Origin of the sequence: Vagococcus fluvialis, assembly GCF_003337315.1 — a bacterium.
GTDB classification, from domain to species: domain Bacteria; phylum Bacillota; class Bacilli; order Lactobacillales; family Vagococcaceae; genus Vagococcus; species Vagococcus fluvialis.
In genome coordinates, this window is the sequence record NZ_QPJV01000006.1 from 1 (window position 1) to 57,671 (window position 57,671).

At 30.9% G+C, this 57,671-nt stretch carries 51 protein-coding genes, 2 pseudogenes and 2 other annotated features (1 of these 55 running past the window's edge); of the genes and pseudogenes, 46 read left to right on the plus strand and 7 right to left on the minus strand.

Annotated features, from left to right (window positions below):
• The 26 genes and pseudogenes from DFR54_RS07175 to DFR54_RS07305 form a co-directional block, all read left to right on the plus strand.
• The coding region (locus DFR54_RS07175) for a transposase (RefSeq protein ID WP_147269197.1) at positions 1–224 on the plus strand (224 nt) is incomplete at its 5' end.
• A 102-nt stretch (positions 225–326) separates the two neighbouring features.
• Positions 327–1,169 carry a BglG family transcription antiterminator LicT gene (licT, locus tag DFR54_RS07180; RefSeq protein WP_114289648.1) on the plus strand — a complete coding sequence of 281 codons (843 nt, stop codon included), beginning with the start codon at positions 327–329 and terminating at the stop codon, positions 1,167–1,169.
• A gap of 89 nt (positions 1,170–1,258) precedes the next feature.
• Positions 1,259–2,929 (plus strand): PTS transporter subunit EIIC, encoded by a 1,671-nt coding sequence (locus DFR54_RS07185; RefSeq protein WP_170126934.1) that lies wholly within the window; start codon positions 1,259–1,261, stop codon positions 2,927–2,929.
• Positions 2,930–4,963: a BglG family transcription antiterminator gene (locus DFR54_RS07190; RefSeq protein ID WP_114289650.1), complete on the plus strand. Its 2,034-nt coding sequence runs from the start codon at positions 2,930–2,932 to the stop codon at positions 4,961–4,963. It abuts the gene before it with no gap.
• A 12-nt stretch (positions 4,964–4,975) separates the two neighbouring features.
• Complete coding sequence (locus DFR54_RS07195) at positions 4,976–5,428, plus strand: PTS mannitol transporter subunit IIA (protein ID WP_114289651.1); 453 nt, start codon at positions 4,976–4,978, stop codon at positions 5,426–5,428.
• Positions 5,429–5,545: 117 nt separating this feature from the next.
• Positions 5,546–7,318 carry a PTS mannitol transporter subunit IIBC gene (locus DFR54_RS07200; RefSeq protein WP_114289652.1) on the plus strand — a complete coding sequence of 591 codons (1,773 nt, stop codon included), beginning with the start codon at positions 5,546–5,548 and terminating at the stop codon, positions 7,316–7,318.
• Between the two features lie 7 nt (positions 7,319–7,325).
• A complete protein-coding gene (locus DFR54_RS07205) occupies positions 7,326–7,766 on the plus strand; it encodes a PTS mannitol transporter subunit IIA (RefSeq protein WP_114289759.1) in 441 nt (146 codons plus the stop codon).
• Positions 7,767–7,778: 12 nt separating this feature from the next.
• On the plus strand, positions 7,779–8,930 hold the full coding sequence (locus DFR54_RS07210; protein WP_114289653.1) for a mannitol-1-phosphate 5-dehydrogenase: 1,152 nt from the start codon (positions 7,779–7,781) through the stop codon (positions 8,928–8,930).
• 186 nt (positions 8,931–9,116) lie between these two features.
• Positions 9,117–9,683, plus strand: coding sequence for a LemA family protein (locus DFR54_RS07215; protein ID WP_114289654.1), 567 nt, complete (start codon positions 9,117–9,119; stop codon positions 9,681–9,683).
• Between the two features lie 30 nt (positions 9,684–9,713).
• Positions 9,714–11,219, plus strand: a complete 1,506-nt coding sequence (locus DFR54_RS13285) for a TPM domain-containing protein (RefSeq protein ID WP_211315047.1) — start codon at positions 9,714–9,716, stop codon at positions 11,217–11,219.
• A gap of 27 nt (positions 11,220–11,246) precedes the next feature.
• Positions 11,247–11,609 carry a DUF2500 family protein gene (locus DFR54_RS07225; RefSeq protein ID WP_114289655.1) on the plus strand — a complete coding sequence of 121 codons (363 nt, stop codon included), beginning with the start codon at positions 11,247–11,249 and terminating at the stop codon, positions 11,607–11,609.
• A gap of 105 nt (positions 11,610–11,714) precedes the next feature.
• Positions 11,715–12,593 carry a proline iminopeptidase gene (gene pepI / locus DFR54_RS07230; RefSeq protein WP_114289656.1) on the plus strand — a complete coding sequence of 293 codons (879 nt, stop codon included), beginning with the start codon at positions 11,715–11,717 and terminating at the stop codon, positions 12,591–12,593.
• A gap of 18 nt (positions 12,594–12,611) precedes the next feature.
• The gene (locus DFR54_RS07235; protein WP_114289657.1) at positions 12,612–13,079 is read left to right on the plus strand and encodes a GNAT family N-acetyltransferase; all 468 of its coding nucleotides are present in this window, start codon (positions 12,612–12,614) and stop codon (positions 13,077–13,079) included.
• A 397-nt stretch (positions 13,080–13,476) separates the two neighbouring features.
• Positions 13,477–14,724: pseudogene (locus tag DFR54_RS13380) on the plus strand (ABC transporter substrate-binding protein).
• Positions 14,725–14,799: 75 nt separating this feature from the next.
• Positions 14,800–15,681, plus strand: a complete 882-nt coding sequence (locus tag DFR54_RS07250) for a carbohydrate ABC transporter permease (RefSeq protein WP_086342346.1) — start codon at positions 14,800–14,802, stop codon at positions 15,679–15,681.
• The gene (locus DFR54_RS07255; RefSeq protein ID WP_086342347.1) at positions 15,671–16,498 is read left to right on the plus strand and encodes a carbohydrate ABC transporter permease; all 828 of its coding nucleotides are present in this window, start codon (positions 15,671–15,673) and stop codon (positions 16,496–16,498) included. The genes DFR54_RS07250 and DFR54_RS07255 overlap by 11 nt, the downstream gene beginning before the upstream one ends.
• Positions 16,499–16,516: 18 nt before the next feature.
• Positions 16,517–17,344: an MBL fold metallo-hydrolase gene (locus tag DFR54_RS07260; protein ID WP_114289660.1), complete on the plus strand. Its 828-nt coding sequence runs from the start codon at positions 16,517–16,519 to the stop codon at positions 17,342–17,344.
• 20 nt (positions 17,345–17,364) lie between these two features.
• Positions 17,365–19,152: a glycoside hydrolase family 35 protein gene (locus DFR54_RS07265; RefSeq protein ID WP_114289661.1), complete on the plus strand. Its 1,788-nt coding sequence runs from the start codon at positions 17,365–17,367 to the stop codon at positions 19,150–19,152.
• An 87-nt stretch (positions 19,153–19,239) separates the two neighbouring features.
• Positions 19,240–21,201: an alginate lyase family protein gene (locus tag DFR54_RS07270; RefSeq protein ID WP_114289662.1), complete on the plus strand. Its 1,962-nt coding sequence runs from the start codon at positions 19,240–19,242 to the stop codon at positions 21,199–21,201.
• A gap of 14 nt (positions 21,202–21,215) precedes the next feature.
• Positions 21,216–21,815, plus strand: a complete 600-nt coding sequence (locus DFR54_RS07275; RefSeq protein ID WP_086342351.1) for a YitT family protein — start codon at positions 21,216–21,218, stop codon at positions 21,813–21,815.
• A gap of 78 nt (positions 21,816–21,893) precedes the next feature.
• On the plus strand, positions 21,894–22,973 hold the full coding sequence (locus DFR54_RS07280; protein ID WP_086342780.1) for a glycoside hydrolase family 88 protein: 1,080 nt from the start codon (positions 21,894–21,896) through the stop codon (positions 22,971–22,973).
• A gap of 18 nt (positions 22,974–22,991) precedes the next feature.
• On the plus strand, positions 22,992–23,993 hold the full coding sequence (locus DFR54_RS07285; RefSeq protein ID WP_114289663.1) for a LacI family DNA-binding transcriptional regulator: 1,002 nt from the start codon (positions 22,992–22,994) through the stop codon (positions 23,991–23,993).
• A 28-nt stretch (positions 23,994–24,021) separates the two neighbouring features.
• Entirely contained in the window at positions 24,022–25,023 is a 1,002-nt protein-coding gene (locus tag DFR54_RS07290) for an aldose epimerase family protein (protein ID WP_114289664.1), read from the plus strand.
• Between the two features lie 142 nt (positions 25,024–25,165).
• Entirely contained in the window at positions 25,166–26,329 is a 1,164-nt protein-coding gene (locus tag DFR54_RS07295; RefSeq protein WP_114289665.1) for a galactokinase, read from the plus strand.
• 20 nt (positions 26,330–26,349) lie between these two features.
• On the plus strand, positions 26,350–27,840 hold the full coding sequence (gene galT, locus DFR54_RS07300; RefSeq protein WP_114289666.1) for a UDP-glucose--hexose-1-phosphate uridylyltransferase: 1,491 nt from the start codon (positions 26,350–26,352) through the stop codon (positions 27,838–27,840).
• Between the two features lie 20 nt (positions 27,841–27,860).
• Positions 27,861–28,847, plus strand: coding sequence for a LacI family DNA-binding transcriptional regulator (locus DFR54_RS07305; RefSeq protein WP_114289667.1), 987 nt, complete (start codon positions 27,861–27,863; stop codon positions 28,845–28,847).
• Between the two features lie 34 nt (positions 28,848–28,881).
• Here the strand turns inward: DFR54_RS07305 and DFR54_RS07310 are convergent, their stop codons facing one another.
• Complete coding sequence (locus tag DFR54_RS07310) at positions 28,882–29,235, minus strand: thioesterase family protein (protein ID WP_114289668.1); 354 nt, start codon at positions 29,233–29,235, stop codon at positions 28,882–28,884.
• A 165-nt stretch (positions 29,236–29,400) separates the two neighbouring features.
• Here DFR54_RS07310 and DFR54_RS07315 point away from each other — a divergent pair, with 165 nt between their 5' ends.
• Positions 29,401–30,897 (plus strand): AcpB/EbpR/MafR family transcriptional regulator, encoded by a 1,497-nt coding sequence (locus DFR54_RS07315; protein WP_170126935.1) that lies wholly within the window; start codon positions 29,401–29,403, stop codon positions 30,895–30,897.
• A 70-nt stretch (positions 30,898–30,967) separates the two neighbouring features.
• Here the strand turns inward: DFR54_RS07315 and DFR54_RS07320 are convergent, their stop codons facing one another.
• Positions 30,968–31,219 (minus strand): hypothetical protein, encoded by a 252-nt coding sequence (locus DFR54_RS07320; protein ID WP_114289670.1) that lies wholly within the window; start codon positions 31,217–31,219, stop codon positions 30,968–30,970.
• A gap of 96 nt (positions 31,220–31,315) precedes the next feature.
• On the opposite strand from DFR54_RS07320, the gene DFR54_RS07325 reads away from it, so the two are divergent.
• From DFR54_RS07325 to DFR54_RS07345, 5 genes are all read left to right on the plus strand, one after another.
• On the plus strand, positions 31,316–31,990 hold the full coding sequence (locus DFR54_RS07325; protein WP_114289671.1) for a response regulator transcription factor: 675 nt from the start codon (positions 31,316–31,318) through the stop codon (positions 31,988–31,990).
• Entirely contained in the window at positions 31,987–33,477 is a 1,491-nt protein-coding gene (locus tag DFR54_RS07330; RefSeq protein WP_114289672.1) for a sensor histidine kinase, read from the plus strand. Before DFR54_RS07325 ends, DFR54_RS07330 begins: the two co-directional genes overlap by 4 nt.
• 159 nt (positions 33,478–33,636) lie before the next feature.
• On the plus strand, positions 33,637–35,472 hold the full coding sequence (asnB, locus tag DFR54_RS07335) for an asparagine synthase (glutamine-hydrolyzing) (RefSeq protein ID WP_114289673.1): 1,836 nt from the start codon (positions 33,637–33,639) through the stop codon (positions 35,470–35,472).
• 23 nt (positions 35,473–35,495) lie between these two features.
• Complete coding sequence (locus DFR54_RS07340; protein ID WP_114289674.1) at positions 35,496–36,749, plus strand: carboxylate--amine ligase; 1,254 nt, start codon at positions 35,496–35,498, stop codon at positions 36,747–36,749.
• Between the two features lie 5 nt (positions 36,750–36,754).
• A complete protein-coding gene (locus DFR54_RS07345; protein WP_086342364.1) occupies positions 36,755–37,468 on the plus strand; it encodes an aspartate/glutamate racemase family protein in 714 nt (237 codons plus the stop codon).
• A gap of 56 nt (positions 37,469–37,524) precedes the next feature.
• On the opposite strand, the gene DFR54_RS13225 is transcribed toward DFR54_RS07345, so the two are convergent.
• Positions 37,525–37,695, minus strand: a complete 171-nt coding sequence (locus DFR54_RS13225) for a hypothetical protein (RefSeq protein WP_170126936.1) — start codon at positions 37,693–37,695, stop codon at positions 37,525–37,527.
• 130 nt (positions 37,696–37,825) lie between these two features.
• Here DFR54_RS13225 and DFR54_RS07350 point away from each other — a divergent pair, with 130 nt between their 5' ends.
• On the plus strand, positions 37,826–38,812 hold the full coding sequence (locus tag DFR54_RS07350) for a choloylglycine hydrolase family protein (protein ID WP_114289675.1): 987 nt from the start codon (positions 37,826–37,828) through the stop codon (positions 38,810–38,812).
• A gap of 104 nt (positions 38,813–38,916) precedes the next feature.
• On the opposite strand, the pseudogene abc-f reads toward DFR54_RS07350, so the two are convergent.
• Positions 38,917–40,416: pseudogene (abc-f, locus tag DFR54_RS07355) on the minus strand (ribosomal protection-like ABC-F family protein).
• 341 nt (positions 40,417–40,757) lie between these two features.
• Between abc-f and DFR54_RS07360 the strand changes: the two are divergent.
• The 8 genes from DFR54_RS07360 to DFR54_RS07395 all read left to right on the plus strand — a co-directional run bounded on the left by DFR54_RS07360 (position 40,758) and on the right by DFR54_RS07395 (position 49,393).
• Positions 40,758–42,698: an alpha/beta hydrolase family protein gene (locus DFR54_RS07360; RefSeq protein WP_114289676.1), complete on the plus strand. Its 1,941-nt coding sequence runs from the start codon at positions 40,758–40,760 to the stop codon at positions 42,696–42,698.
• 96 nt (positions 42,699–42,794) lie between these two features.
• Entirely contained in the window at positions 42,795–44,603 is a 1,809-nt protein-coding gene (locus tag DFR54_RS07365) for an LTA synthase family protein (protein WP_170126937.1), read from the plus strand.
• A gap of 208 nt (positions 44,604–44,811) precedes the next feature.
• Positions 44,812–45,543 (plus strand): amino acid ABC transporter ATP-binding protein, encoded by a 732-nt coding sequence (locus DFR54_RS07370; protein WP_114289677.1) that lies wholly within the window; start codon positions 44,812–44,814, stop codon positions 45,541–45,543.
• Positions 45,544–45,561: 18 nt separating this feature from the next.
• Complete coding sequence (locus DFR54_RS07375; RefSeq protein ID WP_114289678.1) at positions 45,562–46,377, plus strand: transporter substrate-binding domain-containing protein; 816 nt, start codon at positions 45,562–45,564, stop codon at positions 46,375–46,377.
• A 14-nt stretch (positions 46,378–46,391) separates the two neighbouring features.
• A complete protein-coding gene (locus tag DFR54_RS07380) occupies positions 46,392–47,036 on the plus strand; it encodes an amino acid ABC transporter permease (RefSeq protein WP_114289679.1) in 645 nt (214 codons plus the stop codon).
• A gap of 16 nt (positions 47,037–47,052) precedes the next feature.
• Positions 47,053–47,706: an amino acid ABC transporter permease gene (locus DFR54_RS07385; RefSeq protein ID WP_114289680.1), complete on the plus strand. Its 654-nt coding sequence runs from the start codon at positions 47,053–47,055 to the stop codon at positions 47,704–47,706.
• 93 nt (positions 47,707–47,799) lie between these two features.
• On the plus strand, positions 47,800–48,780 hold the full coding sequence (locus tag DFR54_RS07390; RefSeq protein ID WP_170126938.1) for a biotin--[acetyl-CoA-carboxylase] ligase: 981 nt from the start codon (positions 47,800–47,802) through the stop codon (positions 48,778–48,780).
• 76 nt (positions 48,781–48,856) lie between these two features.
• Entirely contained in the window at positions 48,857–49,393 is a 537-nt protein-coding gene (locus DFR54_RS07395; protein ID WP_114289682.1) for a biotin transporter BioY, read from the plus strand.
• Positions 49,394–49,570: 177 nt separating this feature from the next.
• Here DFR54_RS07395 and DFR54_RS07400 read toward each other — a convergent pair whose 3' ends face one another.
• Positions 49,571–50,224: a carbonic anhydrase family protein gene (locus DFR54_RS07400; protein WP_114289683.1), complete on the minus strand. Its 654-nt coding sequence runs from the start codon at positions 50,222–50,224 to the stop codon at positions 49,571–49,573.
• A 181-nt stretch (positions 50,225–50,405) separates the two neighbouring features.
• Positions 50,406–50,646: a binding site (T-box leader), on the plus strand.
• Between the two features lie 42 nt (positions 50,647–50,688).
• Positions 50,689–50,932 (plus strand) — a binding site (T-box leader).
• A 62-nt stretch (positions 50,933–50,994) separates the two neighbouring features.
• Between DFR54_RS07400 and DFR54_RS07405 the strand changes: the two genes are divergently transcribed.
• The 4 genes from DFR54_RS07405 to DFR54_RS07420 all read left to right on the plus strand — a co-directional run bounded on the left by DFR54_RS07405 (position 50,995) and on the right by DFR54_RS07420 (position 54,331).
• Positions 50,995–52,071, plus strand: coding sequence for a methionine ABC transporter ATP-binding protein (locus DFR54_RS07405; protein ID WP_114289684.1), 1,077 nt, complete (start codon positions 50,995–50,997; stop codon positions 52,069–52,071).
• Complete coding sequence (locus tag DFR54_RS07410; RefSeq protein WP_114289685.1) at positions 52,071–52,751, plus strand: methionine ABC transporter permease; 681 nt, start codon at positions 52,071–52,073, stop codon at positions 52,749–52,751. Before DFR54_RS07405 ends, DFR54_RS07410 begins: the two co-directional genes overlap by 1 nt.
• Before the next feature lie 13 nt (positions 52,752–52,764).
• Positions 52,765–53,604: a MetQ/NlpA family ABC transporter substrate-binding protein gene (locus tag DFR54_RS07415; RefSeq protein ID WP_114289686.1), complete on the plus strand. Its 840-nt coding sequence runs from the start codon at positions 52,765–52,767 to the stop codon at positions 53,602–53,604.
• A gap of 127 nt (positions 53,605–53,731) precedes the next feature.
• Positions 53,732–54,331 carry a YitT family protein gene (locus DFR54_RS07420; protein ID WP_207026995.1) on the plus strand — a complete coding sequence of 200 codons (600 nt, stop codon included), beginning with the start codon at positions 53,732–53,734 and terminating at the stop codon, positions 54,329–54,331.
• Between the two features lie 57 nt (positions 54,332–54,388).
• Here the strand turns inward: DFR54_RS07420 and DFR54_RS07425 are convergent, their stop codons facing one another.
• The gene (locus tag DFR54_RS07425; protein WP_086342381.1) at positions 54,389–55,783 is read right to left on the minus strand and encodes a 6-phospho-beta-glucosidase; all 1,395 of its coding nucleotides are present in this window, start codon (positions 55,781–55,783) and stop codon (positions 54,389–54,391) included.
• 117 nt (positions 55,784–55,900) lie between these two features.
• On the opposite strand from DFR54_RS07425, the gene DFR54_RS07430 reads away from it, so the two are divergent.
• A complete protein-coding gene (locus tag DFR54_RS07430; RefSeq protein ID WP_114289688.1) occupies positions 55,901–56,878 on the plus strand; it encodes a LacI family DNA-binding transcriptional regulator in 978 nt (325 codons plus the stop codon).
• A 24-nt stretch (positions 56,879–56,902) separates the two neighbouring features.
• Here DFR54_RS07430 and glmL read toward each other — a convergent pair whose 3' ends face one another.
• On the minus strand, positions 56,903–57,671 hold the 3' portion of the coding sequence (glmL, locus tag DFR54_RS07435; RefSeq protein WP_114289689.1) for a methylaspartate mutase accessory protein GlmL. Its footprint extends 620 nt past the window's final position; only the last 769 of its 1,389 coding nucleotides appear in the window; the start codon falls outside the window, past its right edge; the stop codon is at positions 56,903–56,905.

The window sequence follows — 57,671 nt, forward strand, 5'->3', positions numbered from 1 at the left end:
ATAATTTTCCTCCATCAATCAGAAGAACCATTTATTCAACTAACTTGATTGAAGGTTTTAACAAACAATTAAAGAAATATACAAAAAGAAAAGAACAATTCCCTAATGAAGAATCTCTAGAGAGATTCTTAGTTTCTCAATTCAACAACTATAATCAGAAATTTTTGTGTCGGATTCATAAAGGTTTTAAAGAAATACAAGATACATTAGAATCAATGTTTTAACTTAACCGACAGAATGGTTTTTTTCCATTTACACATAATTCTTGACGCAACCAACGAAACATAAAAAGGAATGTTCATAGCAACAGAGAGGAAGAATAACACATGATTATTAAGAAAATATTGAATAATAATGTTGTTATCTCAGAAAATGATCGTTCTGAAGAAATTGTCATCATGGGTAAGGGATTAGCGTTTCAAAAGAAAAACGGAGATGCAATTGAGTCAGAGAAAATAGATAAGATTTTTGTTTCAGGTTCTGCATCAGGAGTTAGAGAAATTGAAAAAATGGTTCTAACTGTGGATCCTGTGATTATTGATATTGCCAAAGAAATTATTCTATATGCTGAAAAAAATATGAACCAAGAATATTCAGATCAAGCTTACATTACACTGACAGATCACTTGAATTATGCTGTAGCAAGAGGAAAAGAAGGAATATTTATTCCTAATCCATTGTTATTTGAAATCAGAAAATTCTATCCAGAAGAGTATAAAATTGCTGTTCGCGCAATTGATGAGATTAATCAGAAATTAGAAACTAATTTCCCGATTGATGAAGCAGGTTTTATTGCTCTCCACTTAGCCAATAGCCGAAAAAATGGAAATAAGTTACCAGTGACGATGGAAAGTACTGAAATGGTTAGAGATATTTTGAATATTATTAGTCGATTTTTCGGCATGATGTTTGATGAGAGTTCTTTAAATTACAATCGGATGGTCACTCATATCCAGTATTTTGTTAAGAGAATTTTAGAAAAAGAAACTGTAGAAGAAACAGATGATTTTCTTTATGAACTAGTTCAAAGTAAATACCCAGAAGCTTTTAGTTGTAGTTTGAGAATTCGGGACTATTTATTAAAAACTAAAAATGTAGAAATAAAAGAACCAGAGATGATTTATTTAGTCATTCATATTAACCGAGTCGTTGAAGATACTAAAAAATAAAGCAGTCACTGATTACGTAAAAGTAATCAGTGCCTTTTTTTTAAATTTTTATGCTATTATCAAAGTATCAAGAAAAAAGTGAGGAAAACATGAGAAAACTAAAAAAATATTCCATTGTTTTTTATCTAAGAGAACTTGGTAATTATTTGAGTAGTTTAATTATGCCGAATTTAAGCGTTTTTATTGCTTGGGGTTTGATTAATTTTTTAGCTAATTTTGCGTCAGGCAAAATGTATCTCTTATTAGATGGGACTGAAGATATTTTAATCAATTTTTTACTGCCACTCTTAATAGGTTATACTGGTGGTAAAAAAATTGATCATAATCGAGGTGGAGCAATAGCAGGCATTGCGACATTAGGTATTATGGTAGGAAATGATAATTCTGCAGTTTTAGGTGCGATGATTATTGGTCCGATAGCAGTTACGTGCTTTAAGAGATTAAATATATTAATATTAAAAAAAATACAAAATGGGTATGAAATGCTACTTCAAAATATATTAGCAGGTGTTGTGGGAACTCTTTTTTGTTTAGTAGGCTTATTTGTTTTAACACCAATTATTAACTTTAGTACCTTGCTTGCAATAAGTGGCGTTGATTTTTTAATCACTCATCATTTACTACCATTAGTTAATGTGATTATTGAACCACTGAAAGTTTTTTTCTTTAATAATGCTATTAATCATGGTGTACTAACCCCTTTAGGACTAAATATGGTAAAAGAAACAGGACAATCTATTTTATTTTTATTAGAAGTTAATCCAGGCCCAGGACTGGGGATCTTATTAGCTTTCTCCTTTTACGGTAATCAAGAAGAAAGAAAACAAGGCGCAGGTGCTTCAATGATTCATTTGTTTGGCGGCATTCATGAAGTTTATTTTCCTTTCGTTTTGAAAGAGCCTAAACTTTTTTTAGTAGCCATTTTAAGTGGAATAACAGGAACAACTATTTTCCAGTTTCTTAATGCTGGATTAACGATGCCGGTTTCACCAGGTTCAATTATTTTAATGTTAACAAGTGCTTCTTCATATAGTCGAATTAGCTTGTTATTAGGTGTGTTAGGAAGTGCTTTAGTATCATTTATTCTTAGTTTAATCATTCTTTTAAATAGAAATGACGAGAAAAATGTAGCTGTAGAAATCAAAGGAGAAAGTCAAATGATAGATCAAATAATAGTGGCTTGTGATGCAGGAATTGGTTCAAGTGCCATGGGAGCAAGCTTGATTGATAAAGAACTAAAAAGGCTTGGAATTGAATTGCCAGTAACTAATCAATCGATTTATGAAGTTGAGAATAATCGAGCTAGTTTGATTTTAGTGCACAGTCAATTAAAAAATCAATTGCAAAAATTAGCTCCCAAAGTACAAATACTAGAAATTGATAATTTTTTAGATATTCAGAATAATGCTAGTATAATTCTTGATTATCTTGAAGATAAAGAGATTGATAACGAATTGACGACTAAAAAAAATATATCCAACAAAATAGAAATAGTATTATTATTTGAAAACAATGTGAGAGGTAGTCAAACAATGGCAAGTGAGTTAATGAGAATTAAAGCTCACCAATTAGAGGTTAATTTAGTGACTAAAAAAGAAGCCATTGAGGATGTCATTTATATCCCTAATAGTTTTTACATCGTATCTGAGGAGTTTGAACAAAAATATTGTGTAACTAAACAAACTAACACTGTTTTTGTAATGACTGATTTGTTTAATATGACTGAGTTTGAAAGTTGGCTGAAAGGAGTAAAAAATTAAATGATTCTATCACCACGTGAAAAACAACTACTGACAGAACTATTGAATAATACAAAAGAAGTTTCAGTGAGCCAAATGATTGGTTTATTAAAGGTTAGTAAAAGAACTGTTTATCGTGAGTTAGATAGTTTAATTGAAACCCTACATAGTATAGATATCGAAGTAAAAAAAGTATCTAGAGGAAACTATCAATTAATGATAGATGATATTCAAAGAGAGAGATTAATGAAGCTAGTTGGTTCTGATAGTTGGATGGAATTATCCACATCTGAAAGACAAAGAGGTATCTTGTATGATTTACTAGAAACCTTAGCGCCTATTCCAATGACCAATTTTTTAAAGATATATGATATAAGTAATACTACCTTTTACGGTGATATCAAACAATTGGAAACGCGATTAGCTAAATCACCTCTTAAAATTGTGAGAAATATGGGGTATGAAATAATAGGCTCAGAAAAATATCGTAGATTACTAATGGCGAATATTTTAGAATCTGAAATTAATGAATATGAATTTTTTCATCTTCAAGATATTCCAGAACAAGGAAACTTTTTTGTTAAATTTTTAAAAGAAGAACAGTTTGAGCTTGTTAAAACAATTGTCTTAGAAGAGCTAAATCAATCATTACCGAAACTAAGTGATAGAAAATTACAGCATTTAGTTTTAATGATTTTAATTGCAGTTGATAGAGTAGCTCAAGGTCATGTGTTAATTGAGGAGTCCTATATGGAGTTAATTAATAAAGAAACCCTCAATATGTCTAAACGTATTTTTAGTAAATTAGGTAGGGAGACAAAGCAGCTCTTCCCAGTTAATGAAATTGTATTTTATGCTAATTTATTAAATGATTTCTCTAATTCATTTGAAGATGATTTCTTTGAAGAGAGCTTTGATTCTGAATTAGCATATTCTGTTAAGCGCTTAATTGAATTAGTTAGTGAACAGACAGAAGTTAGTTTTTTTGAGGATTACAATCTTTATAAAATGTTATTAACTCATTTGTCAGGTGTTTTTTCTCGCGCTATTTTGCAAGAAGATCAACTGAGAAATCCTATACTGGAAAGAATAATGGAGCAATACGTTGAAGTTGCTAATGGTATTAAAGAATCTCTACCTTTAGTATTTCCAAATCAGCAATTAACAGAAGAAGAAATAGCTTATATGGTGTTACATTTTGCTAATTCCCTTGAAAGAAGCCCGAAGGTTATGGAAGTAGATATTGCTGGCTTTTCGCCTAGTGGATTAGTTTCGACTAGTATGTTAGAGATGAAGTTAAGAAATCATTTTCCTTTTATTCATACCATTCATTTTTTTAGTATAGCTGAACTAGGAACAGTGGATTTAGAAAATGACTATGATTTAGTTGTTTCAACCTCTCTTTTACCTGGTTTTACTGGGAAATACCAATTAGTTTCACCTTTACTTTTAGAAGATGAAGTAAAAAAGTTAAAAGAAATATTTAAAGAAATGGACCATTTGAAAGCTAGACCTGTCAGAAAGCATCATCAAGTCAATGATTTTAGCAAACCCTATGAAGAAGTTAGACAGTTTATGGAGCATGTCAATGAACTTTTAGAGCGGTTTTTCATCAAAACAATTGAAAATAAAACTGATTTAGAAAGCTTAATAGTAGAGTTAATTACTTGTATGCCGGATAATTTAATTTCAGATAGTAAGGATATTGAAATGAAACTATTAAAGAGAGTTAATCAGTCACCTGTGGGGATTCCTAACACAACAATGGCACTTTTTCACGGTGCGACAAAAGGTGTGAATCAGACTATTTTTTATATTGTTAATTTAAATAATTCGATTGAAATGTTAGGGATGGACCAAGAAACAATGAATGTAACTCGTATTTTAGTCATGCTATCACCTCTTGAAACGAGTAAGGTAGAAACTAAATTACTTAGTAAAATTAGTGGTGCCATTATTATGAATGATTTATATACGGAAATTTTCAATTCAGGGAATGAACCAATTGTTTATCAATTATTGTCATCATTATTAATAGATGAGATGAAAGTCTAAAAGGGGTATCTTATGAAATTGCTAGAAGAAAAAAATATTAGCTTAAATCAAACCTTTAAAACACCTCAAGAAGCTATTAAGTATGCAGGTGAAAAAATGAAATCATTAGGATTAATTAAAGAAGAATACATTGAATCTATGTTAGTAAGACAAGACAAATTAAGTGTTTATATTGGTAATTTTGTTGCTTTGCCTCACGGAGAAGTACAAGATGAGTTTATCTTAGAAGAGGGAATTTTCGTCACTCAAGTTCCTGATGGCATTGATTTTTCAAATACTGAACAAAAACAAATTGCGACAATCATTATTTCTGTAGCTTTAAGAAAAGAGAGTCAACTTAGGATATTACAAGAATTAGCTTTCTTTTGTTCAGATATTGAAAATGTCAGAAAACTTAGTGACGAAGTAGATGAAAAACAGTTTGTTACATTTTTTAATGAATCCATTAGTTTTTTAATAGCTTAAAAAGAAGTCAACTCTTTGGAGTTGGCTTCTTTTTTGGTTTTGGCACGATTGTTTGTGCCAAAGTACGACTATTTATCAATTTAGTAAGCGAATACAATCGAAGTATCAAGAAGAGATATGGAGGAGATTTCAGTGAATGAAAAATCACATGAAAAAAAGGCTTTTAAGGCTAAGGTACAAAAATTAGGCAGTACGTTATCAAGCATGGTTATGCCAAATATTGGTGCTTTAATTGCATGGGGTGTTTTAACGGCACTTTTTATTCCAGATGGTTATTTACCAAATGAAGAGTTTGCTTCAATGGTAGGTCCAATGTTAACTTACTTAATTCCGATTTTAATTGGTTATACAGGTGGGAAAGTAATTGCCGGTGATCGAGGTGCTGTTGTAGGTGGGATTGCCACAATGGGTGTGATTGTTGGGACTGATATTCCAATGATGTTAGGTGCTATGTTAATGGGACCTTTAGCAGGATTTTGTATGAAGAAATTTGATCAATATTTCCAACATAGAATTAAAGCTGGCTTTGAGATGTTAGTTAATAACTTTTCAGCTGGATTAATTGGTTTTGCTTTAGCTCTATTAGGATTTACATTAGTAGGTCCTTTTGTTGACACTTTGACAAAAGCAATGGCAAGCGGCGTAGATATGATTTTATCAGCTCACTTAATTCCATTAGCCAATATTTTTATTGAACCAGCTAAAATATTATTCCTGAATAATGCTATTAATCACGGTATTTTAACACCACTTGGTGCAGAGCAAGTCACAGAAGCTGGAAAATCAATTTTATTCTTATTAGAAGCTAACCCAGGGCCAGGTTTAGGTGTGTTACTTGCCTTTACTTTCTTTGGTAAAGGAGCAGCTAAATCATCAGCACCAGGAGCTGTGATTATTCACTTCCTTGGAGGAATTCATGAGATTTATTTCCCATACGTGATGATGAAACCAATGCTTTTCTTAGCAGTAATAGCTGGTGGTATTAGTGGTAGTTTTACTTTCCAAGCTTTAGGAGCAGGTCTTCAAGCACCAGCTTCACCGGGTTCAATTATCGCTATTTTAGCAATGGCTCCTCAAGGTGGTCATTTATCAGTTTTATTAGGTGTTTTAGTAGGAGCAGCTGTGTCCTTCATAGTAGCTTCAGTCATTCTAAAAGGCGATAAAAGTATGGATGAATTAAGTTTTGAAGCAGCAGTTGCAACAAGTAAAACAGCAAAAAGTGAATCAAAAGGACAGCTTAATGTAACGGAAAATTTAACAGGGATTAAGAAAATTATTTTTGCATGTGATGCTGGAATGGGATCAAGTGCCATGGGAGCGTCTATTTTAAGAAAGAAAGTTAAAGAAGCAGGGTTAAATATCGAGGTAACAAATAGCTCAATTAATAATTTACAACAAGAAGATAATGCTTTAATTGTGACTCAAATTGAATTACAAGAAAGAGCTAAACAAAAAGTGCCAGGAGCAGAATTTGTAGCAGTTGAAAACTTTCTCAATTCACCTAAATATGACGAAATCATTGTAAGTCTAACTGGTGAAAAAAAAGATTCAGAAAAAAAGTTAATCAGAGAAAAAACAACTAGTAATTATTTAGCTGGATATGATATCGAAAAAATAAAAAAAATAAATTTAGTTCATGGTGATAGAAAAGGTTCAGCCACAATGGGAAAAAAATTATTAGAAGAGGCGTTAGCTAAACAAGGACTAGAGATACCAGTAGAGAAATTAGAAATGGGTGATGTGACTTCAAATATAAATAGTATTTATATTTTTGAAGAAGAATTGGTTAGTCTAATGCCTCAAATAAGTTCACCAAAAATCATTGTATCAAGTTTAGCTAAACCAAAAGCTTATGAAACATTAGCTAAAGAATTAAGTAGGAGGGATTAATTTGTCTATGAAAGATATCTTACCTAAAGACATGATTTTTTTAAATCAAAGATTTGAAAATAAAGAAGAAGCCATTCGATTTTGTGGTGAAAAATTAGTTGAAGCAGGTTGTGTTGAGGAGAGTTATATCGATGCTATGGTCGAAAGAGATGCTAATTTATCAGTTTATATGGGGAATTTTATTGCTATTCCCCATGGCACTGATGAAGCTAAAAAATATGTCAAAAAATCTGGTGTCTGCGTTGTTCAAGTTCCAGACGGTGTTAATTTTGGGACAGACACAGAAAGTAATATCGTAACTGTTTTGTTTGGTATTGCAGGTGTGGGAGATGAGCATTTGCAATTAGTACAACAAATTGCTCTATATTGTAGCGATTTAGATAATGTTGTCACATTAGCAGACGCTCAAAGAGAAGAAGAAATTATTAGTCATTTAACTTTTGCATAGGAGATGTTTTAAATGAAAGCAGTACATTTTGGTGCCGGTAATATCGGTAGAGGTTTTATTGGTGAAATCTTATATCATAATCAATTTTCAATTACTTTTGTTGATGTTAATCAAACCATTATTAACGAGTTAAAGACAAGAGGAAGTTATGAAATAGGCTTAGCAGATGAAAGCCAAGAGAGAATAAAAATAGACGGAGTAACAGGCTTTAATAACCAAGAGGAACCTCAAGCAGTTATTGAGCAAATAGTAGAAGCTGATTTAGTAACTACAGCAATTGGACCAAACATTTTACCTTTTATCGCTGAATTAGTAGCAGATGGAATCAATGAAAGAGAAAAAAGAGGAATTGTAAGACAGCTTGATGTAATAGCCTGTGAAAATATGATTGGTGGCTCTAGCTTCTTTAAGAGTGAAATAGAAAAATATGTCATCAATAAAGATTACCTAGAGCAATTTATAGGTTTTCCAGATGCAGCAGTGGATAGAATTGTCCCAGAACAGCATCATGAAGACCCTTTATTTGTGGAGGTAGAGCCTTTTTCAGAATGGGTTATTAATAAAGAACAAGTTAAAAATAAGGCTATTGAATTAGAAGGAGTTCTTTATGTTGAGAACTTGCAACCTTACATTGAAAGAAAACTTTTCAGTGTAAATACCGGTCATGCTACAGTGGCATATACAGGAGCTTTGTTAGGCTATCAAACAATTGATGAAGCGATGAAAGATGCGTTGGTCTTAGCGCAATTAAAATCTGTTTTATCTGAAACAGGCGAGTTGCTAATACGGAAATGGGGATTTAATAGAGAGGAACATAACCTCTATATAGAAAAGATTATTACTCGTTTTAAAAATCCTTATATATCTGATGGAATTTCAAGAGTTGCAAGAACACCTATTAGAAAACTAGGATATGATGAAAGATTTATTCGTCCTATCAGAGAAGCAAATGAGCTAGGAATTGAAGTGAATCACCTTATTGCTATGGTAGGTATGATTTTTAATTATTATGATGAACAAGATACTGAGAGCCATAAATTAGCAGATAAATTAGCTAAAGAAAATTTAAATCAAGTAATTAAAGAAGTGACAGGTATTAAAGATAATATATTGATTGAAAAGATAATTGAAAATATTAATCGTTATGCTAAATTAGCAGCATAAATGAATAACCTAGACTGATTTTTAAGTCTAGGTTATTTTAATTTTTTAATAAAAAACGGCCAATCAAAAAAATGCAGTTGATTTCTCATAGGACTTTGGGCCGATGAAACTTCAAATTAGTAGGCATATAATACTTATAACAAGGATAACAAATAGTTATTCAATATAAATTAGGAGGAAATAAAAATGAAAAATAACAAAGTTTTATTAATTGTTGTTGGGTTACTTGCAGCAGGCGTTATTTATGGGTTTACTGCATACAATGGTTTGGTATCAAAGGAAGCAGAAGTAGAGAGTCAATGGGCAACAGTGGAATCTAAATTACAACGAAGATATGATTTGATTCCTAATTTAGTGAATTCAGTGCAAGGTAGTATGGAACAAGAAAAAGAAGTATTTGGCAATATTACCGAAGCAAGAAGTAAAATGGCAGGAGCAAATACTGTAAAAGAAACAGCTGAAGCTTCAACTGAAATGGAAGCAGCTTTGTCTAGATTATTAGTGGTTATGGAGAATTATCCAGAAATTAAATCAAATGAAAATGTTCAAACACTAATGACCCAATTAGAAGGAACAGAAAATCGTATCTCAGTTGAACGAGATAGATATAATAAAGCAGTAAAAAAATACAATGTATCAACTAAGAGATTCCCATCATCATTAATTGCTAGTATGACAGGTTTTGAATCAAAAGATTATTTTGAAGCCGATGAGGGAGCAGCAAAAGTTCCAGAAGTTAATTTTAATAAATAAAAAGAAGAGTTGTTTTAGGAGGTGGAATGGATGAGAAAGAATCTGAATAAACCAATAAAACTGTTACTTGCTATGGTTATTCTAGCAACAGCAACTTTCTTTATTGCGTTTCCTAAGATAGGGTTGGCAGAAGGTCAAAATATTTTTGTTGAAGATTATGCGGGTATTTTATCAAAAGAAGATAAGGAAGTTATTAGACAAATTAATGAAACTTCCTTTAAAAATTTAGACGGTTCTCCTCAGTATGCCGTTGTTACATTGAAAGAATTAGGAAGAAATAGTTCTATTGAAGAGTATGCTGTAGCTAAATTTAAACAATTAGGTATTGGAAATAAACAGTTAGATAATGGTTTCTTATTTGTAATTTCAGTTAAAGACCGGGAATATCGTTTAGAAACAGGATATGGTGTAGAAGATGTTATTACTGATAGTATGAAAAATGAAGTTGTTACAGATGAAGCAACAGATTTATTAAGAGATGAAGAATATGGAAAAGCAGTCATGTTAATTTCTCATAACATAGAAAAATTAGTTGTTTCAAAATATGGAGATGTTGGTGCAGCAAAAGAATACATTGCTGAAGAAAAAATGAGAGAAGCTAAAATTGATCGCATGATTTTATTTGCTTTTCTTAGTGTCTTTGCTTTAGTTGGTTTTATTGTTTTAGTTTACCAACTAAAATTAGCCAAATTAAGAAACAATTTAGATAAAAACTATATTAGTAAAAATCTTTCTGGATATGTTTATGGAAAGAAAGGAATTAGCATGTTTAATTTAGGGGACACAAAGGTAATGGAGCAAGTGATGTTTACTAAGTATTTAGCTAAAACTCTAAATAATTTACCAAATAAACAACAGCTTCTTGAAAATGACAGACAAATGAAGTTGTGGGTGGGCCAATATTTACTAGCAGACAGCGTGATTCAATACTGGCGTAACTCAAAATATCCTTATGAGATTTCCGTTTATTTAGAAAAGAAATATTTTAATCAGTTGAAAAAAGAATTATTAGGTGAATGCCAATATTTTGATTACCCAATTACAACTAATCCTTATCTGACAGATGAATTGATTAGCGAAATAAGTGATTATGTTGAGGCAACCCGTAAAGTACATAAAGAAAATTTGAAAATTTCCAAACAAAATAAAGCATTTATTGAAACGCTGAGTGAGAAGTATTTGGAAACTAGTAATGTTCATTTGAAAAAAATTGATTATGAATTAGAAGTAGCTTTAATGGTTTACTATTTCTTAAATGAGAAAGACTTATCTGATCCTAAATTATTACAAAACATAAAAGTAGATGAAGAATCTTTAAGAAAAGCCTATCGATTTGCAGAAAAACGCCGTAAACAAATTGCTAGTGACCAAAAGAGAAAAGCATTAGATGACTTAACAAATATGTCTTTAGGTAATTACCATATGCAAGCGATGATTTGGTCAAGTTATCACAATAGTGGAGGATCTTCTATTGGAGGTGGCTCATCCTTTGGTGGCGGTGCATCAGGTGGTGGTGGATTTTCTGGTGGTTGGTAATTAAAGCACTAAAAAGGAGCTAGTTATATGGAGCTTATTGAAAATGGAGCAGGGTTTGATTCTATCTTTTCACTTGTCTTTACCCTAGTTATTATCATAATGATACTAGTTTTAGGTTTTCGCTTAGTTAATTTAGTTTTAAATTTAAGTGCAGATAAAATTAAAATTGATGCAACTTTAATTAGTAAAGACGTGGCAGTAACTCATCACACTGATGATCAAATGCATCGAACAAGCCATTCTTCACATAGCTTTACATTTGAGACAGTGAATGGTGAACGAATTGTGTTAGATGTTTCTTATAAAGTATACCGCCAATATGCTATTGGAGATTTTGGTGAACTGATTTATCAAAGAAAATGGTTAAAAGAGTTTACGTTAAAAAAATGAAAAATTACGTCTTGTTTAGATATTAAATAAGGCGTTTTTTTATTGGACTTCTGCTATATAGTTTTCTATAATCGTATCAATAAGAAATGGAGGTAGGGTTTAAGGATGAAAGTTACTGAAGGGTATATGAACTTTTTAGATTATCAAACTTATTATCGAATAGTAGGAGAAAAGTCAGATAAAGCACCATTGTTACTACTACACGGGGGTCCGGGTTCGACACATAATTATTTTGAGCTATTTGACGAATTAGCTTTGGATGGAAGACAAATCATTATGTATGACCAATTAGGGTGTGGTTTATCTTCAATGCCTGATAAAAAAGAGTTGTGGCACGCAGAAACATGGTTAGATGAACTAGCTAATTTGAGAAATCATTTACAGTTAGACGAATTACATTTATTAGGCCAATCATGGGGCGGTATGTTATTAATTAAATATATGTGTGATCTAAAACCTAAAGGAATCAAAAGCATTATCTTATCTAGTACGTTATCATCGTCAGCTCTTTGGAAAAAAGAACAGCACCGATTGATAAAATTGATGAGTCAAGAAGACCAAGAACAAATCGCATATGCAGAAAAATACAATGATTTTAACCAACCGGAATATTTAGCAGCAAATGACAGATTTATGCTTAAACATGCTGGTGGTATACCTAATGAGTTGTCTAAAGAGCCGTTAAGACGTAAAAAAAATCGCGGTGAGCAAGCTTATTTATATGCTTGGGGACCGAATGAGTTTTCTCCAATGGGAACATTAAAAGGTTTTGATTATACTAAGCAATTAAAAGAAATCAAAGTCCCTACATTAATCACTAGTGGTAGTGATGATTTAAGTACGCCACTAGTATCAAAAACAATGTTTGATGAAATAGAAAATGCTAAATGGGAATTATTTGGTAATAGTAGACACATGCCATTTGTTGATGAAGAAGAGCTATATATGACTATTTTAAAAAAATGGCTTAATGAAAATGATTGATAATTAGGAGAGTTGTGTATGGAATTAAGAGAAATGACTTATGATGATAGATTTAAGGTGAAAGAGTTGATTCAATCATCACTAAAAAAATTAGGCTTTGATAAACCAGGAACTGCTTATTTTGATCCTGAATTAAATGATTTATATTCCTATTATCAAAGATTAGAACATGGTAATTATTGGGTAATCAAAGATAGTAATCGTATTATTGGTGGTGTTGGAATAGCCCCATTTAAAGGTCGAATTTGCGAATTACAAAAACTTTATTTAGATGAAGGGTACCAAGGAAAAGGTTTAGCAAAACAATTAATGGATGTGGCTTTAAAATTTGCAGAAAAACATTATGAAGCTTGTTACTTAGAAACTCACACAGATTTAGCAGCTGCTTGTTTGCTATATGATAAATATGAGTTTGAGTTACTTGTGGCTCCTATTGAAGGTTCAGAACATTCAGCAATGGATAAGTGGTATTTGAAAAGATTTTAAAAAGATTTGGCAAACTTGTATGTAAAAAATGAGAAAATGTAGCCACTATTTTTTTAATAAGAATAAATGATATCTAAACAAACCAAAGAGGTTATAACATATAAATGTTGTAGCCTCTTTGGTTTGTTTAGATATCTTTTTCATACCAGGTAAATCCGTAAGTAAATTTTTACTAAAACAAATAAAATAATTAACTAAAAAGTTGTTGACATATTTTTATTAGGGTGGTATATTTTACTCACAGGAAATAAAACGTTTTCAAAAAATAGGAGGATTGGAAATGAAACATAAGAAATTAGTTGGAAGTTTAGTAGCATTAAGTGCTGTATTTTTATTAGGAGCTTGTGGAAATAACGCAAAAGATTCAAAAGGAGATACTAAAAAAGATACTTCTGAGATGAGTGAAGCAGATTTAGCTAAAGAAGATCGTGTTAAAGAAGCTACAATTGAAGTATACGCGCCAGCTGGTAAAAATACTGATTATTTAGTAAAATCAGCAGAAATTTATAATAAAGAATTTGGCACTGATATTAAACTGAAAACTGTTGATGTTGCTCCAGCGGTACCGATGGTTCAGAAAGTAACGCCTAAATTAGTGGCTAATGAAAAAATGCCTGATCTAATTTTCTTACAAGACGCTAACGCAGGTTCAGTTTTTGAAAAATTTGAGGATCGTTTCTATTCTTCGGAAGATTTTGGTTTTATTAAAGAGCATGGATCAGAATTTTATCCAGCTAAAATGAATATGTTAAGTAATATTGCTCCAAGTAAAAAAACATTTGGTTTCCCGAATGACTGGGGAAATTCAGCAATGTTTTACAATCAAGAAATCTATAAAAATGCAGGTATTGATGTAGAAAAAGACATTAAAAATTGGGATGATTTTATTGCAGTGGGTAAAAAAATAAAGGAAAAAACTGGAAAAAATACTTTATTTATGAGAGATACAGGTGAATTAGATTTAGTTAAATACCTTACAGAATAACAAGGTGTATCAATGTTTGATAAAGATGGAAATCTTAATTTGTTAGATCCAGCTGTTAAAAAATCTTATGAAATTGTTAATAAAATGCAAGAAGCTGATATTGTTGAATATGGAAATTCAGCAGATTACTCAAAAATTGGTCAAGAATTGGGTGTTGTTTTTGCCGGTGGTTGGTTAGCTTCTTATCAAGCCGGTGACTATCCAGATGAGTCAGGTCAATGGAGAATTGGTCAAATGCCAGAAGTACCTGGAGTAGAAAAAACTTTCTCTCCAATGAGTGGTGGTTCTAGTTACTATGTTCCTAAAAAATCAGCTAATAGTTTAGCTGCATTACAATTTATCTCTTACGCACTAACAAATGAAGAATGTCTAGAAGCATATATGGAATTAAGTGGTTTGCCAGCAAATACTAAAGCATACAGTAGTGAAGCATCTAAAAAACAGTTTGAATATTATGGTAATCAAGAAATTTTACAAACATTAAACACAATTAGTGAAAATAGTATCGAAGGATTTGTGTTCCCTTACTCAGCAGATTTAGATAACTACATTGAAGCAGCAAGCTACGATATGAAGAAAAATAAAACATCTATTGAAGATGCTCTAACAAAACAAGCAGATGAATTTTCTTCTAAATACAATGTTAAAGTAAACAAATAAGAGAAAAATAACACTACAGTAAACAATTAAAATGTTTTTGTGGTGTTATTTCTTTTTAAAGAAGGAGAAAAAAATATGAAGAAAAAAAAGTCGGTTTTTAATCATTCTAAATCCGCGTATATAATGATGGCACCTTTTTTAGTTTTATTTGTCATTACTATGTTAATACCAACTATTATGTCTCTTGCTTTTAGTTTTTCTGATGTATCAAGTTCAATTAGTTTTGTAGGTTTACAAAACTTTAAGGATATTCTTAGAGACCCTCTGTTTTTTAAATCTTATGGTAACGTGTTTATCTTTATGATTGGTTCTATTCCAATTACTATTATTTTAGCTTTGGTTTTTGCTGTATTGCTAAATAAACCTACTGTAAAAGGAAAAGGTTTTTTTAGAACAGTCTATTATTTACCCGCTGTAACATCGATTGTGGCAGTATCATCAGTATTTTTAACTTTTTATAATCCCACAGGTTTATTTAACACAGTTTTAACGACAATTGGATTAGAGCCAATACCATGGTTAAGCGACCCGTTTTGGGCAAGGATAGGTATTATTATCATTTCTATTTGGTTAAATGTAGGTTACTACACTGTTTTATTCTTAGCAGGATTACAAAATATATCTAGTGAAATCTATGAAAGTGCAGATATTGACGGAGCTAATAGTGTTCAACAATTTTTAAAAATTACAGTTCCAATGTTGAAACCGGTTATTTTAATGGGAATGATTTTATCGACAATTAATGGGTTAGGTGCTTTTGAAGTTCCTAATATTTTATTTAAGAATGGTTTTGGGCCGGAATCATCAGCAGTGACAGTAGGTGTTAACCTTTACAAAACAAGTTTTGAAATGGTTGATTTTGGTAAAGCATCAGCGATTTCTTGGACTATGGTTATCGTTGCTGCGATTTTCTCAGTTATTCAGTTTATGGTAGGAGGAAAAGATAATGAAGCGTAAAATATTATCTCCTGTTTTTATTTATACAGTATTAATTATTGGTTTAGTAGTTTTCTCATTACCCTATGTATACATGATTATTTCGTCAACACAAACAAATGACGTTATTTTAGGAACAAAATTAAATTTCAAGTTTGGACCACATTTTTTAAATAACTTAAAAGAAGTTCAAGATAAGTATGAATACACAAGAGTATTGATGAATTCAGCAATCATTACTGTAGTTGGAACAATTCTTTCCACATTTATTACAACTTTAGCTGGATACGTAATGGCTAAATATAAATTTAAAGGAAGTAATTTCATTTTTAATTTAGTTATGATTTCAAGAATGGTTCCAGGTTTTGCTTTATTAATTCCCACATTTTATATTCTAAGTAAATTAGGTTTAACAAATACGTTTACAGGTGTTATTGTTCCGAGTTTAGCTTCAACTACATCGGTGTTTATGATGCGTCAGTATGCTAAGCAATTTCCAACAGAGTTAATGGAAGCAGCACGTATTGATGGTGCGGGTGAATGGACTATTTTTTGGAAAATTGCAGTTCCTGTTTTAATTCCTAGTATTATTACAACAGCTTTATTAACCTTTATGGGATATTGGAATTCATATTTATTCCCATTAGTTATATTATCTGATTCTAAGAAATTTACAGTTCCATTAGTTATTCAAAATATGACTCAAAATAACTATGATCCTTTGAATTATGGGGCTTTGATGGCTTTACTAGCAACATCTGTATTACCAGTTGTTTTAATCTATATGTGGTTACAGACTAAATTCAAATCTAATGGGTTAGATTCAGCTATTAAATAGTTAAAGGAGAGTAAACAAATGAAACTAAAATATTTTGGCTCGGCGGCAGCTGAAGGAGTACCAGCGTTATTTTGTAAATGTTCAGTTTGTCTAGAAGCTAAAAAACGTGGTGGTCGCGACATTAGAACTAGAATGCAATCGTTAGTTAATGATGAGTTGTTAATAGACTTTAACGGAGATACTCATAGTCATTATATAAAATATGATTTTGATTTAGCTGATATTGAACATTTATTAGTAACACATGGACATGCTGATCATTTTTACGCTGAGGATTTAATGATGAGAATGACAGGGTATAGCAATGGTCTAGAAAATAAAATGACAGTTTATGGTAATGAAAGAGTTCATCAATTTTTTGATCGAGCTAGTGAATTAGAAGGCTTTACTGATGAAGATAAACTTACATTTAAAGAAATTGATGTATTTACACCTTATAAAGTAGGTAAATATAACGTGACAGCATTGTTAGCAGATCATGATAAAAAAGAAAAATGTTTATTTTATATGATCGAAGAGAATGGTGAATCACTTTTATATGCACATGACACAGGATATTTTCCAAAAGAAAATTGGGATTACTTTGAAAAAACAAAGCCTTATTTTAATCTTGTAAGTCTAGACTGTACACATCAAAAAGTTCCCGTGAAAAGCAATCATATGAGTTTTTACGATAATATCAAAATAAAAGAAGAGTTGATAAAAAAAGGTTATGCCGATGAAAACACTATTTTCGTTATAAGCCATTTTTCTCATAATGGTGGCATGCTTTATGATGAGATGAATGAATGGGCATTAAAAGAAGGATTTATAACTGGTTATGACGGTTTAGAAATCTCATTTTAATAGTTCGAGAGGAGAAAGAAATGATTAATTTTGAAATAAAAGAGGACTTTTTGATCAATGAAAAACCAGTAAAGTTAATTTCAGGAGCGGTTCATTATTTTAGAAGTATGCCTGAAAAATGGGAACTGATATTACATAATTTAAAGGCAATGGGATGTAATACTGTTGAAACCTATGTTCCTTGGAATTTACATGAACCAAAACCTGGTGTTTATAATTTTGATGGCTTTGCTGATATTGAGCAATTTTTAAATTTAGCTCAAGAAATGGATTTATATATTATTTTACGTCCATCACCATATATTTGTGCTGAGTGGGATTTTGGTGGATTACCCGGATGGCTTTTAAAAGATAAGAATATGAGAATTAGAAGTCAACAACCAGAATTTTTAAAACGAGTTGATTCTTACTATAAAGAATTATTGCCAAGAGTTAATAAGTTCCAAACGACTCAAGGTGGTAATTTATTAATGATGCAAATTGAAAATGAATATGGTTCTTACAGTGAGGATAAAGATTATTTGAGAGCCATCACTAATATTATGAAGAAATATGGTGTAGATGTTCCTTTATTTACTTCCGATGGAGGATGGAAACAAGTTCTTGATGCAGGAACATTAGGGGAAGATGGTATTCTTGCAACAGCCAATTTTGGCTCTGATGCAGATACTAATTTTAATGCTTTAAAAGAACACAATAAAAAATATGGTTTAACTCACCCTTATATGTGTATGGAATTTTGGGATGGTTGGTTTAATAACTGGGAAGAACCAATTATTAAACGAGACCCTGAAGAAACCGCTGAAGAAGTTAGGAAAATTTTAAAATGGGGAAGTATTAATTTTTATATGTTTCATGGAGGCACAAATTTCGGTTTTTACAATGGTTGTTCTGATATGGGGAAAAGAAATGTTCCTCAAATCACATCCTATGACTATGACGCACCTTTAAATGAAGAAGGAGCGCCAACTGAAAAATTTTTTGCTATTCAGAGAGTTATAAAAGAAGAGTGTCCTGATGTTGAGGTATTTGAACCTAGGTATCCAGAACTAGGAAATCTTGGTGTGGCAAAACTTAAAGAGAAAGTTTCGTTATTTAACTGTATTGATGACGTTGCTAAGCGAGTAGAAAATGACTATGTATTGACTATGGAAGACGTAGACCAAACTTTTGGCTATATTTTATATCGTTCACATCTTGAAGGAAAACGAACAATTGAAGATTTACGAGTAATTGATGCTAGTGATAGAGTTAAAATATTTGTTAATGAAGAATTAAAAGCAACTCAACAGTATGAAGCAATAGGTGAAAAAGTTAAAGTATCGTTGGAAAATGATATAAATCAATTAGATATTTTAGTAGAAAATACGGCTAGAAATAATTACGGTCCTAAGTTAGTAGCAGAGACACAATCAAAAGGTATTAGAAGTGGGGTTATGGAGGATATACACTACATTTCTAATTGGGATCATTATTCATTGGATTTAGAAGAAATAAGTAAAATAGATTTTTCAAAAGAATGGCAGAAGAATGTTCCAGGGTTTTATCATTTAGAATTAGATATTTCTGAGGCTAAAGATACTTATATTAATTGTCAAAATTTAGGAAAAGGTGTCATTTTTGTTAATGGATTTAATATTGGGCGTTTCTGGGAAAACGGACCAGCTGTTAGTTTATTTGTTCCCAAATCTGTTTTAAATGAAGGGATTAATAAGATTGTTGTTTTTGAAACTGAAGGAAGAGAAATTACTAATTTAGAGTTTTTAGATTACCCAATATTTATTGAGGTTCCCCAAAAAAATGTATAGGAATAATGGGACTTTAAGCCTGAGGTAAAACTATTTAAAGTTTTGTCTTAGGCTTGTTTCTAATTTTAGTAAGTAAGGAGAGAATTGATGATTAATCAATCTAGTTTTCGAGGCTTCATTAGTAACGTGAGCAATCTATTTTTAGAGCAGCTTAATAAAGAAAATCAAACAGAGGTAAAAGCATTAATCGATAGAGCCAATTTATTTGTTGAAGGGCGATATGTTTTTCAAAATGATTGGGATATGGAGAAAACTAATAAAATTGAAATACTCAATTTAAAAGAAATGAACTGGGATTACAATCCTGAAGGTGATCCTGAATGGACGTATATGTTAAATCGTCATGCTTTTTTGTTAGATGTTGCCGTTAGTTACCGGATAACTAACAATAAAAAATATTTAAATTATTTAAAAAATTTTTTATTGTTGTTTGTTAAAGATTGCCCATTAACAATAGAGAGTAAAAAAACGAGTTGGCGAACAATTGATTCAGGGTTAAGAGTCGTTAATTGGGTTCGAGTTTTTGAAGTAGTTCCTTTGGATGAACTTTTTGAAGAATCTGAGCAAAATCTTATTATCAAAAGTTTAGAAGAACATCTAAATTATTTATCGAGGGAATTAAGCATAGAACGAGGACAAAGCAATTGGTTAGTTATTGAAATTTGTGGGCTTATACTAGGTGAACTTTTTCTAGGCATAAACAATTATTTAGAAAAAAGTTTAGACTTTTTGAAAATAGCATTAGAACTACAAGTAGAAGAAGATGGTTTACAACGTGAGCAATCCTTTATGTATCATCATGAAGTGCTTCTCTGTGTACTAATGATTATTCATGTCTTAAAAAGAAATAAGCAAAGTATTCCACCTTGGTTAAAAACATACGCGAAGAAAATGACCAATGCTTCTGTTGGTATTATCACCGGGCATGGTAAACAAGTGGCTTTTGGTGATAGCGATATTGAATCAATGCTTGGTATTTTAGAAGTTGCTGAGAATGTTTTAAATCAACCTTTTTTACCAATGAGTTTAAAAAAGTCAAAGACGACTTTATTTACTAAATTGTTTGTTGGGTTAAATAATGAAATATTTTCCAAAAGATTGTCTAGATTAGTATCAAAAAATTATAAAAATAGTGGTATTAGTATTTTAAGAAATAATAAAAATAGTGATTTTACTTTGTTTAAGTGTGGAGCATTAGGTGGCGGTCATGGACATGATGATTTATTACATGTGGCCTTGGAGTTTGATAATGAGTCAATTCTAGTAGATAGTGGGCGTTATTCTTATGAAGTTACACATAATCGTTTACTCTTCAAAGAAGCAAAAGCCCATAATACAATAACTATTAATAGACAAAATTTTAATCGACATAAAGAAGCGTGGGGAACAAGTAAAGTTAGTACACCTATTAACCAGAAGTTTAGTTCTATAGAAAATATTCATTTTGTAGAAGGTGGGCATTTAGGGTATTTTGATGAAGGTGCATTTGTTAATCGAAAAGTTATCTATATTGAAGATGGAATATGGCTAATATCAGATGAAATTTTTACTAATAAAGAAATGATAGTTGATTCGCATTTTCATTTTGCAACAGATAATTTAAAGAAAAATGAATCAGGATATTCATATAATTTATCTAAAGGAGCAACTATTGAAATAACTGCTTCACTTGGGAATGGAAAATTTATAGAAGAAGATTGTCTTATTTCTCCTGAATATAATTCTTATTATTCCAGTAAGAAACTAAGATATGAAAGAAAGATTAATCAAACAAATATTCAAACGTTTATTTTTAAATCAAATAAGATAAAGAAAAAAATAAAAAATATACCAGTATTTTCATCAGGGGAAGAAATGTCTAAAGAAATTGTTGAAGGATTTATTTTAATTGATGAGAAGGGAAATAAAGAATACTTAATTGTTCAACATCAGGAACCTAATGAAGGTCGAAGAGCATATCAAATTGATGAGAAATATGTGTATGGTAAGATTGTTTATACAAAATTAGATGAAATAGGTTCTAGTCTTAAAAGAATTGTTCTTGATTAGAAAGAAGGAATTAAATGAATAAAAAACAGTTGATAGCTGTTATTAAAATTATCATAGGTAATTTATTGATGGGATTAGCTTATGCTAAATGGATGAAACCCAATACAATTATTAACGGTGGTGTAACGAGTGTTGCTATGATACTTGAAAAAGTAACAGGTTTAAATATTTTATATCTTACAAATGGTGTAACTTTAATTTTATTAGTAGTATGTTGGTTTTACTTAGGGAAAGAAAATTTTGCGAAGTCTTTATTTAGTAGTATTTGTTACAATACTTTTTTTAGCTTATTTTATATGTTACCTATAAATTTACAAATTAACTTACCCATAGACTTTTTATTAGCAAGTATGTTTATCAGTATGGGGTACTACTGTTGCTTGTCTTCGAATTCGTCAACAGTTGGAATGGATGTAATAGCTTTAGTATTATATAAAAAAAATAATAAATTAAATCTAGCAAAAACGATTCGTTATATTAACTATATTGTACTAATTTTTGGTTTGATAACATATGGTTTTAAATCTGTTGTCATCGGTGTGATTTTTAGTTATGTCTATTCATTTTTCTTAGACAGGTTAATGATAGCGAACAAAAAAGGTGTATTGATTTAAACATAATTATTAGGAGGTATAACTGTGTTAGAAAAAAAATGGTTAGAAGATGAAATAGAGTTTGTATATCAAAAGGTAATGGAAAATTTACCTTTGTTTGAAGAAAAAGTACCACCTGCAGTTTCAAAAAATTATTACTATGAGCCGGTAGAAAATGAAGATTGGACAGATGGCTTTTGGATTGGTATGCTACATTTATGTCAAGAATACAAACCAAATGATGAGATTGCAAATGTTATTAAGAAGCAATTAGATGTTTTTCAAAATCGACTTGATCAAGAAATCGTATTAAATCATCATGATATCGGTTTTTTATATTCTTTATCTGCAGTTGCTGACTATCGATTAAATAGAACGTTTTCTTCAAGAGAAATGGCTTTACAAGCTGCTGATGTATTAATGAGACGTTATGAACCCAATAGTAAGGTTATTCAAGCTTGGGGTTCTTTAGAAAATAAAAAGGAGCAAGGAAGAATGATTATTGATTGTAATATGAATCTACCACTCTTATTTTTTGCTACTGAAGAAACAGGAAATCAAGAATACAGGCAAGCAGCAGAAAACCATGTAGAGCGAGCAGTGAAATATCTAATTCGTGATGATAATTCAACTTATCACACTTATCATATGGATGTTGAAACTGGAGAAGCACTGCAAGGTTCAACAGCTCAGGGAAACTCTGATAATTCTTGTTGGGCAAGAGGTCAAGCCTGGGGGATTTATGGATTTGCTAATATGTTTAATTATATAGATGATATTAAATTTGTAGAGGCTGCTGTTAAGTTAGCAGATTATTTTATTGATCACTTACCCAATAATCATATTGCCTATTGGGATTTAGAGTTTTCAGAAGGTTCAGAGGAAGAACGAGATACCTCATCTTCAGCTATTATGGTTTGTGGATTACTTGAATTGATTAAACAATTACCAATTTCTGACAAAAGACGTTCAGTCTATCAAGCAAAGAGTATTGAAATAATAAAATCACTAGCAGAAAATTATACAACTAAAAAACATCCAAATTATAATGGTATTTTAGTTGAAGGAGTTTATACAAAACCAGGAAATTATGGTGTATCAGAGAGTACTATTTGGGGTGATTATTTTTACTTAGAAGCACTGATAAGAATGTATCAATCATGGTATTCTTATTGGTAAAAAGAAAGGGAAAGTCTTATGGCAACGATTAAAGATATAGCTAATTTAGCGAATGTTTCTCAAGCGACTGTTTCAAGAGTTCTTAATTATGATAGTACATTGTCAGTTGCTGATGATACTAAAAAGAAAATATTTGAAGTAGCTGAACAGTTAGAGTATACAAAGCATAAAAAAATTAAACATGTAGAAAAAGGGAAGATTGCTATATTTCAGTGGATGACGGAAAAGGATGAATTAGATGATGTTTATTATTTGTCATTAAGAATGGGTGCTGAAAAAAAAATAATAGATCTTGGTTATGATATTGTGCGTATATTTAAGGGACAGGATTTTGTACCTGAGGAGGATATCATAGGAATAGTTTCTATTGGTGAATGTTCTCCAATAGAAGCAAAAATAATGACAGATTTCACTGAATCCGTTGTTTTTTTAAATATGAATATTTTATCGGAACAATATGATTCTGTTGCTGTTGATTTTGATCAAGCAGTAAATAGCGTTGTCCAATTTTTTTACCAAAAAGGACACAAGAAAGTTGGTTATATCGGAGGAACCGATTATGGGAAAAATGATCTAGATCATTCGCCTCGTAAAGATAGACGTACAGTAGCTTTTGAAAATTATGCCAAACAATTTGATTTATATCATGAAGATTATGTTTTTCTAGATGATTTTAGTGTAGAGTCAGGATATAAACAAATGAAAAAAGCAATTGAAGTTTTGAAAGAAAACTTACCTACAGCTTTCTTTTTAGCAAATGATCCTTTAGCAGTAGGGGCATTAAGAGCACTTCATGAGGCACGGATTAATGTGCCAGAAGATGTTTCGTTGGTTGGGTTTAATGATAGTAGTATTGCTAAATATGTTTATCCAACTTTAAGCTCTGTTAAAGTGTATACAGAATTAATGGGGAAAACTAGTGTTGAGCTATTGATTGATAGACTCGAAACTGAAAGAAAAATTGCTAAAACAGTCATTATTTCAACTAAATTAAAACTAAGAGGAAGTACTCCAAATTAATTAAATTCTAATAAGGAAGTGAACTTGTTTGTTTGAAGAAAAAATCGAAACTTATGAATTAAAAAATGAATCAATTAAAATGACAGTTGTTAATATTGGTGCTTCAATTGTTAGTTTGGAAGTTAAAGATAGATTAGGTAAATGGACAGATGTAGTTTTAGGATTTTCAAATTTAGAAGATTATCAGGTTGATAATGATGTTTGTTTTGGCTCTGTCGTTGGTAGAAATGCTAATCGTATAAAAAATGGAACTTTTAAATTAAATAATCGTACTTATCAATTAGAAAAAAATAACGGTGAGAATAATCTTCACAGTGGTTCTAACGGAGTTCACTTAAAAAAATGGAAGCTTGAGGAAATAACAAGTAGCAGCCTTAAGTTAAAAATAATTAGTTCAGAGGAAGAACAATGCTTTCCAGGAAAAATGTTGATGATGGTAGAGTATCTTTTATCAGAAAATAGTCTCGTCATAAATTATTCTGGTACATCAACAAAAGATTCTTTGTTCAATCCAACGAATCATACCTATTTTAATTTGTCAGGGCATGGCAGTGGAGCAGTTGTAAATCATTATTTAAAATTACCCAGCCGCAATTTTATGCCAATAGGTGAAGACTCAGTTCCATTAGGTCAAAGACAGGATGTTAAAGGAACACCAATGGATTTTTTAGTAGCAACCAAACTAATTGATGGACTAAACTTATCAGATGAGCAATTAAAACGTGGTAATGGTTATGATCATCATTTTGTTTTAGATGATATTGATGAGCAAGTTGAACTATACTCTAATGAAACAGGAATCAAGTTATCTTTAAAAACAAACATGCCAGGCGTTCAATTGTATACAGGTAACTTTATTCAAAATAAAAAAGGCAAAGATGGCATTATCTATCAAGAACGTTCAGGCGTTTGTTTAGAAACACAATTTTGCCCAAATGCTATTAATAATCCTTTTGAAAAATCGCCAATTATAAAAAAAGATCAAGATATAGTGTATGAAACAAAATGGCGTTTTGATTTAAAACATTAATATCTACTAAAAGTGCTGATTAGAGAAATCTGATTAGTACTTTTTTCATTGTTAAGTGTTGTACTTTCTATTGAAAATATTAGTTAAAAGTTTTATAATTAATTTAGTAAATATTTTACAATAGGGAAGAGGCTAATTTATTATGTTAACTCAATTAAAAAAACAATTTGAAACTGTGTTTAAAAAAGAAAGTGAAAATTATTATTTTTCTCCTGGAAGAATTAACTTAATTGGAGAACACACAGATTATAATGGAGGAAATGTTTTTCCATCAGCAATCACAATTGGTACCTATGGGTTAGTTAGTAAAAGAGAGGATAGAACTTTCAATTTTTATTCAGATAATTTTCCTAATAAGGGAGTTATTTCAGTTGAGTTAACTAATCTTGAATTTGATGAAAAAGATGATTGGACTAATTATTCCAAAGGAGTTATCAAATTTTTAAAAGAATCAGGATATGAGATTAATCATGGTTTAGATGTCTTCTTTTTTGGGACGATACCAAATGGAGCGGGTCTTTCTTCATCAGCTTCTATTGAATTATTAATGGGTGTTATTTTAAGAGATGAGTTTAATTTAGAAGTTGAGATGATTGATTTAGTTAAGCTTGGGAAAAAAGTAGAGAATGAATTCATAGGTGTGAACTCAGGGATTATGGATCAGTTCGCAATTGGTATGGGGAAAAAGAATCAGGCCATGTTACTTAATACAAATACATTAGACTATGAGTTAGTATCGGCTAATTTTTTAGACAATGTTATTGTTATTATGAATACGAATAAGAGACGAGAATTAGCTGATTCAAAATATAATGAGCGCCGTGCTGAGTGTGAATCTGCTCTTAAACAATTACAAACTAAAATAGATATTAATGAATTATGTGAACTTGATTTAGTAACATTTGAAGCCAATAAACATTTAATTGATAATCCTATACTAATTAAACGGGCTAAACATGCTATCTCAGAAAATGAGCGAACTTTAATTGCTAAAGAAGCATTGGTTGCTGGAGATTTGACTAAATTTGGTTTACTTTTAAATGCTTCCCACAAATCATTAAAAGAAGATTACGAAGTAACAGGAATTGAATTAGATACTTTAGTAGAGGAAGCTCAAAAAGTTGAAGGTGTTTTTGGAGCTAGAATGACAGGAGCTGGATTTGGCGGTTGCGGTATAGCTTTAGTCCCTCAAAATAAGGTAGAACTTTTTATTGAACAAGTAGGAAAGGCGTATTTGAGTAAAATTGGGTATGAGGCTGATTTCTATGAAGCAAAAATTGACGATGGAACAAGACAGTTATCATAAAAAGAAAAAGGGGGAAAATAATGGGTATCGATCATGTAATTCATCAATTTGTTAGACATATCATAAAAGAAGGACCCTGGGAAGAAATCGATCAAACTTATTTGGAAAATCGTGTACTTTACTTTATTGGGGTATCAGAACTAAAGGAGTTAAAAGAAGAAAAAGTGTTTGAAGGCTCTGTTTTAGAATTAGTTGACCAACTAGTAGAAACAGCAATAACTACTGAGCATATTAAGAATACAGAGTATGAAATTGAATGTTTAAGAGGGCAATTAATGGATTTAATGGCTCCATCCCCCAGTAAAATAAACAGTCAGTTTAATAAACTCTATGAAGAAGACCCAGAAATAGCTACTCAATACTTTTTTGAATTAAGTCAAAAAACAGATTATATTAAAACAAGAGATATTGCAAAAAACATTGAATTTCCAGTTGCTACTGAATATGGAGATTTAGAAATAACGATTAATTTATCTAGACCAGAAAAAGATCCAAAACAGATAGCTTCTTCAATTAATCAAAGGAGTATTGATTATCCTAAGTGTATGCTTTGTATGGAAAATGAAGGCTATGCAGGTCGTAGTGGATATCCTAATAGGTTTAATCATCGAATAATTAGAACAAAATTAAATAATGAGAGCTGGGGATTTCAATATTCACCCTACGCTTATTATAATGAACATGCAATTGTGTTTTCAGAGAAACATGTACCAATGAAGATTGGTAAACAAACTTTTGAAAGATTATTAAGTATTATTGATTGGTTACCACATTATTTTGTAGGTTCTAATGCTGACTTACCCATTGTAGGTGGGTCAATATTATCACATGATCACTATCAAGCAGGTAGATTTACTTTTCCAATTGAGAAAAATGAAATTGAATTTGAGTTTACTTTACCTCAGTTTAAACAAGTAAAAGCAGGAATTGTAAAGTGGCCAATGTCTGTCATTCGTATTAGTGGTGAAAAAAAAGAAGAATTAGTTGAAGTGGCTGATTTTATTTTGAAAAAATGGCAAATTTATTCAGATAAGAACTTATCAATAGTAGCGAAAACAGCTGATGGTATTGAGCATCATACTATTACACCAATAGCTAGAAAAAGAAATGATTTATTTGAAATTGATTTAGTTCTAAGGGATAATAATGTTTCCGAGGAGTTTCCAGATGGAATTTTTCATCCCCATCAAGAACTTCATCATATTAAAAAAGAAAATATTGGCTTAATTGAAGTAATGGGATTAGCTATTTTACCACCAAGATTATATCGTGAAATGATTGAGGTTAGAAAATACTTATTAAATCAAAAAAATAATATCGAAGGGTATCATCTAAAGTGGGCTGAAAAAATTAAGGAAACAAACGAAATTACAGCAGCTAATGTTGATGATATTGTTAATCAAGAAATAGGATATGTCTTTTTGAAAGTTTTGCAAGATGCAGGTGTATACAAACGCGACACAGTGGGCATGCTAGGCTTTAAGAGGTTTATTTCTTTTTTAAGTGAGTAGTAAAGTTAAGGAGTAAATAAATGGCAACAATTAAAGATATTGCAGAAAAAGCAGGTGTGTCTCCTGCTTCAGTTTCAAGAGTATTAAATTATGATGCAACATTATCAATTAATGATGAGTCAAAAAGAAGGATTTTTGAAGTTGCAGAAGAGTTGAATTACACGAAACACCAAAAAAAGAACTTAGTTAATAATAAAGTATTTAAGTTAGTCCAATGGTACGATGACAAAGAAGAGTTAGAGGATTTGTATTATTTAGCTATTCGTTTAGGTATTGAAAATCAAGCAGAGGCATTAGATATTACGATTCTAAGAGAAGATTTAAATGAGCTCTCATCTGAAACGTGTCATGGAATAATTGCTTTAGGGAAATTTGATAAAAGTGAAATAGATAAGTTAGCTAGTCATCATTCAACTATTCTATTTGTGGATTACGACGCGACAAATTTAGGGTACTCATCAATAGTAGTTGACTTCAGACAAGCAATAACTCAAGTTATGTCTGTCATACTAGAAAGCAATAAAAATAATATTGGTATTATATCAGGTGTTGAGAAAACCAAAAGTTTAGGTCAAGAAATTAAGGATATTCGCTTAGAACTTTTTCAAAATGAGACTAATAAATATCCTGATATTCAGTTAACTCATATATTAGAATCTGCTTTTACAGTCCAAGATGCTTATGAGAACATGAAAAACTATTTACAGAAAAATGGGAAAGATAATTTATATGGAATCATCTTTACATCCAGTGATGCCATAGCAATTGGTACTATGAGAGCTTTGTTAGAAGAAAAGGTGAGTATACCTAATGACGTTGGAATTATTTCTTTTAATGATATTAGTGTAGCTAAATATGTGACACCAGCACTAACGACTATAAAGGTCTATACTGAGCAGATGGGAAAATTAGCTATAAATACTATAAACGCTTTGTTAAATGAGCCTTCTGAGGTTCCGGTTAGATTAGAGGTAGGCACAACATTAGTTAGAAGAGAGTCATGTTAAAAAAGATTGGGCAAAATTAATTGCCCAATCTTTTTTATTTTTTGATAATAAAGCGTTCGTGAGTTCCTTGACCTACAATCTCATCGTTGAACATTGCTTTAACAGCAAAGGTAATTCTTTTACGGTCTACTTCAATGACCTCAGCAGTGACTGTTGTTGTATCTCCAATGACAATTCCTTTTTCATGAGAAACATTCACATGAGTACCAACGGAAGTCAATTCAGTTGGAATAATTTTTTTAAGTAATTGATAACAAGTATCTTCCATTTCAGCAATCATATCAGGTGTTGAAAAAACAGAAGGTAAATCTTTATCAAATTTTGAAGCAACATTTTTTTCTGTCACTAAAATATCTTTTTCATAACGTGTTCCTATTTTAATATCCATTAAAAACTCTCCTTTATAAAATGATTACGTTTTCATCATAACGCAAGAAAGGTATCCAGACAACTTAAAGGTAACAAAGATTTAGATTAAATTAGAAATTAGGATGATATCAAAGTTTACTGTATAATGAAGGAAATAATAACTTCAGGTAAAGGTGAGAATAGCATGGAGAAAGATATATTAAATTTATTAGATACTCAAAATAAGATAATGCTTAATATTTTAGATTTAATTGCTGACAGTAATAGATGGTATACCATTAATGAAATTAGTACTGAGTTGTTAGTTGTTGAAAGAACTGTCCAACGTTATATTCACCGTTTACAAGAGTTAGTGGATAGCTACAATGATGAAAGAGATTATTTAGTGACAATTAACTATGAAAAGTACAAAGGAATTCAACTTGAAATAGATAGTGGCAGTAACTATATGGAGTTGAAAGGTTACATTTTAGAAAATGATGAGACGATGAAAATCTTTAAATTAATTATCTTTGAGGAATTTCAATCTATTTCTAAATACGCAACTGATAATTTTGTAAGTGAAAGCGCTATTCGCAAATCTCTAAAGAAGATAAAGCAATTTTTAGCCAATTACCAATTAACCCTTTCAAGAAGTACTTTTAGTATTGAAGGAGAAGAAAAACAAATTCGTTTAATTATTTATATTACGGCGTGGATTATTTTTAAAGGTGTCACTTGGCCTTTTGATTTTATTAGTAAAGATAAAATCTATGCGTCAGTGAATCATTTTGCTGAGGAATTAGATATAAACTTTTCAGTGATTCATCAAAAACAAATGGCCTATATGTTAGCTGTTAACATTTTACGACTTAGAAAAAAACATGTTATCACCATGGAAAAAGAGTGGCAAGATTACGTTAATTTACCGAAACTAGTTGATAGTATGCCTGTCTTAAAAGCGTTTATTTCAGATTATAATATTTATATTGAGTCAGAGCTTTATTTTTATGTGGTGTTATTACAGTTAAAACCCAAATTTTATGTATCTCAAAATTATCAAGATAGTGTTTTTAATTACCATAAAAAAAGAGAGTCTAATGTCTACCTTGCAACAGAATTATTTTTAGAAAAATTTAATGAAGAAATATGTGAGATTCCAGAAGAATTGCATAATCGCTTTTTTACAACAAGTTTTTGTGTACATCTTTTTAGTCAACTATTTTCTAATATTCAAGTTGATATTGATGGGCATATGATTTTTAGAAACTTAGAAGACGATTATCCGAATTTGATTAAAGAATTAACAGCTCTAATTAATGAGTTACATGAAATTAGTGGAGAGCAATTATTTACAAAAGAAAGCTTCTTACTTCAAAAGTACATGACACTATTTTCTTCAGTCCAACCTTTAACTTATTACGAAGCAGAAATAAAACTATTTCTTGATACAGACTTACCGTTTTTTGTTAAAAATAATGTTAAAAACCAAATTTTGGACCGTTTTAAATATGATTTTAACTTAAGTTTTGTGGATGCTTCAGAGGTGGATGAGGCAGATCTTGTACTAACTAATATACCTAACTTACTTGAAGAAGAGTTACGTTTTTCTAGACAGGTTCATTTATTTGATTTTCCGTTTAATCAACGTGATTTTATTGAAATTGAAAGAAAAATGAAAGCAATTACTAGAGAATTATGAAGAAGAGATTGTGACATCGTTTAATTTATAAAAATGAGCCTGTGACTTTAAATTGTCACAAGCTCATTTTTTAGTTATTTGAAAACTCAGAACTTCTATGATGATTTTGGTGTCTCTGATGTCTTTTTTGCATTGAGGTATTGTCATCATGGCAATACCTAAAGTCTTCATCATCAGCATTAAATCTAAAGTTTTCAGATTGTGTAGTTGTTTCTGTCTTAGGTATTGTTGTATTAGTTGTAGTACTTGCAATCGTGATTGTACCTGCTACTAAAAAGACACCTAATAGACTAAGAGTTGCGATAATAATTTTGCGTTTCATATTAAACCTCCTATATATTTGATATAGTAAGTATAAGACACAAATATGGCAGAATTATGTCATAAACTAAGGACATATTTATTTAGAGGGATGAAAATGAATTTATTAATTATTGAAGACAATCAAGCCATTCGTTCTATGTTAGCTAGATTTTTAGAAAATGAAGGTTATCTGGTAGTTGAAAGTAAGTCTGGAGAAGAAGGATTAAAACTGTTTGAACAAAATAAGTTTGATTTAGTTTTACTAGATATTATGTTACCTAAGATGGATGGTTTTGAGGTATGTAAAGAAATCAGAAAAGATTCCATGATACCAATTATTATGATTACAGCTAAAAGTGAAGACCATGATAAAATTCTTGGTTTAGATGTTGGGGCAGATGATTATATTGTTAAACCATTTTCTCATGAGGAAATCGCCGCAAGAATCAGAGCTATTATGCGTAGAATTGAACCAAGTAAGCAAACAGAAAAAGTGTTAACAGGATTAGAAATTAATAGTGATAAATATGAAGTTACCTTTTTTAATGAAGTTATCCATTTAACTAAAAAAGAATTTGAACTTTTCTATCATCTAACAGAGCATCCAAATCAGATTTTTACAAGAGACCATTTACTAGACAGTGTATGGGGGATGGATTACTTTGGTGATTTTAGGACAGTTGATAGTCATATAAAGAGATTACGTGAAAAATTAAAAACAGAACAAGAAACAAATTGGCAGATAAAAACAGTATGGGGAAAAGGTTATTTATTTGAGGTGGAAAAATGAAAAAACAGCCTAAAATAATGACACGACTGATATTAACTTACACGTTAGTATTAAGTTTTTTTGCTATTGTGGTACTTATTATTTTCTTTAGTCTTTTTAATCAGCAAGCTCATGTGATACATGGTGAGAAGATGAAGGAGCAGGGAGATAAGATTGCTGAGATATTAGTTAAAGATAACTATTTAGAAGAAGAAAAAAATGAGGAAGACAATTTATCTCATCATGAAAGAATGATGAAAAGAAACAATCACATGTCTAACACTACGGATTATTTATCTCTTATTAGTCAACTTTCTACAGATGAGATTTATGTTGTTAATGAAACTGGGGAGTTTTTATCGACAAGTCATATGACTAAGAAGCAGCAAAATACTTTAACTGACTCAGGTAATACTATTTTAAATGAGCTAAAACAAAATAAACAAGCTACTTTTTTTGAAAAAAATAGTTTACCTAATAAGAGCCAACTAGGCTACGGTGTGCCTATTTTAAATTTAAATCAAGAATTACTAGGCGCAGTGATTCTCTTATCTAATAATGATAATTATTTTTTAGGTTTGGGTAAAGATTACCAGTTACTAATCTGGAGCGTGTTAATTGCTTTATTAATAACAGTACTTATTTCTATACTTATAGCTAAAAGATTTGTTAAGCCGATTCATCAGATGTCTGTGTTTACTGAAGAGTTAATTCAAATGAATTATGATACTAATCTTAATATTAACACTAAAGATGAATTAGCAGAACTAGGTAATAAACTATCAGTATTAAGTGATCGGTTAAAGAAAGCTCAAAAAGAGCAAGAGAATAAAGAACATAATCAAAAATTATTTTTATCGCAAATTTCTCATGAGTTAAGAACACCAGTTATGGTGATTCAAAATTCACTAGAAGCTTTAGCCGGAGATTTTTTAGATGAAGTAGAAAAAGAAAACTATATCAAACAGCTATTACTTGAAACTAAAGAATTAAACTTGTTAGTAAATGATTTACTTGAACTTAGTCGACTTCAAATAACTGAATTTTCAATAGAAAAAGAAGCAGTTGATTTTAACCAAGTTATTCAAGATAGCTTACGTAGTTATCGTCCACTTTTAATAGAAGAAAAAAGAGAAATAATTTTTAATAACCAATTAACTGATGTGAAAATCATGACAGGTGACTACCATCGATTACTTCAACTAACTAAAATATTAGTTGATAATAGTCTTAAATATAGTTTAGAAAAATCAGCTATTAGGATTAATTTATTAGAAAAAAATAATCACTTAGTTTTAGAAGTGATAAATGAATTACCTAAAAATGCGGAAAAATTTAATACTGAAACTGTTTTTGAATCGTTTAATCGTGGAAATCAAAGAGATAACAAAGGACACGGACTTGGATTAACTATTGCTAGTCAAATTGTTAGTAGACATTATGGGGAAATAAAAATGGACTATTTATCAAGTGACAAAATAAAAGTTAGTGTCTTATTTCCAGAATAAAAAAACTTAGTTTCATAAAAAAATCTTAATTACTTGAAAAGTATGAGTCAAAGTCTTTAATTTCTTGCTTTTTTCAAGTATACTTGTAAATTGAAACGTTGTAAGTTTGAAGAGCTAAACGTAGCTTCTAATTTAAAGACAAGATGGAGGATTTATAGAATGTGTGGATTTGTAGGATATATTAATCACCCAACTATTGCTGAAGAAACATTAAAAAAAATGACAGATAGAATTGTACATAGAGGCCCCGATGATGAAGGTTTTTATCAAGATGAAAACATTGCTATGGGATTTAGACGTTTATCAATTATCGATTTAAATCATGGTGCTCAACCAATGAATAACCAAGATGATACTAAAGTATTAACATTTAACGGAGAAATCTATAACTACTTAGAATTACGTGAGGAATTAATTGCCTTAGGTTATCATTTTAGAACAGATGTAGATTCAGAAGTATTAATCCATGGATATGATGCTTGGGGTGAAGGCTTATTAGACCGTATTCGCGGAATGTATGCTTTCATTATTTATGACAAAAAAAATCAAGAAGTATTTGGGGCTCGTGACCATTTTGGAATCAAACCTCTATACTACTACAAAGATGAAGAAAACTTTATGTGGGGATCTGAAATTAAATCATTTTTAGACCACCCAGGATTCGTTAAAGAATTAAATGAAGAGTTATTACCAATTCATTTAAGTTTTGAGTACATTCCAAGTGCTGAAACAATGTTTAAAAATGTATACAAAGTAAACCCAGGAAATTTCTTTATTTATAAAGATGGTAAATTATCAATTAAAGAATATTATCATTTTGAATTTAAAGAAGATAAATCTGTTGATATGGAAACAGCTAAAAAACAAATCGTTGAAACAGTTCAAGAATCTGTTGCTAAGCACATGATTGCTGATGTTGAGGTTGGAAGTTTCCTATCAAGTGGGATTGACTCAAGTTATATTTTAAATGAAGCATCTAAAGAACGTGATATTACGTCATTCTCTTTAGGATTTGATGATGAAAAAATTAGCGAGTTACCTTGGGCAGAGCAATTTGCTGAAGAAATTAACCAAAAAAATATTCCAATTATGATTGATGATGAAGATTTCTTCAATATCATTCCAAAAGCAATGTACCATATGGATGAACCATTATCTAACCCATCAGCTTTACAACTTTACTTCCTTTCTAAAGAAACAAGTAAACACGTCAAGGTTGCCTTATCAGGTGAGGGTGCTGATGAATTCTTTGGTGGATACAATACTTATTTAGAAGCTGGTTCTTTTGAAAAATATGAAAAATTCACTACTAAGCCAATGAGAAAATTATTTGCTCAAACAGCAAAACGTATGCCTCATTTCCATGGACGTCGATTCTTAATCCGTGGTGCTCAAGATATTAGTGAAAGATATTACCGCGTTAATTACGTATTTAACCAAGCTGAAAGAGATGAGTTATTAAAAGACAGCCGTCATAATGGTCCATCATCAGAATACGTTAAAGACATGTTTAATGAAGCTAAAGGAAAAGACTCAATTACGCAAATGCAACATTTTGATATTCATGGTTGGTTAGCTTATGATATTTTACATAAAGCAGACCGTATGAGTATGGCTAACTCTTTAGAAGTTCGTACACCTTTAGTGGATAAAGAAGTAGCCGCAATTGCTCAAAAAATGCCTTCAAATACACGTGTTAAAGATGGTGTGACAAAAGTTGCTTGGCGTCAAGCTTCTGAGAGTCAATTACCAGAACGTATTGTTAACCGTGAAAAATTAGGTTTTCCATCACCACTTGCAACATGGTTAAAAGAAGATAAATATCAAGCAATGATTAAAGAATCATTTAACTCAGATATTGCTAAAAAATTCTTTAATGTTGATTACTTAAATAAATTATTAGAAGAACAAAAGCAAGGAATTGCGAATATGCAAAAAATATTTACAATTTATACCTTCATTGCGTGGTACCGCGTGTTCTTTATTGAGAACTAATTAGAAGAAGGAGATAGATGGTAATGACAACAACTAAAAAGGACTTTATTCCTGTATTATTAGGTGGAGATTTAAATCTTTATGGAATGGCTCGGTCTTTTTATGAATTAACTGGAAAACCAGTTAGAACGATTGCAAGTGCGCAAATCGCTCCAACTAAATATTCAAGTATTTTAGATATTGAATACATTCCAGAATTTGATACTGATCCAACATTTATTGATAAAATGCGTGAAGTTATTAAAGAATATGAAAACAGCGACATCCCTGTTATTTTAATGGGGATGGGTGACTGGTATACTGAACTAATTTCAAGACATATTGATGAGTTATCGGCTCATTTTATTTGCCCATACATTGATAAAGAGCTTGAAAAAGAATTAGAGAATAAAGAAAGTTTTTACGCTATTTGCGAAAAATATAATTTACCTTATCCAAAAACCAAAGTGATTACTCGCTCAATGGTTGAAGAGAAAGAAAAATTACAACCTTTTGATTTTCCAATTGCTTTAAAAGCAGTTAACAGTGTGACTTGGAATGATTTTACGTCACCTATTAAAGAAAAAGTTTATATTATTGATAATATGACTGAATTTAACCGAGTGATTCATGGCATTTATAAAGATGGTTATGAGGACGATATGATCTTACAAGAATTTGTCGTAGGAAATGAAAGTCCAATGCGAGTTTTAAATGCTTATGTAGATAAAAATCATCAAGTAAAAATGATGTGTCTTGGAAATGCTGTTCTAGAAGATCCAACACCTTTAGGAATAGGTAACTATTTAGGTATTATTCCTGATTACAATGAAGAAATTTTTGAACAAGTTAAATTCTTTTTAGAAGATATTAAGTACACAGGTTTTGCAAACTTTGACTTAAAATACGATATTAAAGATAATACATATAAATATTTTGAAATCAATTTAAGACAAGGTAGAAGTAGTTTCTTCTTAACACTAAATGGAATTAATTTAGCTGAGTGGGTTGTACGTGATTATGTCTATGATGATTTAAAAGACCAAGACCTATTCATTGCTGATATTCCTGAGGATAAAGGAAAATTATGGCTAAATGCACCAGTTGATGTGTTTGAAAAATACACACCAGAGTCACCTGCAAAAGACGTAGCTCGTAAAATGGTTGCTGATAAACGTTTTGGCTATACTTTTTATTATGAAAAAGATAAAAGCTTTAAGAGATGGTTATTATTACAGCGCATGTTCCGTTATTATCGAAAAGTCTTTAAACAATACGGTCATCGATTAGGGAGGTAAGAGATATGGATAATTTCTTTACAATTATTGGTGGAATGGGAACAATTGCAACAGAGTTATATATAAAACAAATTAATCAGAAAACACCTACTAAAAATGACCAAGATTATTTAGATTATGTGTTGGTTAATTATTCAACAATACCTGATAGAAGTTCTTATTTGATGAATAAAAGTGAGAATGAAAATCCGTTACCTTATCTATTAAAAATTATTGAAAAATATGGAGCATTAGAGCCTAACTTTTTCGTGTTAACGTGTAACACGGCTCACTACTTTTTTAATGAATTAGAAAAAGCTAGTCAAGTTCCTATTTTACATATGCCCCGTTTAGCTGTTGAAGAAGCATCTAAACAATATAAAAAGGGAACTAGAGTAGGGATTATTGGAACTGAGGGAACAATTAAAAATAAGATTTATGATGGCTTTATTTTAGATGCTGGTTTTGATTTAGTTCATCCCACTTTAGAACTTCAACAAATGGTAAGTACGCTAATTTTTGAAAAAATTAAGCAAAATAACATTTTAGATGAAGAATTGTATAATCAAATTTTATCTAAAATGTTTAATGAGCTAAATTGTGAGGTAGTCATTCTTGGTTGTACAGAACTTTCTTTAATGGAAGATTTGGCTAATTATTCCAATGAGAATGTTATCGACCCACAAAATGTTTTAGCAGAAAACACAGTGAAGTTAGCTTTAGCAAATAGAGAAAAATAAAAAGATTGTTATGTAAGTTTTTAGGCTTACATGACAATCTTTTTTGTATAGAGTTTTTACCAAATTCCTTTTTGAACGAGATAGGAAAGTAATAAGTAGATTGCAGGAATAGATAAGGCAAGTAAAGTATATTTGAAAATTAAGATTCCTGCTTTTTTACCATCGAATTCTTTCTTAACACTATCTCTAGTTGTGCCGCCTAAAAATAGCCCCCATAAATCATACATCTTATCACATCCTTTTAACATATTATAACATATGTAACTAAAAAGTGTTTTATTATCACACTTAAGATTGTTTTGTAAAAATGAGTTCATAAGAGTATACTGATATTAAATTATTGAACGAGGTGGTTATATGTGTACAAGTGTTATGTATGAAAATGCCTTAAAAGAGTTCTTTTTAGCTAGAACAATGGACTTCACTCTTCCTTTAGATGGTAATCCAACTTTTATGCCTAGTGGTCATTCTTTTTATACAGATAAAACAAAACATTTTAATTCAAGTCTAAGTTTTATTGGAGCTGGTAGACTAATAGATGATTATATTTTTGGAGATGGTGTAAATGAAGCTGGGCTTGCAGTAGCGTCACTTTATTTTGCTGCAGATGCTGTTTATCCCAAAAAAAGTGATGAAGATATTTTGGAATTAGCTCCTCATGATGTCGTTGCGTATCTTTTAGGGAATTGTAAAAATGTATTAGAAGTTAAAAAAATAATAAAAGAGATTAAAATTGTTGAAGAAATCAGCCCAGTTATTGATGGTGTTTTACCTCTTCATTGGATTGTTGCTGATAAGAGCGGTAGAAGTATTGTTATTGAGCCAGTTGCAACTGGTATTGAAATTTATGAAAATTCTGTAGGTGTTATGACTAATAGTCCTAGTTTTTCTTGGCATTTAACTAATTTAAATCAATATGTGAATGTGACGAATACAGAGAAAAAACCAATGCAATATAAAGATTTTTTAGCTACTGGAAACGGGGCTGGAAGTGGTATGCTTGGAATTCCAGGTGATTATACCTCAATCTCTCGTTTTGTTAGAATCGCTTTTATGAATCAGTTTATAGAAAAGGCTCAAAGTACTGAGGAAAGTATAAATGTCATTTCAAGGATGTTATCAGCTGTATATATTCCAAAGGGTGTTAAATTTAAAAGTAATGGTTTAACGGATTACACTCAATTTACAAGCTTTATGGATTTAAGTAATGGCACTTACTATATTAATTTTTATGAAAATAATCGTTACTTAAAATTAAATATAAAAGAAATAAGTGAGACAATTTCTACTCCTAAAGAATTTAAAGTTGAAACAACAATGATTTTTGAAACACCAGAAATATAAAAAAGAACTGTGACTTTTTGTCACAGTTCTTTTTCCAAATTTAACGGTATGACAGAAGTAGCTTCTTATTTCTTGAAGCTAACCACTTATGTAACAACCTTTTTTTAGTATTTTTCTAGTTCAATTACTTGAGTAGCTATTTTATTAATGAACGTTTCATCATGTTCTACAAATAACATAGTTGGTTGAGTTAATAAAATAACTTCTTCAAGTTGTTCATAGTTAAAACTGTCTAAATAATTCAGAGGTTCATCCCAAAGATAGAAAGGTGTTTCAAGTGTAAGTGATTTAGCAATTTCTACCTTTTTTCGTTGCCCCATACTCATAGTCTCAATTTTATTATTAAATAAATCTCTTTCAAGACCTAATTTTTTTATATTACTTAGACATTCCTGATAATCTAAATGATTTGTTAAACAAAACTCTTTCAGAGTACCTGTATTTACTTCATAATTTTGTCGCACAAGACTCCATGTTTTTTGTGCTCTATGAGTGATTTCCCCCTGTATATCCCCATTAAATTGGCCTAATAGAGCTTTAATTAAAGAGGTTTTGCCAGAGCCGTTTTCTCCGATAATTGCAATCCGTTCTCCCGGTTTAATATCAAAACTAATAGGCTTAAATAACTTTTCTCCATCAAATGAGAGAGTCAAATCTTCAACTGTTAGTAAACTCTTTTGATGAGTCGGTTGGAAGTTCATTGTTAAAGGATCAATGAATTCGATATTTTTTAACAGTTTTTCTTTTTCTTCAATTTCTCTATCCATTCGATTTAAAAGATTTTTTGATTTTTTCATAGTTCTAGCAGCACGAGCTCCAACGAAGCCTTTATCAGGAACGCCACCACTATTTTTAACAGATGGTTTTCCCCATTTTTCACCTTCACGAGAATTGGCCCACTCTGCCTTTTTAGTAGCTGTTTGTTTTAATCTACCAACTTCTTTTTTTAGTTTTTCATTTTTATCTTGTTCATATTCATCTTGTCGTTCCTTTTGGAAATGATAAGTCGAATAATTACCTTGAGAAATGGTAATTTGATTTTTATCAATTGCTAAAATATGATCACAAATTTCATCAATAAAAGCTCGGTCATGACTAATAACAATAAAGCCATTCTTTTTTGTTTTTTAGTAGTGAGCCACTTGTTTTCTACCTAGGGCATCTAAGTGATTTGTTGGCTCATCAATTAATGGAAACGAGCCTTCCTGAGCAAAGAGAAGCGATAATAGTACCTTTGTTTGCTCCCCACCAGAAAGACTTGAAAAAGAACGCCATAAAACAGAAGTATCTGTTCCAAGTAATGTTAATTCCCTTTCAACTTCCCAAATCTCACCTACATTTAAATCATCAATAATTTCATAAGTCATTTTTTCTTTATTTCCTATTTTTTGAGGAAAATAAGAGAAATTAACTTGATGGTTAATAGCTCCGTTATAAGCTAGTTTGTTTTGTAAAATATTAAAAAAAGTAGTTTTCCCGCGACCATTTCGGCCGATTAGTCCAAGTTTCCAATTGGTATCAATATTTAAATCAACTTGGTCAAAGATATTTGTAATAGCTCCATCATAACTAAATGATAAATTCTTGATTTCGATTGTCGACATAAAGTATCATCCTTTCAAATAAAAAACAATCAGTCTGAATAAAACAGAACTGATTGTTGAATATAATGACAGGATATTAAATAGACGTGTTAGAAAGAATCGTCTTGTCATCTTCACCAATTCTGTCAAATTGCAGACTAATCCCGTTAATATACAACGGTTTACATACAATTTGCTCAAATAATTGGCTTAGATTTTCAATACACGAATCCCTCACTTTCATTTTTTCTAATATATTATACAGTAACTAAAAAAGCCAATAAATAAATTAATAGTTATGGTTCGCTTTATTTGAATTAGTTCTGTACAATTATGAATAACAAAAAAATGAGGTGATTTAAATGAAAAAAATAACTGCAGAAAGTTTATTTGATTTAAAAAGTATTGCTCAACCTATTCAAGTTGAGGAGAACATCTATTATATCGAAAATTCTATGAACCAAGAAAAAAATCGTTACGAATCAACTATTTTTTCATATAATTTAAAAACAAAAGAAAAAATTGAATGGGGAAATAATGGCTATTCAGTTAATTTACTAAAAGTGTCTCCTAACAAAAAATATCTTAGTTTTTTAGCAAGTGATGACGAGAAAAAACAACAAATTATGTTAATGCCTTTAAAAGGTGGACGCGCTTTTTATTTAACAAATGAAAAAGAAGGGGTTTCATCTTATCTTTGGAATGAGACTGGTTCAAGTGTTTATTATCAAACCAGTACACTACCAGAAAAAGAAGTGGATGATAAAGTGCCTCAAACAAAATCGTGGTCTAAGCTAAGTTATAAAGTAGATGGTACGGGCTTAATAGCAGAAGACAAAACATATCAACTTAAAAAGCAAGATCTTGCTTTACCACAGATGACTCATTTGATTTTAGAAAAAAAATATTCATTTAGTTTAAATCATTTATCAAAAGATGAATCTTTTGCATTAATAACAGAAGATTTAGATGAGGATGATGAATTAAATTACGGTTCAACTGTTTACCATTTTGATTTGAGAACTAAAGTAACCTATTCTTTAACATCAAGTATTGAACAAGGAAGTTTTTCATTTGGTGCTATTAGAAATGATCAAGATGTTTTACTAGTGGGAAATGATTTTAGATATGGTTTTGTTACTCAGGACAAATTGTATTTATATAATCTAACAACAAGTAAACTAACTTGTTTAACAAGTGAAGCTGATTTGCAAGTTGGAGATGCTTTGATTAGTGATTTTCAGCAAAAGAATTTAAGTATAGAAATTCATTGGTTAGATGATGAAACTTATTTTTTCCCTGTGACAGAAAGTGGAAAAGTGACTTTATATAAGGGTGACAAAAAAGGAAATATCAAAAAAATAGTAGATAAAAAACTTCATTTAACAGATGGAAGTCTACTTAATAACGAACGAATGGTAGTTGCCTACTCTACTTTGACTAATCCAAGTGTTTTAGCTTTATTAGATTTAACAACAGGTAAATTAACTGATATTGAAAATCCTAACGAAGAATTTTTAGCTAAAACAAAATTAAGCAAGCCTGATATGTTTTGGTATCAAGGAGTCAATGATTGGGATATTCAAGGATGGTATGTGCCTCCTGTTGAATCAAAGAAGAATTACCCTGTTATTTTATACATTCACGGAGGACCTCAAGTTGCATACGGAGAATCATTCTTCCATGAGATGCAAGTTCATGCTGCCAATGGTTATGGTGTTATTATGCTAAATCCAAGAGGCGGTCAAGGTTATGGTCAAGAGTTTGTTAAAGCTATTTTAGGTGATTATGGAAATGAGGATTATCAAGATTTGATGCTTGGACTTGATTATGTATTAACAGAATATCCTGAGATTGATAAAAATAATGTTTATGTAGCTGGAGGAAGTTATGGTGGATTTATGACAAACTGGATTGTTGGTCATACAAATCGCTTTAAAGCAGCTGTGACTCAGCGCTCGATTTCCAACTGGATCAGTTTTTATGGAACAAGTGACATTGGTTCGTTTTTTGTAAAATACCAATTAAATAGAGATTTAAAAGATATTGATAAATTATGGCAGCTCTCACCACTTGCGTATGCAGATAACGTTGACACACCATTACTTGTTTTACATGGGGAAGAAGATCTAAGATGCCCTCAGGAACAAGGTGAGCAGATGTATACGGCTGTTAAAATGAAAGGTGTGCCGACTAAAATGGTTGTTTTTCCAGAATCAAGTCATGGGTTATCTAGACAAGGATTACCTAATTTACGTATGGAACGTATTAATGAAATTGTTAATTGGTTCAGTCAATATTAAAAAAGAGGGAAACCTCTTTCTTCTTACCAAAACATAAGTTGTTAAATCGCTCTTTTTTATGTATTCTAGATAATGGATGAAAAAAGGAGGATTTGAATGAGGTTATTAACTTATTTATTAGTCGGCTTATTAGTAAGTGGTCTAGATGTTTTTTTATTTAAATCAGAAAACATCAAAGAAAAAATTAAGGTTTTTTTAGGGTATACAATTGGGATAAATACACTTTCATTATTTCTAATGAGATACGTTTTAGACAAGCCCTTTGTATTAAATCTTACTAATTACAAAACACTTTTTGTTGTTAAATATGTTATCTTTTCATTAGTGATTGGAGTTGGTATTCTTTTCTTAAAAGGACTTATAACACAACAACTAATTATTACTAAAAATACTAAAAAATTATCTTTAATGGAAAAAATAATAAGCGGATTAGCCGTAGTTTTTGTTTTAATGGGCAGTTTTCTTTGGATAGGAACAGTTTGGTTTATAGATTATTTCGGTAAATTAACACCAGAGCAATTTATTTTTAACTTTAAATCACCTGTTACAGGAACAGCCTCTGGAGTAATGGATAATGCCATAAATGGTCCAGTATTACTATTTATTTCAGTAGCAGTAGCTTTTATCTTTTTTATATTAGTTAGATTTAACCTAGAGTGGAAAAATAAAACAGTAATATCAGATAAACTGTTTAAATATATTGGAATTATCTTTTCAATTGGGCTACTGATTTACGGAGCTTTTTACAGTATTAAAGAGCTACAACTAAAAGCGGTATACCATGCTTATTTTGACGATTCAAGTTATATAAAAGATAACTATCAGGCGCCAAAAGATACAAAATTAACTTTCCCTGAAAAGAAAAGAAATTTAATTCACATTTATCTTGAATCTTATGAAAATACTTATTTTGCAACAACTTCTGGTGGATATATGGAAAAGAACTTAATGCCAGATTTTGAAAAATTATATGAAGAAGGTATATCCTTCTCTGATAATGACAAAAAAGGTGGTCCTTATCAAACTTATGGTTCTAGTTGGTCTGTAGCTTCAATGGTTAACATGAGTACTGGTCTACCTTTAAAAGTTCCAATGGATGGCAATTCTTATGGAAAAACAGGTTATTTCTTACCAGGGGCAGGAGCAATTGGTGATATCTTACATGATGAGGGTTATAATCAAACTATTATGTTTGGTGCAGATGCAGACTTTGGTGGTTTGACATCCTTCTTTAATAACCACAAAGATTTCCATATTTATGACTGGAAATACGCAAAAGAAATAGGAAAAATTCCTAATGACTATAAAGTTTGGTGGGGTTATGAAGATAAAAAATTATATGAATATGCCCAAGAAGAAATTTTAAGATTAGCAGCTGAAGATAAACCATTTAACTTTACTATGGAAAATGCAGATACACATTTCCCAGATGGTTTCCTTGAAAAAGATGCAACAACACCATTTGATAAACAATATTCTAATGTTATTTTCCATTCGCAAAAACAAATTTATGATTTTGTTAAATGGATTCAAGCTCAAGATTTTTATGATAATACAACAATTGTATTAACTGGAGATCATTTAAGTATGGATAAAAAATACTTTGTTGATTTCGATCCAAATTATCATAGGACAACAACTAACTTAATTATTAATCCAGTTTTTGAGAATGACAATATAAAAACCACCAATAGGCACTTCGCACCATTTGATATGTATCCAACAGTTCTTTCAAGTATGGGAGTGGATATTGAAGGTCATAAATTAGGATTAGGTGTGGATCTTTCATCTAATGAAAAAACTTTAATCGAAAGAGATTCTTTAAAAACGGTTAACGAAGAACTTTCTAAAAATAGCCAATTTTATAATAAAGAATTTGTATCAGAACCTAAAAAGAAAAAATAAGATTAAGATATATTAGAAAAAGGAAGGTGACTTTTATCTGTCATCTTCCTTTTTTGTTATCTTTAAAATGAGTTTTTCATGAAAATTGCAGTAAGTAATGACACTATTCTTTACAAAATGATAAAAAAACAGGTATAATATATAAATTATGATAAAAGTATTAGATTTTTAATCAATTTATCATATTTAGATTGGGGAGGAAAAAATAATGATTTCATTTAAACAAGTGGATAAATATTATGGCTCATTTCATGCCTTAAAGGGAATCAACTTAACAATTGAAAAGGGAGAAGTTGTCGTAGCGATTGGACCATCTGGCTCGGGGAAAAGCACGATGTTACGTTGTATTAACGCACTAGAAGAAATAACAACTGGTGAACTATTAGTTGATGGCGTTGATATTCACGACAAAAAAACTAACTTAAACGAAGTAAGAAAAAATTTAGGAATGGTATTCCAACATTTTAATCTTTATCCAAATATGACGGTTCTAGAAAATGTTATTTTAGCACCTGTTAAAGTTTTAAAAGAAGATAAAGAAGTTGCTATTAAAAAAGCAGAAAAATTATTAGATAAAGTAGGAATGCTACATAAAAAAGATGAGTATCCAACACAACTATCAGGAGGGCAACAACAGCGTATTGCGATTGCTAGAAGTTTAGCTATGGAACCTGATGTGATGTTATTTGATGAACCAACATCAGCACTTGATCCAGAAATGGTTGGTGAAGTTTTAGATGTTATGAAGTCACTAGCAAAAGAATCTGGTATGACAATGGTTGTTGTAACTCATGAAATGGGATTTGCACGTGAAGTAGCAGATAGAGTTATTTTTATGGCAGATGGACAAATTTTAGAAGACCGTGAATCTGAGAGTTTCTTTGAAAACCCTAAAGATGAACGAGCAAAACAATTTTTAAGTAAAATAATAAATCAATAAAAGTAAGGAGTAAGTTTAATGACTTTACATACAAGATACTCAATCAAAAAAAGAGTTCTTCTTTTAGTTGCGGCTCTCCTTTTTCTTTTAGCAGGTTGTGGAGCAAAAAATTTAGCCAAACAAGATACACTAGAAAAAGTTGAGACCAACCAAAAAATAGTTTGGGGAGTTAAATACGACACTAAACTATTTGGATTAATGAATATTGAAAGTAGACAAGTTGAAGGTTTTGATATTGATATTGCCAAAGCTCTAACAAAAGAAATACTAGGTGAAGACTGTGAGGCAGAGTTTGTAGAAGTAACTTCTAAAACGAGAATCCCGTTACTTAAAAATGGAAATATTGATGCTATTATTGCCACAATGACGATTAGTGAAGAAAGAAAAAAACAAGTCGACTTTTCTGATGTTTACTTTGATGCAGGGCAATCACTTTTAGTTAATAAAAAAAGTGGTATTAAAGGAATTGAAGATTTAGATGCAACTAAAACTGTATTAGCAGTTAAAGGATCAACATCAGCAGAAAATATTAGAGAACATGCACCAAAAACAAAAGTGTTAGAGTTAGAAAACTATGCAGAAGCTTTCACTGCCCTTCAATCAGGTCAGGGAGATGCTATGACGACAGATAATAGTATTTTACTTGGAATGGCTGCTGAAAATCCTCAATACATTTTAGCTGGAGATAAATTTACTGACGAACCTTATGGTATTGCCCTTAATAAAGGACAAGAGGAATTTCAATCAGCGCTTAACGAAGGTTTGGAAAAGATTCGTGAAAACGGGGAATATAGAAAAATTTATAAAAAATGGTTTAATGAAGAACCAAAATAAAGGGGGAAAAAATAGTGCTAGTTATTTGGCAAAATTATCAATCTGATATTTTATCAGGTTTAAAAATAACTTTAACAGCTAGTTTAATCGCCTTGGTTTGCAGTTTAATAATTGGAACATTTATGGCAATTTTTCAAGTGTCTAAAACAAAATGGTTAAAAAGAATCGGCAATATTTATGTTAATTTATTTCGTAATTTACCACTCTTAATTGTGGTTATGTTTTTATTTGTTGTTATGCCCTTATACGGGATTCAATTTGACGGAATTACTGCTGGAACTATCGGTTTAACTCTGTATACTTCTGCTTTTATTGCAGATACTGTACGAGCTGGAATTGAAGGTATACCAAAAGGCCAAATGGAAGCAGGGCTTGCCTCAGGTCTGTCGTATTCGCAAGTGATGAGATTAATCGTTTTACCTCAAGCTTTTAAAATTGTGATTCCACCACTTGGAAACCAATTTATTAACTTAGTGAAAAATTCTTCTATTTTGGCAATGGTAACAGGAGCGGATTTAATGTATCAAGGAGATTTAGTTGCTAGTGCGACGTTTAATACAATTGGAACTTATACTTTAATTGGTTTGATTTATTTAGCTCTGACATTACCTTTATCTTATTTAATGAAATACTTAGAAGTTAGATTAGCTAAAGCTTAAGAAAGGGGAAATTAAAGTGGCTATTGCACAAGCTTTTACATGGAGTAATTTAAGATTTATACTTGATGGATTATTAGTGACCCTAGAGGTGGCTATTGTATCTATTATTTTAAGTTTTATTATAGGAAGTATCTTAGGGATTTTACGTTATTTAAAAATTCCTATTTTATCATTAGTAGTAGGAATTGTAGTAGATATTATTCGTAATTTACCATTGTTATTAATCATCTTCTTTACTTATTTCGCCTTACCGCAAATAGGTATTCAATTTAGTATTTTTTGGTCAGCTGTTGTAGCTTTAACTATATTTGAATCAGCTATGTTATCAGAAATTATCCGCGGAGGACTTTTAGCAGTTCCAAAGGGGCAAATGGAAGCTGGAATTTCAACTGGACTTACAAAAGGTCAAACTATATTTTATATTGTTTTACCACAAGGATTAAAATTAATGGTGCCACCTTTAGTTAGTCAATTTGTATCATTGATTCGTGATACTTCCTTAGCAGTAATTATTTCTTTACCAGAATTGACACACAATACAAAAATAATTTATGCACAACATCCTAATACAGTTCTTCCGATGTTCTTTATTATGGCATTTTGCTATTTTATTATTTGTTATTCATTATCAACTTTCTCAAAACGGTTTGAGATGAGTTATTCAAAATAAAAAGGTGTGAGGACTAAGGGTTAAAACTTAGGTCTCTGCCTTTTTTTCATGCTATAATAATGAATAATTTAAATGACAAGGGTGAGGAAAAAGGTGACAATCAAAGAAAAAGTTTTATCTTTTTTAGAGAAAAATAGAGGTCAGCATATTTCAGGTGCTAAAATTGCAGATGAACTAGGTGTTTCAAGAAATGCTGTTTGGAAAAGTATTAAACAATTAGAAAAAGAGGGCTATGATATTAAGGCTGTGACTAATAAAGGTTACTGTTTATCTGAAACAAGTCATCAAATGTCTGAAGTTGGGATTAGGGAGCAACTTTCAAAGGAATTTCAAAAGAATAAAATTTATTATTTTGACACCATTGATTCAACTAATAAAAAAGCAAAAGAATTAGCTATTGAGGGAATGCCTCATGGAACTTTAGTTATTGCCAATGAACAAACAGCTGGTAAAGGGCGTTATGGTAGAAGTTTTGAGTCGCCAAAAGATTCAGGGATTTATATGAGTTTAATTTTAAAACCTTCAGAATTAGCTTACCAACATCCTACAATTATAACTTCCTATGCAGCAGTTGTAGTGACAAAAGTTGTGGCAGAAATGACTGGTAAACAACTTGGCATTAAATGGGTCAATGATTTATTTTTAGAAAATAAAAAAGTCTGTGGGATATTAACAGAGGCTGTAACAGATTTTGAGAGTGGTATGATGGAATGGATTGTCTTAGGTATTGGACTGAATGTATCCACTGAGACGGATATTTTTTCAGAAGAAGTGAGTCAAAAAGCAAGAGCTATTTTTGAAAAAGAAGGCGTTGAAGTTAATCGAAATGAGTTAGTAGCTAATATCATGTCGAGCTTATTAAGCCTACATCAGGAATTAAATGAAGTTGATATGATGCAACTCTATAAAGAAAATTCTATGGTCGTTGGTAAAAAAGTTTTGATTCAGCAAGGCAAAGAGGAGTTTTTTGTGACAGTTAAAGACATTGATACAGAAGGTCAACTGATAATCGAAACAGAAACTGGAGAAGTGAAAACTTTTAATTCAGGTGAAATAAGAATCATACTTAATTAATTGTCACCTTTTTTCGATTTAAAGTTGACAATAAATTTTTTTCTTTTTATAATAATAAAACGAAAGGAGTTTATTTATGAATCAATTAACTGTTAAACAAATTAGTCGGATAGGGATTTTTACTGCTTTAACGATTATTTTATCTCAAATGAGTATTCCAATGCCTTACGGGGTTCCAATGACTTTACAAACCTTTATTATTCCTTTGGTGGCATTAATATTAGGTAAAAAAGAAGGAACTTTTGTAGCATCTATTTATATATTATTAGGGTTAGTCGGATTACCAGTTTTTGCTGGTTTTTCTGGTGGGGCAAGTATTTTCTTTGGGCCAACTGGAGGTTTTATTTTTTCTTTCCCAATTATGGCCTACTTATCAGGTATTGCTAAGGAAAAAGAATCAAGCACAAGTGCTTTGTTTTGGTTATCTTTAGGAACGGCTCTTAACTTATTGATTGGCATGTTTTATTTTTCATTTGTTACATCAAGTACTTTAGTGGTGGCTTTCACAGCCTGCGTTCTACCTTTTATTCCAACAGCGATTATTAAAGTGGCTTTAGTTTACCTAGTAGGTAAAAAATTAAGCCCTCTAGTTTATAGAAGTGCTAGTGTATAAGAAAAAGGGGCTGTGACATATTTATGTCACAGCCCCTTTTTTTTATACTAAACGGTGTCACAGAAGTAGCTTCTACGGAAATAAGCCGAAAATCACAAAAATTTGAAAAGAAATTTTCGTGATTTCCTTCTTATTTTTTGAAGCTGAACACTTCTGTCACAACCTCTTCTTTATTTATTAAAATACCTTTTTTAAGACTGTTCTACCGTTAATTTCTTGTACTTCACGGTAGTTATCTTTATGAATTCTTTTTAGACGTGTTAATTGTTTATTTGAAATAGTCATAGGAGTCATTAAAACATACCATTCAACGTTTTCAGTTAGAGGGGGTGTTGTTAAAGAACCTAAATAATGATAGTAATCAAGTTTTTTAGGAACTAAATTTAATAAATTAATTTTATTATCAAATTCAGTTAAGTTAACATGATTAAGTAATTCATCAATGGTTTTATTTTCTTTCCCAATTTCAAAAAGAACAGCAATCACAGCGATTTTTCCGCTTTCAGATTGATGAACCAAATGGAGTTCTAATGGAAATGATTTACCATCAATAGTATGTTCACCATGTGCATGAAAATGGAATTGCTGAAATTCAAAATTACGGCTATTAATAGAGGCAATACCTTTTAGATAACCTTGTAAACAATAGCCTGTGTTAACAATTGTATCCATTTTTTTGCGATAGCGTAAAACAAGTTCACCATCATCATTCATGGGTTTTGTATCATTGTGAACAATATTAATAGGTGATTGAAATTGGTGGCTTGGGCAAGTCCAAGTATCTTTTTCATTATAATGCCAGTCGACTGGCTCGAATTGCACTTTTTTCATTTTTTTAAAACTCCTTACTTTAAAATAAGTTGTTTAAATCTTACTAAAAAATACTTTGACTTTCAAACAATATGGTCTGGTTCATGAAAAAAATCTAAAAAAGAGATGTATAAAAAAATAATGAACAAAAGGATTGACTTTTGTTTTGAGATGAGATAAATTATTAATCAATATAACAAATGTATTTCCTATGAAGAGAAAAGTATAAATAAGGCGTAGCGTAGAGAGATTTCGGTTGGTGAAAGAAATCGTACAAGTTATTTAGAAAATGGTCTTGGAGGAAAGTTGTCGATAAGTAGGCAACTAACGGGCATACTCAGCCGCTACCATGAGTCCTATAACTCTAATTTTTTTAGAGCGTTAGATGAGGGAAACTAAAAAGTTTCTAAACAAAGGTGGTACCACGATTATTCGTCCTTTATTAGCTAAAAGAGCTAGTAAGAGGGCTTTTTTTATTATATTTTTTTAATGCAGTGATTAAGTAAGTAAAATAGATGAATCATTTAAAGAGAGCTTCGGTAGGTGAAAAGAAGCAATGAGGATATATTTGAAAATGGCTTAAGAGCATTTTTTATTCGAGTTAATTAATATTAATAAGAGTAAAACGGCAGCATCCGTTACCTTGCTAGAGTATGATAGTACTTGAAGAGTAGTTAGATGTGAGTCTAACTAAAAATGAGGTGGTAACGCGTTTAAAACGTCCTCAAAAGCATTGCTAATGTAGCAGTGTTTTTGAGGGCGTTTTTTTATTTTATAAAGGAGTGAGTTAAATGATTGAATTAGAAAATATTAGTGTTAAATTCAAACAAGATAAAAAAGAAATTGTCGCTGTTGATGATGTGTCCTTGTCTATTAAAAAAGGAGAAATTTATGGAATAGTTGGTTATTCAGGTGCTGGAAAAAGTACCTTAGTTAGAGTGATTAATTTGTTACAAGTGCCAACTATAGGAACTGTCAAAATAAAAAAGACATCGTTAACAGATTTAACACAAAAAGAATTAAGAGAAGAACGAAAAAAAATAGGCATGATTTTTCAGCATTTTAATTTAATGAAACAACGAACTATTTATGACAACGTTAATTTTTCATTGAAATATGCCAAATTAAGTAAAGAAGAAAAACATCAAAAAGTGTTAGACTTATTAACTTTAGTAGGACTTGAAGAAAAGATAAATGCTTATCCCAATCAATTGTCTGGTGGACAAAAACAGAGAGTAGCAATTGCCCGTGCTTTAGCTAATGATCCTGATATCCTACTTTGTGATGAAGCAACAAGTGCCCTAGATCCTAAAACAACAGGTCAGATATTAGAGTTATTAAAAGAATTAAATGAAAGTTTAGGACTAACTATTGTTCTGATTACTCATGAGATGCAAGTGGTGAAAAACATCTGCCACCGAGTAGCTGTGATGGAGGATGGCCGCGTTATTGAGGAAAAAAGAAGTGTTGATTTATTTAGTCAACCTGAAAAAGAATTAACAAAAGACTTTATCAGAACAGCAACTCATATTGATCAAGCTTTAGAAACAATTTTAAATCATCCAGTTTTATCTCATTTAGAGGTAAATGAAGAACTAATTGAATTTTCTTATATTGGAAATCAAACAGCAGAACCAATTATTGCAGAACTTTATAGTAAATACCAAGTCAAAACTAATATTTTATATGGGAATATTGAAATAATTCAAGATGTTCCAATTGGTCACTTGATTGTGACTCTTAGCGGTATTAAGAAACAAAGAGAAGAAGCACTTGCTTATTTAGAAGAAAAAGACATCAAAGTTAATCCTTTACTAAGTCAGAATAAAAATAATCAAGTGAATTACTTAGAAAAAGAGGTGGGTTAATGAATCAGTTAATTGGAAAGTGGCTACCTAATGCCTCTCAAATACCAGAAGAATTTATTGCTGCAACAGTTCAAACTATTTATATGGTGATTTGGACAACAGTTATTGCAGGAATACTAGGCATTTTATTAGGATTAATTCTTGTGTTTATTGGACCAAGTGGTATAAAAAGTAAGCCGATTATTTACGGCATTTTAGATAAAATAATCAATACCATTAGATCAATACCATTTATTATTCTACTAACACTTTTAGGTGTTGTGACAAGATTTTTAGTTGGCACGACGATTGGAGAAAAAGCAGCCTTAGTCCCTCTAATTATTGGTGTGATTCCATTTTATGCCCGCCAAATTGAAAATGCCCTTTTAGAGGTGGACCCAGGTGTCATAGAAGCCGCTGAGTCGATGGGAACTTCCCCATTAGGTATTTTATTTAGAGTTTATTTAGTAGAAGGGTTACCAGGAATTATTAGAGTTTCAGCAGTAACAGTTATTAACATAATTGGATTTACAGCAATGGCAGGGGCAGTTGGTGCAGGTGGTCTAGGTAATTTAGCTGTTACAAGAGGTTATAACAGATTCCAAACAGATGTCACTATAGTAGCAACATTACTTATTTTAGTTTTAGTTTTTTTTAGTCAGTGGGTTAGTAATATTATTATAAAAAAAGTAAGTCATTAAAGGAGAAGATATTATGAAAAAAATTATCAAATATGGATTATTATTAGTCGCTTTAGCAGGAGTTGCAACAGCTTGTTCTAAAGGAGAATCTAAAAAAGGTGAAGGAGAAACAAAAACAGTTAAGCTGGGTATAATTGGAGATGATACAGACGTATGGGATGACGTTAAAAACCGCTTAAAAGATGAAGGGATTAAGTTAGAGTATGTTAAATTTAGTGACTACAATCAACCTAATAGTGCTTTAGCAGATGGTTCAATTGATTTAAATGCTTTCCAACACCAGTTTTTCTTAGATAACTATAACAAAGAACATGGAACTGATTTAGTTTCAATTGGAAATACAGTCAATGCTCCAATGGCTATTTTTTCTGAAAAAGTCAAAGATATTAAAGATGTCAAAGATGGTGGGGAAGTAGCGATTCCAAATGATGTCACAAACGGTGGTCGTGCACTTTTATTACTTCAAACAGCAGGGTTAATTAAAATAGATGAAAAAGCAGGTATTACACCTACAGTTTCAGATATTACTGAAAACAGTAAAAATTTAAAAATTACAGAATTAGATGCGTCTCAAACAGCACGAGCTTTACAAGATGTTGATTTGTCGGTTATTAATAGTGGTGTAGCAGTTGATGCTGGTTTTAATCCTCAAAAAGATTCTATTTTCGCAGAACCAGTTGATGAAAACTCAAAACCATATGTTAATATTATTGTTTCGAGAAAAGAAGATGAGAAAAATGAAACATATCAAAAAATCGTAGATGCTTACCAAACAGATGAAACAAAAAAAGTAATCGATGAAACATCAAAAAATACAAGTTTTCCTGCTTGGGAAACATTCGGTAGAAAATAAATTAAAAAGTAATGGGATTGTAGAGAAGTTATAAAACTTAAATCTGCAATTTCATTATTTTTTAATTTAAATAGTATATACTGATAAAGAAATAAAGATAAAAATTGGTATAGAAAGAAGAAGTGAGATGGGGAAAAAACAGTCTGTTGCAATTATAAAAATATTAATTGGTAATCTGTTAATGGGGTTTGCTTATGCAAAGTGGATGAAACCAAATGAAATTATTAATGGTGGTGTCACAAGTGTGGCTATGATTTTAGAAAAAATAACTGGTATAAATATATTGTACTTAACCAATGGTGTCACTATATTGTTGCTATTAATTTGTTTACTCTTTTTAGGTAAAGATAATTTTATCAAGTCTCTATTAAGTAGTATTTTTTATAATCTGTTTTTTAGTTTATTTTATAGCTTGCCTTTTACTGTTCAAGTCAATTTACCAGTCGATTTTTTATTAGCTAGTCTTTTTATTAGTATTGGTTATTATTGTTGTTTATCTTCGAACTCCTCAACAGTGGGAATGGATGTTTTAGCTCTTGTTCTATATAAAAAGAATCCTAAGATAAATATTGCTAAAACAATTCGCTATATTAATTATATTGTTTTAGGTTTTGGTTTATTAGCATATGGTCCAGCATCTGTTATTGTTGGTTTATTGTTTAGTTTTGTTTATTCTTATTTATTGAACCAGTTAATGGAAGCTAATCAAAAAGGAATCTTAATATAAATAGAAAAAGAGTTGCAACCAATAAGTCGCAGCTCTTTTTTCATATAAACACTTTTATTAGTTAGATTTCATTAACTCTTCAACAGCTTTAACTGTTTCTGGTTGTGTTTTTTCAATTTTTTCAATACTATCTTTAAATAATGGTAAATAATCTTTATGAGCAATTAATAGCTCATCTAAAACAGTTTTAGCAATTGTTCCCCCAGGAATTAGAGGATTAACTGTGAAGGCATGTAAAGCAGCTCCGTAGCTACCAGTTGTAGCAGCTTTAATAACAGCTTCTTCCATCCCTTTCATGTTTTGAATAATACCGCGAGCTGCCGGTGGGAAACTTCCCCAGTTATATGGCTCTGGTCCGTGAGATGTTACTGGTCCAGAAACTTCAACAATACAGTCATATGGTAAGTCTGTAATCGTACCATTATTTTGTGTTGAAACAACCATGTCAGTGCGTTTGTCATTGTAAATAGAAGCAATTAACTCACAGGCAGCATCACTATAATGTGTTCCACCACGTTGTTCTAATTCTTTTGGTTTGTAGTCTAAGTTAGGATCTTTATATAATTCGAATAATTTTTCTTCAGTACCTTTAACAACTTGTGCTCTTGTTTCACCGCGTTCAAATTCTTCAATAGAATGTTTTAACATTTCATCTTCAATATAGTAATAACGGTGGTAACCACAAGGAAGTAATCCTAAGTCTTTTAATTGCTCATAGTGGAAAGGAGCATCCCAAATATTTTTTAGGTGACTTTCTTGTTCTTCTTTTGGTCCGTATATTAAGTCGATTAATTCATCTGTACGTTCTTTACCTTCTTTATCCCAAACACGGTGCCAGTGGAAGTGGTTAATTCCAGCAAATTTAAAGAATAAATCTTCTTCTGGTAAACCTAATTTTTCAGCAGCTTGTTTTTTGTGGCCAATTGGAACGTTACAAAGACCAGCAGTTTTAGACCAACCACCAACTTTAATAGCAGCTTCAGTAACCATACCAGCTGGGTTTGTAAAGTTAACTAACCAAGCATCTGGACAAAGTTCTTTCATGTCTTCAATAATGTCTAAAATAACAGGAATTGTTCTCAATGCTTTAAAGATCCCTCCAGCACCGTTTGTTTCTTGACCTAAAATTCCGTGTGATAATGGAATTCTTTCATCTTTAACACGTGCTTCAAGTAAACCAACTCTAAACTGTGTTGAAACAAAGTCAGCATCTTTTAAAGCTTCACGGCGATCTAAAGTTAAATGAACGCTCCAGTCTAAGCCTGCTGCTTTTACCATACGTTTTGCCATTTCACCAACGATTTCTAATTTTTCGCGACCTTCTTCAATGTCAACTAACCAAATCTCTTTGATTGGTAGCTCATCTTTACGTTTAATATATCCTTCAATTAATTCTGGTGTATAACTAGAACCTCCACCAATTGTTGCAATTTTTAAGGCATCTCTACTCATAAAATTTCCTCCTAAATGGCTTATTAATTCGCTTACAAATATAGGGTACATTGTGGGAATGTTCCCATGTCAAGCTTTTTTATGATAAAATATAAGAAAAGAAAGTAGGGGTGACTTTTGGCAACGATTATTGATGTAGCAAAAAAAGCTGGCGTTTCTAAATCAACAGTTTCTAGAGTACTAACAAATAATGGATATGTCAGTGAAGAAAGTAAACAAAAAGTGCTGGATGCTATGGATGAAATTGGCTACATTCCTAACTTACTAGCAAGACAACTACAATCAGGTGTTACTAAAACAATAGGCTTTATTGCACCAAGTTATATGAGCTCCATGGGGAAATTTTTACAAGTTTTTATGGAAAGTGCTAAAAATAATGGCTACTTTGTGAACTTATACTTAACAAGTGGAGATAAACAAAAAGAAATAGAAGCTTTAAATCAATTGAAATATAAACAAGTAGACGGCATTTTTATTTTAACGAGGACAAATGAGTGGGATGTCATTAAACCTTTTAAACAATACGGGCCACTTTCAACATGGAACCGAATAGAAGAAGATTGGATTTACTCATCTTTTGTGGATCATTACGAAGGCTATTTAATGGCTCTAAATTATTTATATAGACAAGGTTATCAAAAAATTGGGCATGTTTTAGGGTTTTATAAAAATTTAAACACAAAAGCTAGAGTTAAAGCATTGAAAGAATTTCATGAAGTTAATCATCTTCCTTTAGATGAGAAATGGCTGATTCAATCTAATTTCAAAAAAAATGGTGGTAGGCAAATTGCTAATATGTGGGTAGAAAGTACAGATAGACCAGAAGTTTTGGCTTTTTATTCAGACCAAACGGCTGCTGAGTTTATTTCAGAAATTGAGTTATTGGGATTTTCTTGCCCGAAAGATGTTGGTGTTTTAGGATTTGATAATAATGAAGTCAGTGAGCTAATGCATATTTCGACAGTGGATTACTCTTTAGAAAAACAGGCTTCTAATTCTTTTGCTTATTTATATAACGAACTTAATGAGAAAAAAATTCCCATTCAAGAATTAAAAATTCAATTAATAGAAAGAAAAACATTAAGAAGGTTGTGACAGAAACATGTCACAACCTTCTCTTTACAATTTAACTAAGTATTTTTTTAATATATTAAGAGCAATGTCTGGGTAGAGTGTTGATAATAATCCCATCGCCGATAAAATATAGGTTTTATCAAGATAAAAATTAGGATTTGTCGGCATTAGATAAAAATCATCTTCTTTTTTTAAACAAGCTTCTAAAATAGTTTTGGGATTCTGACTATTAACTAAAACACCACCAGTAGCAATAACAGCTTTAAATTGACTTAAATCTTTACCTGTTTGGAAAAGAAGTGTTCTATTAGGTGTTGGCTCCCTGCGATAAAAACCAGCGTGACGATTAAAAGCAGTTGTAATAGCTAGTTTGCTCATTGTTTCGTCAAAGACAATATCTTTATCTGTTTGACTAACAAAATCAGGATGCTCGGAACGGTAAAAACATTTTTCAAAAATGTCATCTGAGCTTAACCTTGGCAAATAAGTTTTAAATAAAGGATAACCTGTTGATTCTAGCAAACTAAGAGCAGAATAACGCATTCCTAAATCTCCTTCTACAGTTCGTTTAGCAAAGGGTTCTTGAAGTCCTTCCATAGTGATAGAAGAATTCTTTGGCTTACCAGAACCAATGGAGTGAATATCCGTTGTAGCTCCGCCAATATCAGCAATAATAACTTCCTCAAAGCCACTAATGTTATCAGTTCCCTTTGAAAGAAGTTCAGCTGCAAGTAAAACTGCTGTTGGAGTAGGCATAACTATTTTACCTACTTGATCAGAAATAGTAGAAATCCCTTTTGCTTCAACTATTTTC

What these genes read in the sequence shown, in the direction of transcription:
- licT (WP_114289648.1), top strand. Translation starts at nt 327, where the DNA reads ATGATTATTAAGAAAATATTGAATAATAATGTTGTTATCTCAGAAAAT.
- DFR54_RS07185 (WP_170126934.1), top strand. Translation starts at nt 1,259, where the DNA reads ATGAGAAAACTAAAAAAATATTCCATTGTTTTTTATCTAAGAGAACTT.
- DFR54_RS07190 (WP_114289650.1), top strand. Translation starts at nt 2,930, where the DNA reads ATGATTCTATCACCACGTGAAAAACAACTACTGACAGAACTATTGAAT.
- DFR54_RS07195 (WP_114289651.1), top strand. Translation starts at nt 4,976, where the DNA reads ATGAAATTGCTAGAAGAAAAAAATATTAGCTTAAATCAAACCTTTAAA.
- DFR54_RS07200 (WP_114289652.1), top strand. Translation starts at nt 5,546, where the DNA reads ATGGAGGAGATTTCAGTGAATGAAAAATCACATGAAAAAAAGGCTTTT.
- DFR54_RS07205 (WP_114289759.1), top strand. Translation starts at nt 7,326, where the DNA reads ATGAAAGATATCTTACCTAAAGACATGATTTTTTTAAATCAAAGATTT.
- DFR54_RS07210 (WP_114289653.1), top strand. Translation starts at nt 7,779, where the DNA reads ATGAAAGCAGTACATTTTGGTGCCGGTAATATCGGTAGAGGTTTTATT.
- DFR54_RS07215 (WP_114289654.1), top strand. Translation starts at nt 9,117, where the DNA reads ATGAAAAATAACAAAGTTTTATTAATTGTTGTTGGGTTACTTGCAGCA.
- DFR54_RS13285 (WP_211315047.1), top strand. Translation starts at nt 9,714, where the DNA reads ATGAGAAAGAATCTGAATAAACCAATAAAACTGTTACTTGCTATGGTT.
- DFR54_RS07225 (WP_114289655.1), top strand. Translation starts at nt 11,247, where the DNA reads ATGGAGCTTATTGAAAATGGAGCAGGGTTTGATTCTATCTTTTCACTT.
- pepI (WP_114289656.1), top strand. Translation starts at nt 11,715, where the DNA reads ATGAAAGTTACTGAAGGGTATATGAACTTTTTAGATTATCAAACTTAT.
- DFR54_RS07235 (WP_114289657.1), top strand. Translation starts at nt 12,612, where the DNA reads ATGGAATTAAGAGAAATGACTTATGATGATAGATTTAAGGTGAAAGAG.
- DFR54_RS07250 (WP_086342346.1), top strand. Translation starts at nt 14,800, where the DNA reads ATGAAGAAAAAAAAGTCGGTTTTTAATCATTCTAAATCCGCGTATATA.
- DFR54_RS07255 (WP_086342347.1), top strand. Translation starts at nt 15,671, where the DNA reads ATGAAGCGTAAAATATTATCTCCTGTTTTTATTTATACAGTATTAATT.
- DFR54_RS07260 (WP_114289660.1), top strand. Translation starts at nt 16,517, where the DNA reads ATGAAACTAAAATATTTTGGCTCGGCGGCAGCTGAAGGAGTACCAGCG.
- DFR54_RS07265 (WP_114289661.1), top strand. Translation starts at nt 17,365, where the DNA reads ATGATTAATTTTGAAATAAAAGAGGACTTTTTGATCAATGAAAAACCA.
- DFR54_RS07270 (WP_114289662.1), top strand. Translation starts at nt 19,240, where the DNA reads ATGATTAATCAATCTAGTTTTCGAGGCTTCATTAGTAACGTGAGCAAT.
- DFR54_RS07275 (WP_086342351.1), top strand. Translation starts at nt 21,216, where the DNA reads ATGAATAAAAAACAGTTGATAGCTGTTATTAAAATTATCATAGGTAAT.
- DFR54_RS07280 (WP_086342780.1), top strand. Translation starts at nt 21,894, where the DNA reads ATGGAAAATTTACCTTTGTTTGAAGAAAAAGTACCACCTGCAGTTTCA.
- DFR54_RS07285 (WP_114289663.1), top strand. Translation starts at nt 22,992, where the DNA reads ATGGCAACGATTAAAGATATAGCTAATTTAGCGAATGTTTCTCAAGCG.
- DFR54_RS07295 (WP_114289665.1), top strand. Translation starts at nt 25,166, where the DNA reads ATGTTAACTCAATTAAAAAAACAATTTGAAACTGTGTTTAAAAAAGAA.
- galT (WP_114289666.1), top strand. Translation starts at nt 26,350, where the DNA reads ATGGGTATCGATCATGTAATTCATCAATTTGTTAGACATATCATAAAA.
- DFR54_RS07305 (WP_114289667.1), top strand. Translation starts at nt 27,861, where the DNA reads ATGGCAACAATTAAAGATATTGCAGAAAAAGCAGGTGTGTCTCCTGCT.
- DFR54_RS07310 (WP_114289668.1), bottom strand. Translation starts at nt 29,235, where the DNA reads ATGGATATTAAAATAGGAACACGTTATGAAAAAGATATTTTAGTGACA.
- DFR54_RS07315 (WP_170126935.1), top strand. Translation starts at nt 29,401, where the DNA reads ATGGAGAAAGATATATTAAATTTATTAGATACTCAAAATAAGATAATG.
- DFR54_RS07320 (WP_114289670.1), bottom strand. Translation starts at nt 31,219, where the DNA reads ATGAAACGCAAAATTATTATCGCAACTCTTAGTCTATTAGGTGTCTTT.
- DFR54_RS07325 (WP_114289671.1), top strand. Translation starts at nt 31,316, where the DNA reads ATGAATTTATTAATTATTGAAGACAATCAAGCCATTCGTTCTATGTTA.
- DFR54_RS07330 (WP_114289672.1), top strand. Translation starts at nt 31,987, where the DNA reads ATGAAAAAACAGCCTAAAATAATGACACGACTGATATTAACTTACACG.
- asnB (WP_114289673.1), top strand. Translation starts at nt 33,637, where the DNA reads ATGTGTGGATTTGTAGGATATATTAATCACCCAACTATTGCTGAAGAA.
- DFR54_RS07340 (WP_114289674.1), top strand. Translation starts at nt 35,496, where the DNA reads ATGACAACAACTAAAAAGGACTTTATTCCTGTATTATTAGGTGGAGAT.
- DFR54_RS07345 (WP_086342364.1), top strand. Translation starts at nt 36,755, where the DNA reads ATGGATAATTTCTTTACAATTATTGGTGGAATGGGAACAATTGCAACA.
- DFR54_RS13225 (WP_170126936.1), bottom strand. Translation starts at nt 37,695, where the DNA reads ATGTATGATTTATGGGGGCTATTTTTAGGCGGCACAACTAGAGATAGT.
- DFR54_RS07350 (WP_114289675.1), top strand. Translation starts at nt 37,826, where the DNA reads ATGTGTACAAGTGTTATGTATGAAAATGCCTTAAAAGAGTTCTTTTTA.
- DFR54_RS07360 (WP_114289676.1), top strand. Translation starts at nt 40,758, where the DNA reads ATGAAAAAAATAACTGCAGAAAGTTTATTTGATTTAAAAAGTATTGCT.
- DFR54_RS07365 (WP_170126937.1), top strand. Translation starts at nt 42,795, where the DNA reads ATGAGGTTATTAACTTATTTATTAGTCGGCTTATTAGTAAGTGGTCTA.
- DFR54_RS07370 (WP_114289677.1), top strand. Translation starts at nt 44,812, where the DNA reads ATGATTTCATTTAAACAAGTGGATAAATATTATGGCTCATTTCATGCC.
- DFR54_RS07375 (WP_114289678.1), top strand. Translation starts at nt 45,562, where the DNA reads ATGACTTTACATACAAGATACTCAATCAAAAAAAGAGTTCTTCTTTTA.
- DFR54_RS07395 (WP_114289682.1), top strand. Translation starts at nt 48,857, where the DNA reads ATGAATCAATTAACTGTTAAACAAATTAGTCGGATAGGGATTTTTACT.
- DFR54_RS07400 (WP_114289683.1), bottom strand. Translation starts at nt 50,224, where the DNA reads ATGAAAAAAGTGCAATTCGAGCCAGTCGACTGGCATTATAATGAAAAA.
- DFR54_RS07405 (WP_114289684.1), top strand. Translation starts at nt 50,995, where the DNA reads ATGATTGAATTAGAAAATATTAGTGTTAAATTCAAACAAGATAAAAAA.
- DFR54_RS07410 (WP_114289685.1), top strand. Translation starts at nt 52,071, where the DNA reads ATGAATCAGTTAATTGGAAAGTGGCTACCTAATGCCTCTCAAATACCA.
- DFR54_RS07415 (WP_114289686.1), top strand. Translation starts at nt 52,765, where the DNA reads ATGAAAAAAATTATCAAATATGGATTATTATTAGTCGCTTTAGCAGGA.
- DFR54_RS07420 (WP_207026995.1), top strand. Translation starts at nt 53,732, where the DNA reads ATGGGGAAAAAACAGTCTGTTGCAATTATAAAAATATTAATTGGTAAT.
- DFR54_RS07425 (WP_086342381.1), bottom strand. Translation starts at nt 55,783, where the DNA reads ATGAGTAGAGATGCCTTAAAAATTGCAACAATTGGTGGAGGTTCTAGT.